55 protein-coding genes and 1 tRNA gene (2 of these 56 cut by a window edge) are annotated in these 55,513 nt (G+C 70.9%); 42 read left to right on the plus strand and 14 right to left on the minus strand.

What is annotated here, in order from left to right; all coding sequences use genetic code 11:
- The 3 genes in view from CKY28_RS10960 to CKY28_RS10970 are tightly spaced (at most 24 nt apart) and all read left to right on the plus strand, a layout consistent with a single transcriptional unit that may run on beyond the window.
- Positions 1-135, plus strand: partial view of an HAD family hydrolase gene (locus CKY28_RS10960; RefSeq protein WP_095998342.1) — the 3' portion only. Its footprint begins 495 nt before the window's first position; 135 of the gene's 630 nt are visible here — the last part of the coding sequence; its start codon lies beyond the left edge, outside the window; its stop codon occupies positions 133-135.
- A 24-nt stretch (positions 136-159) separates the two neighbouring features.
- Entirely contained in the window at positions 160-471 is a 312-nt protein-coding gene (locus CKY28_RS10965) for a hypothetical protein (RefSeq protein ID WP_095998343.1), read from the plus strand.
- Positions 468-860, plus strand: coding sequence for a type II toxin-antitoxin system VapC family toxin (locus CKY28_RS10970; RefSeq protein WP_095998344.1), 393 nt, complete (start codon positions 468-470; stop codon positions 858-860). The genes CKY28_RS10965 and CKY28_RS10970 overlap by 4 nt, the downstream gene beginning before the upstream one ends.
- On the opposite strand, the gene pyk is transcribed toward CKY28_RS10970, so the two are convergent.
- Positions 836-2,305 carry a pyruvate kinase gene (gene pyk, locus CKY28_RS10975; RefSeq protein ID WP_095998345.1) on the minus strand — a complete coding sequence of 490 codons (1,470 nt, stop codon included), beginning with the start codon at positions 2,303-2,305 and terminating at the stop codon, positions 836-838. The two genes, CKY28_RS10970 and pyk, sit on opposite strands and share 25 nt — an antisense overlap.
- A gap of 74 nt (positions 2,306-2,379) precedes the next feature.
- Here pyk and CKY28_RS10980 point away from each other — a divergent pair, with 74 nt between their 5' ends.
- The 4 genes from CKY28_RS10980 (at position 2,380) to CKY28_RS18285 (ending at position 5,269) form a co-directional block, all read left to right on the plus strand.
- Entirely contained in the window at positions 2,380-2,670 is a 291-nt protein-coding gene (locus CKY28_RS10980; RefSeq protein WP_095998346.1) for a DUF1244 domain-containing protein, read from the plus strand.
- Between the two features lie 177 nt (positions 2,671-2,847).
- On the plus strand, positions 2,848-4,218 hold the full coding sequence (locus CKY28_RS10985) for a metal-dependent hydrolase family protein (protein ID WP_095998347.1): 1,371 nt from the start codon (positions 2,848-2,850) through the stop codon (positions 4,216-4,218).
- Positions 4,219-4,364: 146 nt separating this feature from the next.
- On the plus strand, positions 4,365-4,634 hold the full coding sequence (locus tag CKY28_RS10990) for a DUF2312 domain-containing protein (protein WP_095998620.1): 270 nt from the start codon (positions 4,365-4,367) through the stop codon (positions 4,632-4,634).
- Between the two features lie 119 nt (positions 4,635-4,753).
- Positions 4,754-5,269 carry a hypothetical protein gene (locus CKY28_RS18285; RefSeq protein ID WP_141243914.1) on the plus strand — a complete coding sequence of 172 codons (516 nt, stop codon included), beginning with the start codon at positions 4,754-4,756 and terminating at the stop codon, positions 5,267-5,269.
- A 3-nt stretch (positions 5,270-5,272) separates the two neighbouring features.
- Here CKY28_RS18285 and CKY28_RS11000 read toward each other — a convergent pair whose 3' ends face one another.
- Positions 5,273-6,727: a helicase HerA domain-containing protein gene (locus tag CKY28_RS11000; RefSeq protein ID WP_095998349.1), complete on the minus strand. Its 1,455-nt coding sequence runs from the start codon at positions 6,725-6,727 to the stop codon at positions 5,273-5,275.
- A 92-nt stretch (positions 6,728-6,819) separates the two neighbouring features.
- On the opposite strand from CKY28_RS11000, the gene CKY28_RS11005 reads away from it, so the two are divergent.
- From CKY28_RS11005 to ruvA, 3 genes are all read left to right on the plus strand, one after another.
- Positions 6,820-7,563, plus strand: coding sequence for a YebC/PmpR family DNA-binding transcriptional regulator (locus tag CKY28_RS11005; RefSeq protein WP_095998350.1), 744 nt, complete (start codon positions 6,820-6,822; stop codon positions 7,561-7,563).
- Positions 7,564-8,055, plus strand: coding sequence for a crossover junction endodeoxyribonuclease RuvC (gene ruvC, locus CKY28_RS11010; protein WP_095998351.1), 492 nt, complete (start codon positions 7,564-7,566; stop codon positions 8,053-8,055).
- An 86-nt stretch (positions 8,056-8,141) separates the two neighbouring features.
- Entirely contained in the window at positions 8,142-8,738 is a 597-nt protein-coding gene (gene ruvA, locus CKY28_RS11015) for a Holliday junction branch migration protein RuvA (protein WP_095998352.1), read from the plus strand.
- Position 8,739: 1 nt separating this feature from the next.
- Here ruvA and CKY28_RS11020 read toward each other — a convergent pair whose 3' ends face one another.
- Positions 8,740-9,348, minus strand: coding sequence for an exopolysaccharide biosynthesis protein (locus CKY28_RS11020; RefSeq protein ID WP_095998353.1), 609 nt, complete (start codon positions 9,346-9,348; stop codon positions 8,740-8,742).
- A gap of 83 nt (positions 9,349-9,431) precedes the next feature.
- On the opposite strand from CKY28_RS11020, the gene CKY28_RS11025 reads away from it, so the two are divergent.
- The 9 genes from CKY28_RS11025 (at position 9,432) to CKY28_RS11065 (ending at position 19,384) form a co-directional block, all read left to right on the plus strand.
- Positions 9,432-9,683, plus strand: a complete 252-nt coding sequence (locus CKY28_RS11025; RefSeq protein WP_141243915.1) for a ribbon-helix-helix domain-containing protein — start codon at positions 9,432-9,434, stop codon at positions 9,681-9,683.
- On the plus strand, positions 9,622-9,978 hold the full coding sequence (locus CKY28_RS11030) for a type II toxin-antitoxin system RelE/ParE family toxin (RefSeq protein ID WP_095998355.1): 357 nt from the start codon (positions 9,622-9,624) through the stop codon (positions 9,976-9,978). Before CKY28_RS11025 ends, CKY28_RS11030 begins: the two co-directional genes overlap by 62 nt.
- On the plus strand, positions 9,975-10,997 hold the full coding sequence (gene ruvB / locus CKY28_RS11035; protein WP_095998356.1) for a Holliday junction branch migration DNA helicase RuvB: 1,023 nt from the start codon (positions 9,975-9,977) through the stop codon (positions 10,995-10,997). The genes CKY28_RS11030 and ruvB overlap by 4 nt, the downstream gene beginning before the upstream one ends.
- A gap of 45 nt (positions 10,998-11,042) precedes the next feature.
- Positions 11,043-13,316: a phosphoenolpyruvate--protein phosphotransferase gene (gene ptsP / locus CKY28_RS11040; RefSeq protein WP_095998357.1), complete on the plus strand. Its 2,274-nt coding sequence runs from the start codon at positions 11,043-11,045 to the stop codon at positions 13,314-13,316.
- Positions 13,317-13,422: 106 nt separating this feature from the next.
- Entirely contained in the window at positions 13,423-14,424 is a 1,002-nt protein-coding gene (locus tag CKY28_RS11045) for a helix-turn-helix domain-containing protein (RefSeq protein ID WP_245841786.1), read from the plus strand.
- A 78-nt stretch (positions 14,425-14,502) separates the two neighbouring features.
- The gene (locus tag CKY28_RS11050; RefSeq protein WP_095998358.1) at positions 14,503-15,426 is read left to right on the plus strand and encodes a tol-pal system YbgF family protein; all 924 of its coding nucleotides are present in this window, start codon (positions 14,503-14,505) and stop codon (positions 15,424-15,426) included.
- A 151-nt stretch (positions 15,427-15,577) separates the two neighbouring features.
- Positions 15,578-16,549, plus strand: coding sequence for a tRNA lysidine(34) synthetase TilS (gene tilS / locus CKY28_RS11055; protein WP_095998359.1), 972 nt, complete (start codon positions 15,578-15,580; stop codon positions 16,547-16,549).
- Positions 16,550-16,968: 419 nt separating this feature from the next.
- Complete coding sequence (gene ftsH, locus CKY28_RS11060; protein ID WP_095998360.1) at positions 16,969-18,942, plus strand: ATP-dependent zinc metalloprotease FtsH; 1,974 nt, start codon at positions 16,969-16,971, stop codon at positions 18,940-18,942.
- 79 nt (positions 18,943-19,021) lie between these two features.
- Positions 19,022-19,384, plus strand: coding sequence for a hypothetical protein (locus CKY28_RS11065; protein WP_095998361.1), 363 nt, complete (start codon positions 19,022-19,024; stop codon positions 19,382-19,384).
- Here the strand turns inward: CKY28_RS11065 and CKY28_RS11070 are convergent.
- Positions 19,381-20,469 carry a DUF3667 domain-containing protein gene (locus CKY28_RS11070; protein WP_095998362.1) on the minus strand — a complete coding sequence of 363 codons (1,089 nt, stop codon included), beginning with the start codon at positions 20,467-20,469 and terminating at the stop codon, positions 19,381-19,383. The two genes, CKY28_RS11065 and CKY28_RS11070, sit on opposite strands and share 4 nt — an antisense overlap.
- Before the next feature lie 59 nt (positions 20,470-20,528).
- Between CKY28_RS11070 and CKY28_RS11075 the strand changes: the two genes are divergently transcribed.
- The 8 genes from CKY28_RS11075 (at position 20,529) to CKY28_RS11110 (ending at position 26,087) form a co-directional block, all read left to right on the plus strand.
- The gene (locus tag CKY28_RS11075) at positions 20,529-21,137 is read left to right on the plus strand and encodes a nicotinate-nucleotide adenylyltransferase (protein WP_095998363.1); all 609 of its coding nucleotides are present in this window, start codon (positions 20,529-20,531) and stop codon (positions 21,135-21,137) included.
- A gap of 8 nt (positions 21,138-21,145) precedes the next feature.
- On the plus strand, positions 21,146-21,553 hold the full coding sequence (gene rsfS / locus CKY28_RS11080) for a ribosome silencing factor (protein WP_095998364.1): 408 nt from the start codon (positions 21,146-21,148) through the stop codon (positions 21,551-21,553).
- Between the two features lies 1 nt (position 21,554).
- Positions 21,555-21,977, plus strand: a complete 423-nt coding sequence (locus CKY28_RS11085; RefSeq protein ID WP_095998621.1) for a 23S rRNA (pseudouridine(1915)-N(3))-methyltransferase RlmH — start codon at positions 21,555-21,557, stop codon at positions 21,975-21,977.
- A 28-nt stretch (positions 21,978-22,005) separates the two neighbouring features.
- On the plus strand, positions 22,006-23,142 hold the full coding sequence (locus CKY28_RS11090; protein WP_095998365.1) for a murein hydrolase activator EnvC family protein: 1,137 nt from the start codon (positions 22,006-22,008) through the stop codon (positions 23,140-23,142).
- 89 nt (positions 23,143-23,231) lie between these two features.
- Positions 23,232-24,581: a S41 family peptidase gene (locus tag CKY28_RS11095; protein WP_095998366.1), complete on the plus strand. Its 1,350-nt coding sequence runs from the start codon at positions 23,232-23,234 to the stop codon at positions 24,579-24,581.
- Positions 24,578-25,102: a disulfide bond formation protein B gene (locus CKY28_RS11100; protein ID WP_245841787.1), complete on the plus strand. Its 525-nt coding sequence runs from the start codon at positions 24,578-24,580 to the stop codon at positions 25,100-25,102. The genes CKY28_RS11095 and CKY28_RS11100 overlap by 4 nt, the downstream gene beginning before the upstream one ends.
- Entirely contained in the window at positions 25,099-25,629 is a 531-nt protein-coding gene (locus tag CKY28_RS11105; protein WP_095998367.1) for a demethoxyubiquinone hydroxylase family protein, read from the plus strand. The genes CKY28_RS11100 and CKY28_RS11105 overlap by 4 nt, the downstream gene beginning before the upstream one ends.
- Before the next feature lie 11 nt (positions 25,630-25,640).
- Positions 25,641-26,087: a hypothetical protein gene (locus tag CKY28_RS11110; protein WP_095998368.1), complete on the plus strand. Its 447-nt coding sequence runs from the start codon at positions 25,641-25,643 to the stop codon at positions 26,085-26,087.
- Between the two features lie 49 nt (positions 26,088-26,136).
- On the opposite strand, the gene CKY28_RS11115 is transcribed toward CKY28_RS11110, so the two are convergent.
- The 4 genes from CKY28_RS11115 to CKY28_RS11130 form a co-directional block, all read right to left on the minus strand.
- Positions 26,137-28,194, minus strand: a complete 2,058-nt coding sequence (locus CKY28_RS11115) for an alpha/beta hydrolase family protein (RefSeq protein WP_095998369.1) — start codon at positions 28,192-28,194, stop codon at positions 26,137-26,139.
- Positions 28,195-28,447: 253 nt separating this feature from the next.
- Positions 28,448-29,698, minus strand: coding sequence for an adenosylmethionine--8-amino-7-oxononanoate transaminase (locus CKY28_RS11120; protein ID WP_095998370.1), 1,251 nt, complete (start codon positions 29,696-29,698; stop codon positions 28,448-28,450).
- Positions 29,695-30,315 carry a dethiobiotin synthase gene (gene bioD, locus CKY28_RS11125; RefSeq protein WP_095998371.1) on the minus strand — a complete coding sequence of 207 codons (621 nt, stop codon included), beginning with the start codon at positions 30,313-30,315 and terminating at the stop codon, positions 29,695-29,697. Before bioD ends, CKY28_RS11120 begins: the two co-directional genes overlap by 4 nt.
- Positions 30,312-31,448, minus strand: coding sequence for an 8-amino-7-oxononanoate synthase (locus CKY28_RS11130; RefSeq protein WP_095998372.1), 1,137 nt, complete (start codon positions 31,446-31,448; stop codon positions 30,312-30,314). The genes bioD and CKY28_RS11130 overlap by 4 nt, the downstream gene beginning before the upstream one ends.
- A gap of 121 nt (positions 31,449-31,569) precedes the next feature.
- Here CKY28_RS11130 and CKY28_RS11135 point away from each other — a divergent pair, with 121 nt between their 5' ends.
- Entirely contained in the window at positions 31,570-33,012 is a 1,443-nt protein-coding gene (locus CKY28_RS11135) for a hypothetical protein (protein ID WP_095998373.1), read from the plus strand.
- A 90-nt stretch (positions 33,013-33,102) separates the two neighbouring features.
- On the plus strand, positions 33,103-33,816 hold the full coding sequence (locus CKY28_RS11140) for a DJ-1/PfpI family protein (protein WP_095998374.1): 714 nt from the start codon (positions 33,103-33,105) through the stop codon (positions 33,814-33,816).
- Here CKY28_RS11140 and CKY28_RS11145 read toward each other — a convergent pair.
- On the minus strand, positions 33,758-34,432 hold the full coding sequence (locus CKY28_RS11145; protein WP_095998375.1) for a DedA family protein: 675 nt from the start codon (positions 34,430-34,432) through the stop codon (positions 33,758-33,760). The two genes, CKY28_RS11140 and CKY28_RS11145, sit on opposite strands and share 59 nt — an antisense overlap.
- A gap of 85 nt (positions 34,433-34,517) precedes the next feature.
- Between CKY28_RS11145 and CKY28_RS11150 the strand changes: the two genes are divergently transcribed.
- The 4 genes from CKY28_RS11150 to CKY28_RS11165 all read left to right on the plus strand — a co-directional run bounded on the left by CKY28_RS11150 (position 34,518) and on the right by CKY28_RS11165 (position 38,991).
- The gene (locus CKY28_RS11150) at positions 34,518-35,312 is read left to right on the plus strand and encodes an aldo/keto reductase (RefSeq protein ID WP_245841788.1); all 795 of its coding nucleotides are present in this window, start codon (positions 34,518-34,520) and stop codon (positions 35,310-35,312) included.
- Positions 35,309-36,724 carry a UdgX family uracil-DNA binding protein gene (locus CKY28_RS11155; protein WP_095998377.1) on the plus strand — a complete coding sequence of 472 codons (1,416 nt, stop codon included), beginning with the start codon at positions 35,309-35,311 and terminating at the stop codon, positions 36,722-36,724. The genes CKY28_RS11150 and CKY28_RS11155 overlap by 4 nt, the downstream gene beginning before the upstream one ends.
- Positions 36,725-37,225: 501 nt before the next feature.
- On the plus strand, positions 37,226-38,056 hold the full coding sequence (locus tag CKY28_RS11160; protein ID WP_095998378.1) for an HpcH/HpaI aldolase/citrate lyase family protein: 831 nt from the start codon (positions 37,226-37,228) through the stop codon (positions 38,054-38,056).
- 38 nt (positions 38,057-38,094) lie between these two features.
- Positions 38,095-38,991 carry an MBL fold metallo-hydrolase gene (locus CKY28_RS11165; protein WP_095998379.1) on the plus strand — a complete coding sequence of 299 codons (897 nt, stop codon included), beginning with the start codon at positions 38,095-38,097 and terminating at the stop codon, positions 38,989-38,991.
- 22 nt (positions 38,992-39,013) lie between these two features.
- On the opposite strand, the gene CKY28_RS11170 is transcribed toward CKY28_RS11165, so the two are convergent.
- A tRNA-Thr gene (locus CKY28_RS11170) sits at positions 39,014-39,088 on the minus strand.
- 77 nt (positions 39,089-39,165) lie between these two features.
- Between CKY28_RS11170 and CKY28_RS19285 the strand changes: the two genes are divergently transcribed.
- A complete protein-coding gene (locus CKY28_RS19285; protein WP_281253236.1) occupies positions 39,166-39,294 on the plus strand; it encodes a hypothetical protein in 129 nt (42 codons plus the stop codon).
- Here CKY28_RS19285 and CKY28_RS11175 read toward each other — a convergent pair.
- Positions 39,269-41,080, minus strand: coding sequence for an aminopeptidase P family protein (locus CKY28_RS11175; RefSeq protein ID WP_095998380.1), 1,812 nt, complete (start codon positions 41,078-41,080; stop codon positions 39,269-39,271). The two genes, CKY28_RS19285 and CKY28_RS11175, sit on opposite strands and share 26 nt — an antisense overlap.
- A gap of 294 nt (positions 41,081-41,374) precedes the next feature.
- Here CKY28_RS11175 and CKY28_RS11180 point away from each other — a divergent pair, with 294 nt between their 5' ends.
- A complete protein-coding gene (locus CKY28_RS11180) occupies positions 41,375-42,802 on the plus strand; it encodes a peptidase S41 (RefSeq protein WP_095998381.1) in 1,428 nt (475 codons plus the stop codon).
- A gap of 7 nt (positions 42,803-42,809) precedes the next feature.
- Here the strand turns inward: CKY28_RS11180 and CKY28_RS11185 are convergent, their stop codons facing one another.
- Positions 42,810-43,562, minus strand: a complete 753-nt coding sequence (locus tag CKY28_RS11185) for an isocitrate lyase/PEP mutase family protein (RefSeq protein WP_095998382.1) — start codon at positions 43,560-43,562, stop codon at positions 42,810-42,812.
- Positions 43,563-43,576: 14 nt separating this feature from the next.
- Positions 43,577-44,152: a bifunctional transcriptional activator/DNA repair enzyme AdaA gene (locus CKY28_RS11190; protein ID WP_095998383.1), complete on the minus strand. Its 576-nt coding sequence runs from the start codon at positions 44,150-44,152 to the stop codon at positions 43,577-43,579.
- Between the two features lie 208 nt (positions 44,153-44,360).
- Here CKY28_RS11190 and CKY28_RS11195 point away from each other — a divergent pair, with 208 nt between their 5' ends.
- The 7 genes from CKY28_RS11195 (at position 44,361) to CKY28_RS11225 (ending at position 55,126) form a co-directional block, all read left to right on the plus strand.
- Complete coding sequence (locus tag CKY28_RS11195) at positions 44,361-46,967, plus strand: histidine kinase dimerization/phosphoacceptor domain -containing protein (protein ID WP_095998384.1); 2,607 nt, start codon at positions 44,361-44,363, stop codon at positions 46,965-46,967.
- A complete protein-coding gene (locus tag CKY28_RS11200; protein WP_095998385.1) occupies positions 46,964-47,518 on the plus strand; it encodes a biliverdin-producing heme oxygenase in 555 nt (184 codons plus the stop codon). Before CKY28_RS11195 ends, CKY28_RS11200 begins: the two co-directional genes overlap by 4 nt.
- A gap of 17 nt (positions 47,519-47,535) precedes the next feature.
- A complete protein-coding gene (locus tag CKY28_RS11205) occupies positions 47,536-48,375 on the plus strand; it encodes an ABC transporter ATP-binding protein (RefSeq protein ID WP_095998386.1) in 840 nt (279 codons plus the stop codon).
- A complete protein-coding gene (locus tag CKY28_RS11210; protein WP_095998387.1) occupies positions 48,372-49,967 on the plus strand; it encodes an ABC transporter permease in 1,596 nt (531 codons plus the stop codon). The genes CKY28_RS11205 and CKY28_RS11210 overlap by 4 nt, the downstream gene beginning before the upstream one ends.
- Before the next feature lie 238 nt (positions 49,968-50,205).
- Positions 50,206-52,590, plus strand: a complete 2,385-nt coding sequence (locus CKY28_RS11215; RefSeq protein WP_095998388.1) for a beta strand repeat-containing protein — start codon at positions 50,206-50,208, stop codon at positions 52,588-52,590.
- A gap of 80 nt (positions 52,591-52,670) precedes the next feature.
- The gene (locus CKY28_RS11220; protein WP_095998389.1) at positions 52,671-54,734 is read left to right on the plus strand and encodes a S9 family peptidase; all 2,064 of its coding nucleotides are present in this window, start codon (positions 52,671-52,673) and stop codon (positions 54,732-54,734) included.
- Positions 54,731-55,126, plus strand: coding sequence for an acyl-CoA thioesterase (locus CKY28_RS11225; protein ID WP_095998623.1), 396 nt, complete (start codon positions 54,731-54,733; stop codon positions 55,124-55,126). Before CKY28_RS11220 ends, CKY28_RS11225 begins: the two co-directional genes overlap by 4 nt.
- A gap of 118 nt (positions 55,127-55,244) precedes the next feature.
- Here the strand turns inward: CKY28_RS11225 and ppc are convergent, their stop codons facing one another.
- Positions 55,245-55,513, minus strand: the end of a protein-coding gene (gene ppc, locus CKY28_RS11230; RefSeq protein ID WP_095998624.1) for a phosphoenolpyruvate carboxylase. The gene runs 2,410 nt beyond the window's last position; only the last 269 of its 2,679 coding nucleotides appear in the window; its start codon lies beyond the right edge, outside the window; the stop codon is at positions 55,245-55,247.

Consider the following 55,513-nt stretch of genomic DNA (forward strand, 5'->3'; position numbering starts at 1 on the left):
ATCGACGACAACACCGACAACATCGCGGGCGCGGAGAGCGTCGGCCTTATCGCGCTGCATTTCACGGGTGAGCCGAAGCTGAGGCGGGAGCTGACGGAGTTAGGCTTGCTTGCCCGAGCGCCCGAGCGGGCCTAACTTGCCCGACTGAGGAGATCGGTCGTGAAGATGACGGTCGGAGAAGATCAAGCGCAGCTCGACGAGGCGGTCGCGGCAGCCGGACGCGGGGAGCGGGTGACGGTCACGTTGCAAGGCGAGTCCGCGACCGTGCCGGAGTCGCTGCTTCGGACCATGGCGCGCATGCGGTCGACAAAAGGCGGGAAGTTCAGCTTCGAGCGGAACGAGGAAGTCAGGCGCGAGCTCGGCCTCGACAAGCGCGAGGTGAGCCAGGAGTTCCTGGACATGTTCGACGACCCGGCGCTCAGCCGTCGTCTGCTCGGCCTCCCCGACGACTGGAAAGCCGGGCCTAGTTGAGGGTTCTGCTCGACACGCAGGTCGTCGTCCGCGCGGCTGTCGGAGAGCCGCTTCCGCCGCGCTTTTGCGAGGTCATGAGGCGCGACGACATTGAATTGTTCGTCTCTGCCATCTCGATCTGGGAGATCAGGATGAAGTGGCGGACCCGTTATCGATCCGGCGACCGCAAGCTGGACCTGAGCCCCGACGAGGCGATCGCTTGGGCCGACCGGAACGCCGTACCCATCGTGCCGCTCGAAGGGCCGGAGTGCGCGGTCGAGATCAGTCCGCCGGTCGCCAACAACGACCCGTATGATGATATGATCGCCGTACACGCGCACCTGCTCGGCGCGCGGTTGCTGACCACGGACGGCGACCTACGCCGTCACCCGCTCGCGCTCGTCCCGTAGTTCTTCAGCTCGTCGCCCATGATGCGGACGACGTGGATGACGTTGGTCGAGCCCGGCGTGCGGAAGGGGACGCCGGCCATGACGATCACGCGGTCGCCGGCGGCGGCGACGCCGTGGCGGAGCGCCATGCGCTTCGACTTGGCGACCATCTCCTCGAAGCTCTCCACGTCGCGCGTCAGCACCGCGTGCGTGCCCCAGAGCAGGCCCAGGCGCCGCGCCGTTTCCGGACTTGGCGTGAGCACCAGGATCGGCACCGCCGGGCGCTCGCGCGCGACGCGGCGCGCGGTGGAGCCGCTCATGGTGAAGCAGATAATCGCCGACGCCGAGACCGTGTCCGTGATGTCCTTGGCGGCCTCCGCCAGCGCGTCGGCGGTGGTAGGGTCGGGCTTGGTGACGGTGAAGTGGACGCGGTCGCCGTGGCTGGGGTCGCGCTCGACCGATTCGCCGATCGCGTTCATCATCGACACCGACTCGATCGGATAGTCGCCGGCCGCCGACTCCGCCGACAGCATGATCGCGTCCGCCCCGTCGTAGATCGCGGTCGCCACGTCCGACACCTCGGCGCGGGTGGGCGAGGGCGACTTGATCATCGATTCGAGCATCTGGGTGGCGACCACCACCGGCCGGCCCATGCGTCGCGAGACCTCCACGATGCGCTTCTGGAGCGGCGGGACCTGTTGCGGCGGCAGCTCGACGCCGAGGTCGCCGCGCGCGACCATGACGCCGTCGCACTGCTCCACGATCTCGTCCAGCCGGTCGATCGCGGCGGGCTTCTCGATCTTGGCGAGCAGCGCGGCCTTGCCCTGGAGCAGGCGGCGCGCCTCCATCAGGTCCTCCGGCCGCTGCACGAAGGAGAGCGCGACCCAGTCGAGCCCCTGCTCGACCGCCCAGGCGAGGTCGGAGCGGTCCTTCTCGGTCAACGCCGCCATCGGCACCACCACGTCGGGGACGTTCAGGCCCTTGTTGTTCGAGAGCACCCCGCCGACCTCGACGCGCGTGGTGATGAAGTCCTCCCCATGCTCGGTCACGCGCAGCACGAGCTTGCCGTCGTCGAGCAGCAGGCGCGCGTTCGGCTCGATCGCGGCGAAGATTTCGCGGTGGGGCAGCTCGACGCGGGTGGCGTCGCCCGGCTCGGTGGAGCGATCGAGCCTGAACACCTGACCCGTCTCCAGCGTCACGCGTCCTTCGGCGAACTTGCCGACGCGGAGCTTAGGCCCCTGGAGGTCGGCGAGGATGGTGCTCGGCCGGCCGAAGCGCTTCTCCAGCGAGCGGATCGCCTGGACGACGGCCACCTTGGACGTCTGGTCGCCGTGGCTCATGTTGATGCGGAACGCGTCCGCGCCCGCCTCGAACAGCTTGGCGATCATCTCGGGCGAGTTCGACGCCGGGCCCAGCGTGGCGAGCACGCGCACCTTCCGCGAACGGGGGGCCATGGCTTTGGTCATGCGGGAAACGCTCCGGTACTTTGCGCGGCAGGCCCTAGCGCCTAATCGCGCCGGATCAACCGGGAGCATGGGCGATGGACGATTTGGACGGGCTGGACGACCGCGTGGCGGCGGAGGCGTTTCGGCGGCTGGTGCGGCACCTGCGGCATCGAAGCGACGCGCAGAACGTCGACCTGATGGGGCTGGCGGGCTTCTGCCGCAACTGTCTAGGCGACTGGGTCGCGGAGGCGGGCGGCGTGCCCAAGGAGCAGGGCCGCGAGCTGGTGTACGGCATGCCATATGCCGAGTGGAAGGCGCGGCATCAGACGGAGGCCACGCCGGAGCAGCTGGCGCGGATGGCGGAGAGCGTGGCGAAGAACGCCTGACTTGTCCTTTTAGCGCTCGTCCCCGGCGTAGGCCGGGGTCCAGTCAGGATGGTCGTCGGGAGCGTGCACCCACATTGCGCACCGTAACCGGGCCCCGGCCTCCGCCGGGGAAGAAGGAGGGATAGCGGCAGCGGATCGCACCCGCTAAGCCGGTGCAAACACTCGGAGAGGGGACGCATGAAATCCATCGCACTCGCGCTCGCGCTCGTCGCGGGCACCGCCGCCGCAGCACAGGATGCGCCCGGCGCCGCCGGATCGACCGCGGCGCCCGCGCCCGCCCAGCCGCAGCCGAGCAAGACCACATACATCCACGCGGGCCAGCTGCTCGCGGTGCCGGGCGAGCGGCCGCGGGGCCGGTCGACGATCGTGGTGCGCGACGGCCGGATCGCCGAGGTGCGCGACGGCTTCGTCGCCCCGCCCGCCGGCGCGGAGCTGGTGAACCTGAGCGACCGGTACGTGATGCCGGGGCTGATCGACATGCACGTCCATTTCTACTCGACGGGCTACCCGCTCCAGGCGCGGCTCAACGCGACGACCACCGACATGGAGGACGAGCTGCTGACGGCGGTCGCCAACGCCCGGCGGACGCTGGAGGCGGGCGTGACGACTGTGCGCGACCTGGGCGGCGAGCCGCGCGGCGTGCGCGCGCTCCGCGACGCGATCGCGCGCGGCGAGGTGGCGGGGCCGACGGTGGTCAACGCCGGCCGGATGATCTCGGTGACGGCGGGTCACGGCGACGCCAACGGCCTCAAGCGCGAGTACGCGCATATCGAGCGCGAGGACTCGCCGCACCTGTGCGACGGCCCCGACGACTGCCGCCGGGCGACGCGCGAGCAGATCTTCACGGGCGCGGAGGTGATCAAGTTCGCGGCGTCGGGCGGCGTCGGCTCCAACATCGCCGGCGGCCTGGAGGCGCAGATGACGCCGGAGGAGATGAAGGCGATCGTCGACACCGCCCACGCCTTCGGCCGCAAGGTGGCGGCGCACGCGCACGGCAAGTCGGGCGTGGACGGCGCGCTCAGGGCGGGCGTGGATACGATCGAGCACGGCAGCTACCTGGATAACGAGACGATCGCGCTGTTCCGGAAAACGGGCGCGTACCTCGTGCCGACCATGCACGCGTTCGAGAGCGTGATCCGCCAGGGCCGCGCGGGCGAGCGCCCCGCCGCCTCCGCCGCCAAGGCCGAGCAGGTCGCGACCGTCGTCAAGGAAAGCCATCGCCGCGCCTTCGCGGGCGGCGTGAAGGTCGCGATGGGCACCGATTCGGGCGTCGGCCCGCACGGGACCAATGGGCTCGAGTTCCTGTACATGACGCAGGTCGGCATGGAGCCGATGCGCGCGCTTCGGTCGGCGACGGTGGACGCCGCCGAGGCGCTGGGCCGCGCCGACCGGATCGGGCGCATCCTGCCCGGCATGGACGCCGACATCATCGCGGTGTCGGGCGATCCCGTGGCCGACGTGAACCGGATGCAGAACGTCGACTTCGTCATGCGCCGCGGCGTCGTGCACAAGCTGGGCGGGCAGCGGCAGGTCTTTCCCGTGCGGTAGGGCGGTTCGCCGCAACGGGCTTGAGGGGCGCGTGGTTAATCCGTAGACGCATGCCCATCGAACCCGTGCGCGCGAGCGCGGGCCGGTTCAGCTTTCATCATCAGCAGGGATCGGGCGCGCGAGCGTGCGCCCGCGAGGGGGTCTATATGGTCGAGGAATTGGGCGAGGTCGGCCGCGGCGGCGGTCATGTTGCGGCGGACGAGCTGCGCCTCCTGATCGAGCGCGCGGAGCGCCTTGAGGAAGAGAAGAAGGGCATCGCCGACGATATCAAGGACGTCATGGCCGAGGCCAAGTCGCGCGGCTACGATCCCAAGGCGATCCGCAAGATCCTGCAGATTCGCAAGAAGAAGCCGGACGAGCACCGCGAGGAGCAGTCGATCCTGGAGGTGTACATGCAGGCGCTAGGCATGATCTGAGCGGCTGCGCGGCTTGAAGACGATGCGCGATCATCCCTAACCGGTCCTTAGCGCTCTCCCTTTGGTCCCGATTACGGTCCGGCCGTGACAACCGTGCCGGAACAGTCAGGGGATCGAGTATGGAGAACGACCTCTTAGCCGCGCTCTCTCGGGGATACCAGGCGTGGCTGGCCCAGCAGCAGGCGGCGAAGGCAAAGTCTCCAACGCCCACGCCCGCACCGACGCCGCCGCCGACCTCCACGGGGTCGATCGACACCCTCAACCCGTCGACCAGCCCGCCGTCCGCGCCGACGGCTGCGGTTTCAACGGCCGGTGAAGGCGGCATCGACCCGGCTTATGGGCGCAGACGCCGATCCAGGGCCGCGGCCGCGCAGGTGACGGTGACGGCCGAGTCGCCGCTGCGCGCCTTCGTCGAGCGGATGCGCACCGAACGGACGAAGGCGCTCGCGACCGCCGCCACCGCCGAGCGGGGGACGGACGTCGCGGCGGCGGAGCGGGTCGCCGACACATCGAGACTCGTCGACAAGGAGCTGAAGCAGCTGCTGAAGGCAACCTCATCCAACGTCGCCGAGGCTGCGTATAGGGTCGCCGGTGATGACGGGAAGGGCGGCGTCTTGGGCCTCCTCAAAGCCTGACGGTCATGCCGCCTCCGCCGGTTCGGTCGTCCAGCCGAGCCGAGGGATGGCGATGGAGCGCTTGCCCGACAGGTCCACGCGCGTGACGAACAGGTCGCGCGATTCGATGTAGCCGAGCAGGCGGCGCACGCGCCCGAGCGAGCTGGTGCCGTAAGTGCGCGCGAGTTCGGCGTCGGACGGGCAGGGGCGGCCTTCGCGCGCGGCGCGCGCCACCAGCAGGAACGCGCCCAGCATGTCGTCGGGAAGCTGGCCGCCCAGCAGGAGCGCGTCCCGCCATTCGGGATCGGCCACGTCGAACACGCCCGCGCGCGCGCAGGACAGGCGGCGCGCGAAGCCGGGCAGGTCGAGCGCGGGCCGCGGGAGGCCGGCCATGCGGCAGCGGACCTGGAAGTCCTGGAACAGCTCGGGCGTGGGCCGGAACGCCGATTCGGGATCGGCGACGATCGTGCGGAGCGTGTCGGCGTAGATCGCCTCCGCCTCCTCGTCCGACTTGGTCGGCAGCGGCGCGAGCGTCGCGACGGGCTCGGGCCGGACGATGCGCTGGTCGAGCTCGTCGGCGGGCACCTGGCGCGGGCGCGGGTCGAAGCTCATCGGCAGCGCCGGCTCGGCGGGCTCGGCGAGCAGGTCGGTCAGGTCGATCGGCTTCGCTTCGGGCAACGGCGTCAGCTTGGGGCTGGAGCTACGCGCCGAGGTCTCGACGGCGCCGATGCGCACGGTGATCGGTCGGCGCGAGACGGCCGGGCCTAATCCCAAAAAGCTGCCGCGCGGCAGGTCGCGGATCACGTCGGCCTGGCGGCGCTCCATGCCGAGGAGGTCGGCGGCCCTGGCCATGTCGATGTCGAGAAAGGTGCGGCCCATCAGGAAGTTGGACGCCTCGGCGGCGACGTTCTTGGCGAGCTTGGCGAGGCGTTGCGTCGCGATCACGCCGGCCAGCCCGCGCTTGCGGCCGCGGCACATGAGGTTGGTCATCGCCGACAGGCTCGCGCGGCGCACCTCCTCCGCGACCTCGCCGCCCGTGGTGGGGGCGAAGAGCTGCGCCTCGTCGACGACGACGAGCGCGGGATACCAGTGCTCGCGCGGGGCGTCGAACAGCGCGGACAGGAACTGCGCGGCGCAGCGCATCTGGCCCTCCGCCTCCAGCCCTTCGAGCGAGAGTACGACGGAGGCGCGGTGCTCGCGGATGCGCGCGGCGAAGCGGGCGATCTCGCGCTCGGAATAGTCGGCGGCCTCGATCACGACATGGCCGTGCGGGCCGGCGAGCGTCACGAAGTCGCCCTCCGGGTCGACCACCACCTGCTGCACCTGACCGGCCGAGCGCTCGAGCAGGCGGCGGAGCAGGTGCGACTTGCCGGAACCCGAATTACCCTGGACGAGCAGGCGGGTGGCGAGCAGCTCCTCCAGGTCGAGCGCGACGGCCTGGCCCCGCTCGTCCGTCCCCAAATCAACGCGTACGGTCATAAGCGGCGCGGTTTGGCGGAAGCGGCAGCCCCAAGCAATTGTCGATCCGCTCGGTTCGGCGCTAAAGAGCCGCCTTTCCTTCAGAGGCGACGATGGCAGGCCATTCCAAGTTCAAGAACATCATGCACCGCAAGGGCGCGCAGGATAAGAAGCGCTCGGCGGCCTTCTCCAAGCTCTCCCGCGAGATCACGGTGGCGGCGAAGATGGGCACGCCCGACCCCGACATGAACCCGCGCCTGCGCGCCGCCGTCAACGCCGCCAAGGCCGCGTCCATGCCCAAGGACAACATCGCGCGCGCGATCGATAAGGCGAGCCGGGGCGACGCGGAGAATTACGAGGAGATCCGCTACGAAGGCTTCGGGCCTGGCGGCGTGTCGCTGATCATTGAGGCGTTGACCGACAACCGCAACCGCACCGCTACCAACGTGCGCACCATCGTCTCCAAGAACGGCGGCAATTTGGGCGCGAGCGGGTCGGTGAGCCACGGCTTCGACCGCATGGGCCTGATCACCTATCCGGCGGGCGCCGGCGACGCCGAGAAGGTGTTCGAGGCCGCGCTGGAGGCGGGCGCGGAGGACGTGACGTCGAGCGAGGACGGCCACGAGATCTGGACGGCGCAGGCCGACCTGCACGAGGTCGCCAAGGCGTTGGAGCCGGTGCTGGGTGAGGCGGAAGGCGCGAAGCTCGCCTGGCGGCCGCAGACCACGGTCGCGGTCGGCGACGACGACGCGGCGACTTTGCTCAAGCTGATCGACACGCTGGACGACGACGACGACGTGCAGACGGTGTGGGGTAATTACGAGGTGCCCGAAGAGGTGATGGAGCGGCTCGCTTAGGTGATCATCCTCGGTCTCGACCCCGGCCTCGGCACGACGGGCTGGGGTTTGATCCGGAGCGAGGGAAGCCGGCTGCAGCACCTGGGCAACGGACGCTTCAAGACGGTCGCGTCCGAGCCGCTGGCGCAGCGGCTGTCGTACCTCGACAGCCAGCTCGCGGCGCTCCTCGCCGACCATCCGCCCGACACGGCCGCGATGGAGGAGGTGTTCGTCAACGAAAACCCGCAGTCCACGCTCAAGCTCGCGCACGCGCGCGGCGTGCTGCTCGCGGGATTGGCGCGGCACGGGTTGCAGGTCGGCGAGTACGCGTCGCGGCTCGTGAAGAAAGCGCTGGTCGGCACGGGCGCGGCGGAGAAGGTTCAGGTGCAGGCGATGGTTTCGCGCCTGCTGCCGGGCGTGAAGATCGACGGGCCGGATGCGGCGGACGCATTGGCGGTCGCAGTTTGCCACGCCCACCATGCAGCGAGCGCATCCAACCTCCGCTCGCGCTGAGCTTGTCGAAGCGCTGCTCTTCTCTTCATCCCGCAGCTAAGTAGAAGGACAGCCCTTCGACTAGCTCAGGGCGAACGGAAAAGACGTTGATCGCACACCTCAAAGGCCGCCTCGACTCCACCGGCCTCGACCACGCCGTCATCGACGTGGGCGGCGTCGGATACCTGGTCGGCGCGTCCGCGCGCACGCTGTCGGCGCTCGGGCCGACGGGGGAGGCGGTTACCGTCTTCACCGAGATGTTGGTGGCGGAGGACTCGATCCGCCTCGTCGGGTTCGCGACCGCGGCCGAGCGCGACTGGTTTCGCCTCTTGACCGGCGTGCAGGGCGTCGGCGCGCGCGTGGCGCTCGCGATCCTGTCGGCGCTGGAGCCCGCCGACCTCAACCGCGCGGTGCTGGCGCAGGACAAGGCCACGGTGGCGCGCGCGCAGGGTGTCGGGCCCAAGCTCGCCGAGCGCATCGTGCGCGAGCTGAAAGATTGCGTCGGCGGCGTCAGCTTGGGACCCGCCGCTGCGGCGCAGGCCGTCCCCGCAGGTGCGGGGGCCGACGCCGTCTCGGCGCTCCTCAACCTCGGCTTCCGCCCCGCCGAAGCCGCCGCCGTCGTGGCGCAGGCGGAGGAAGAACTGGGTGGGAGCGCCAGCCTCGACGCGCTGGTCCGCTTGGCGCTCCGCAAAGCCGCGAAATAGCCTAGGAGCCGCCGCCCTGGCCGGCCCCGTCCGCCCATAGCCCGAGCCCGACCGCGACCGCCGCACCCGATAACAGGAACGCGAAGAGCATCAGCAGCCCGTCGCGCACCATCATCGCCAGCCCGAACGCCGCGATCGCCAGCATCGGCGCGGTGCTGGCGAACGGCAGTAGCTCGAGCGGCGGCACCGTGCAGCAGAGCAGGATCACGATCACGCCCGCCGCGCGCACGAAAACACCCTTGGTCAGCGCGGGCATGCGGCCGTGAAAATGCCGGTCCATGAAGCGCGCCACGCCCTGCAGTTTGTCGGCGGCCTTGCGCACCTTGTCCGCCCCGAACTTTCGCCGCGCGACGAAGCCGGGCAGCCAGAGGTGCTTGCGCCCGATGATCATCTGGGCTGCGAATAGCGCGATCATGGCCGCGAGCACGGTGGGCAAGCCGGGGATGCCGCCGATGGGCGACATCTCGATCAGGGCGGGGACGAGCAGGAAGGGTCCGTGGCTGCGGCTGCCGAACGCCTCAGCCATATGGCCGACTTCGACATCACCTTGGTCGGCGAGCTCGCGGAGCTTATCGAGCACGTCGCCGACGCTGTGTGGTTCGTCCGCCATTGTTGCTGAAACGGAACGAGCCGGGCGAGGGTTCCGCGGCGGCTTCGCTGGACGGGTTGGGCAGGCAGGACTATATCGGGAACATGACCCAGCTCAGCGTTCCCATGCCCGACGATCTTCAGCGGTGGGTGGACTCGCGCGTCGCCGCCGAGGGGTATGCCGACGCCGCAGATTATGTGCGGCAGCTCGTCCAGCGCGATCAGGACGAGTATGAAGCGGACATCCGCCGCGTACAGGCGCTGATCGACGAGGGGCTAGCGTCGGGGATTATCGATGCCGAACCCGAAGACGTGCTTCGGGAGATTATTGCGGAGATGCGCGAAGCACGTGACTAAGTTCCGTCTCAGCGCGCAAGCGGCGCGCGACCTCCGGCGGATCAGTGCGACGGGCAGGCGAGATCATGGAGTGGCGGCGTCGGAGCGGCATCTTGCCGGTTTCGAGCGCCTGTTCCAGCTCCTCCGCGAGCAGCCCTTCGCCGGGCAGGAGCGGCCGGAGTTCGCCAGACGCGTGAGGTCGTTATCGCATCGACCGCATCGCATCCTGTACCGCCTCGAAGGCGATACGGTGCTGATCGTGCGCATCCTTCATCACGCCCAGGACGCGCCGCGCGCGTTGCGGGGAGAACAATGACCGACGACCGCCTCCTCACCGCCACCCGCCGTCCCGAGGACGTGGACGCGGCGCTCCGTCCCAAGTCGCTCGACGACTTCGTCGGCCAGCGTGCCGCGCGCGAGAATCTGCGCGTGTTCATCCAAGCGGCTAAGGGCCGCGGCGACGCGCTCGACCATGTGCTGTTCTTCGGTCCGCCGGGGCTGGGCAAGACCACGCTCGCGCAGATCATCGCGCGCGAGATGGGGGTGGGATTCCGCGCCACCTCCGGCCCCGTGATCGCCAAGTCGGGCGACCTCGCGGCGCTGCTCACCAACCTGGAGGACGGCGACGTCCTGTTCATCGACGAGATCCACCGCCTCGCGCCCGCCGTCGAGGAGGTGCTCTACCCGGCGATGGAGGACAGGGCACTCGACCTGATGATCGGGGAGGGGCCGTCGGCGCGGAGCGTGCGCATCGACCTCCCGCGCTTTACGCTGGTGGGCGCGACGACGCGGCAGGGGCTGCTCACCACGCCGCTGCGCGACCGGTTCGGCATCCCCGTGCGCCTCAACTTCTACACGGTCGACGAACTGGAGCGCGTCGTTACGCGCGCGGCCGGCCTGCTCGACATGGCGATCTCGCCCGATGGCGCGCAGGAGATCGCGCGCCGGTCGCGTGGCACCCCGCGCATCGCCGGGCGGCTGCTCCGGCGCGTGCGCGACTTCGCGGGCGTGGCGGGCTCGGCGGTGGTGGACGCGAAGGTGGCGGACGCCGCGCTCAACCGGCTGGAGGTCGACGCGCTGGGGCTGGACGCGATGGATCGGCGCTATCTCCACATGATCGCCGACGTGTACCGCGGCGGCCCGGTCGGCGTGGAGACGCTGGCGGCGGGTCTCAGCGAGCCGCGTGACACGATCGAGGAGGTGATCGAGCCCTATTTGATCCAGCTCGGCCTCGTCGCCCGCACCGCGCGGGGGCGCTGCCTGAACGCAGCGGGGTGGAAGCACCTGGGCCTGAACCCGCCCGCGGGATCGCAGGACGGCTTGTTCGACGGATAGCGCGCCTACCTTTCCAGGGAGGGGCACAGGTAGTACGCCACTACCATGCCCATCCAGGCCGCCGCCTCCGCCCGCGAGATCCTCGTCCGCCTGCACGACGTCATGGCCGCGCGCACGCCCGCGCAGGCAAAACTCAACCAAGTAGTCAACATCATCGGCGAGGCGATGCACTCGGAGGTGTGCTCCATCTACCTTCTCCGGGAAGGCTGCCTGGAGCTGTTCGCCACCCGCGGCCTGGGGCAGGAGGCGGTGCACGTCACCAAGCTGGCGCTCGGCGAGGGCCTGGTCGGCACCATCGCGCAGAACGTCGAGATCCTGAACCTTGACGAGGCGGCGTCGCACCCGGCCTTCGTCTATCGGCCGGAGACGGGCGAGGACAAGTTCCACAGCTTCGCGGGCGTGCCCATCATCCGACGCGAGCGTGCGGTGGGCGTCCTCGCGGTGCAGCACGCCGAGCCCAGGCCCTATGCCGACGTGGAGATCGAGGCGCTGCAGACGGTGGCGATGGTACTGTCGGAGCTCATCGCCAACGCCGGCCTGATCGACACGGCGGCGGCGGGGGCGCGGCCGCAGTCGACGGCGTCCATCCGCATCATGGGCCAGAAGCTGGTCGACGGCATGGCGGTCGGCTGCGCCGTGTTCCACCAGCCGCGCATCGTCATCGAGCACACGGTCGCCGAGGACACGGAAGCGGAGCGCCACCGCGTCTACGCCGCGTTCGACAAGATGCGCGAGCAGATCGACCGTATGACGCGCGAGGCCGAGTTCGGCGTCGACGGCGAGCATCGCGAGGTGCTCGAGACGTATAAGATGTTCGCCTATGACGAGGGCTGGGGCCGTCGCATCAACGAGGCGATCGACAGCGGCCTGACCGCGGAGGCCGCGATCGAGCGCGTCCAGCAGCGCACGCGCCAGCGCATGCGCCAGATCGACGACCCGCTGCTCGCCGACCGCATGCACGACCTGGAGGACCTGGCGAACCGCCTGCTCCGCATCGTGTCCGGCCAGATGAGCACGGCCGCGCAGCTGGGCCTTCGGCAGGACGCGATCCTAATCGCGCGCAATCTGGGTCCCGCCGAGCTGCTGGAATATGACCGCCGCCGCCTCAAGGGCGTGATCCTGGAGGAGGGCAGCCTGACGGCGCACGTCACCATCGTCGCGCGCGCGATGGGGGTGCCCGTTCTCGGCCGCGCGCGCGACATCCGCCGCCAGGTGGCCGAGGGCGACCTCCTGCTGCTCGACGTCACCGAAGGCCAGGCGATCGCGCGCCCGACGCCGGCGATGGAGGAGGCGTTCGAAGCGAAGCTGGCCCTGCGGCAGAAGCGCCGCGCCGCCTTCGCCGCGCTCAAGGACGTGCCGCCCGTCACCAGGGACGGGCACCGCGTCACGCTGATGGTCAATGCGGGTCTGCGCGACGACGTCCACGCGCTCGACCTGACGGGCGCGGACGGCATCGGCCTGTTCCGCACCGAGTTCCAGTTCCTCGTCTCCGCCACGCTGCCGCAGCGCGAGCGGCAGCAGCGGCTCTACCGCGAGGTGCTCGACAACGCCGGGAGTCGGCCCGTCGTATTCCGCACCGTCGACATCGGCGGCGACAAGGCGCTTCCTTACCTGCGCGACGACAACGCCGAGGACGAGGAGAACCCCGCCATGGGCTGGCGCGCGCTGCGCGTCGCCCTGGAACGCGACGGGCTGATGAAGGCGCAGGCGCGCGCTCTGCTCGAGGCGGGGGCGGGCCGCACGCTCAACGTCATGTTCCCGATGGTTTCCGAGCCCTGGGAGTTCGACGAGGCGCGCGCGCTGTTCGAGGCGCAGCGGAGCTGGCTCTCGGCGCGGGGCCGTCGCTTGCCGACGCAGGTCCGCTACGGCGCGATGCTGGAGGTGCCCGCCCTGGCCGAGCAGCTCGACGTGCTGCTGCCGCGCGTCGACTTCCTGTCGATCGGGACCAACGACCTCACCCAGTTCCTCTTCGCGGCCGACCGCGCCAACCCCAAGCTCGCCGAGCGTTACGATTGGCTGTCGCCCTCCATCCTCCGCTTCCTGAAGCGTATCGTCGACCAAGCGCGCGCGGCGGACGTGCCCGTCGCGGTGTGCGGCGAGATGGGCGGGCGGCCATTGGAGGCGATGGCGCTAATCGGCCTGGGGCTGGACCGCTTGTCGATCACCCCCGCCGCCGTCGGCCCCGTCAAGGCGATGGTGCGCTCGCTCGACCTCGCCGAGCTTCAGGGGCAGGTGTCGCGGCTGCTCGCCGACCCGCCCAAGACGTTGCGCACCGAACTCGCCGCCTGGGCCGCGGGGACCGGCGTCGAACTGGCCTGACGATTCGCCGAACCGTTAACCGTTCGCGTTGACACTCCCCAAGCGCTCTGGAACACCGAAGACGGGACGGGTGCAGAGGGGTGCCCGGCCCGCATAGGACGATTTGATGACGAACGTGGATCCGGTCGGGGGTGGGGCTGCCGGGCCGATGAGTGTTGGCGAGACGCTGCGGGCCGCGCGCGAGGCGCAGGGGCTGAGCATCGACGACATCAGCACGCGCACCCGCGTGCCCGTCAGGCACCTGGAGGCGGTGGAGGCGAGCGACTTCAAGGCGCTGCCGTCGCCCACCTACGCGGTCGGCTTCTCGCGCGCCTATGCCCGCGCGGTGGGCCTGTCGGATTCGCAGATCGCCGCCCAGGTCCGCACCGAGGTCAACCGCATCGGCCCGCGCAAGCCCGAATACATGCCGCAGGAGGTCGCCGATCCGGCGCGCGTGCCGGGGCGGGGCATCGCGGTGGTCGCCGCCGGCCTGGCGCTCGCGCTCCTAGTGTTGGGCGCGCTCTGGTTCCTGAGCACGCGCTTCACGGGCGCCGAGGCCGACGGGGAGGGGACGACGCCCGCCAACGCCGTGGTCGCCGCCGTGCCCGCGGCGGCGACGCCCGCCGCTCCGCCGCCCGCGCAGACCGGCGGGCAGGTCAGCCTGGTCGCCACCGACGACGTGTGGCTGCGCGTCCACGACGACGCCGACCGGACGCTGTTCATCGGCAACATGAAGGCGGGCGACCGCTTCGACGTGCCGGCGACCGCCAACGATCCCAAGATCGACGTCGGCCGTCCCGACAAGCTGCAGGTGACGCTGAACGGCTCCAACGTGCCGCCGCTCGGCGACGGCTCGCGCCCGATCAAGGACGTGCGCGTCAGCGGCGCCGCGATCGCGCAGCGCCTGAACGCCGCGCCCGCGACCGGTCCGAGCCCCGCCGCCAGCGCGACGCCGGTCGCCGCCGCGGCGGCGACCGTGCCGCCCTTCTTCCGCCAGTCGGCGTCCGGGGGCGAGCCCAAGGCGCGCCAGCCCGTCCCGCCGCCCGCGCCGCGCCGACAGCTCAGCGAAACGCAGCGCGCCAACCTCGAGTCCGCCGCGCGCATCCGCCGCCAGCAGCGCGACCGCTGATCCGCTTCAGGCTGGCGACAGATCCTGCGTCCCAGCTATAGGACGCCCGTTAACCAGAGACACCGGGGGGTGTTGTTCATGCGTAATCTTCTCCTCGCCGCCTGTGCGGTCGTGCTCCTGCCGGCCGGCGCGTCCGCGCAACAGATCGAGGCGCGCGTCGGCAAGCTCGAGTCCGAGATGCGCGCCGTCCAGCGCAAGGTGTTCCCGGGCGGGGCCGGCCGGATCATCCAGCCCGACATCCAGCCCGCCGACGTGACGGGCGACACCGCGCCCGGCGTGCCCGCCACCGCGCCCATCGCCGACCTGACCGCGCGCGTGACGACGCTGGAGCAGCAGATCGCGACGCTCACCGGCCAGATCGAGCAGAACCAGTTCCGCGCCCGCCAGATCGACGAAGCGTTCCAGGCATATAAGCGCGCCACCGACGATCGGCTGCGCGCGCTGGAGACGCGTCCCGCCACGGTCCAGCCCCAGCCGCAACCCGCCTCGCCCGAGGACGAGGCGCTGGTCGCCCCGATCGAGGCCGCGCCCGCGCGCTCCGCGCCGCGCCCGACCGCCGCCGCGCCGCGACCCGTGACCACTGCCGCGGTGGAGCGCCCCGACACGGGCGACGCCGGCGAGGACGCGTACATGTACGGCTATCGCCTGTGGGAGGCGAAGGAGTATGCCGGCGCGGAAAGGGCGTTGAAGGAGGTGGTGGCGAAATACCCCAAGCACCGCCGCGCCAGCTACGCGCAGAATCTGCTCGGCCGCACCTATCTCGACCAGGGCAAGCCCTCGCTCGCGTCCATCGCGTTCTACGAGAACTACAAGAAGATGCCCGACGGCGAGCGCGCGCCGCACAGCCTATACTATCTCGCCCAGGCGCTGCAGACGCTCAAGAAGCCGCAGGACGCGTGCAAGGTCTATGGCGAGCTGACCGACGTTTACGGCGCCAAGATCGACGCGCGCATGAAGGCCGACATCGCCAAAGGCCGCGCCGCCGCCGAGTGCGGGGCGTGACCTTAACCCCTCTCCCCTCCGGGGAGAGGGACAAGGCGCTTTACCGCCGCGGGGAGAGGGGCAGGGCGCCGCCGTCCGGATACTGCCCCTCTCCCCTCGCCCGCTACGCGGTCTCGCCCCTCTCCCCCGAGGGGAGAGGGAGAATGAGAGAATGACCGACCCCGACGCCGCCCGCTTCCTGTCCGACCTTACCCGCGCGCTCGGCCGTGCGCCCGCGGGGGTGATCGGGCTCGCCGTGTCGGGCGGGCCCGACAGCATGGCGATGCTCGCGCTCGCGCACGAGGCGCTGGACGGCCGCGTGGCGGCGGCGACGGTGAACCACGGTCTCCGCCCCGAGGCGGACGAGGAGGCGGCGCTCGTCGCCGCGCGCTGCGCGGAGCTCGGCGTGCCGCACGCGACGCTCCGGCCCGAGGAGCCGATCACCGGCGGCAGCGTCCAGGCGCAGGCGCGCGAGCGGCGATATACGCTGCTCGGCCGCTGGGCCGCGGCGCAGGGCGCGGAAGCGGTGGCGACGGCGCACCACGCCGACGACCAGGCGGAGACCTTCCTGATGCGCGCCGCGCGTGGGTCCGGGCTGTCGGGCCTGGCCGGCGTGCGCGCCCGCGCGGTCATCGCGGGCGTGACCGTGGTCCGCCCGCTGCTCGACTGGCGGCGCGCGGAGCTGCGCGCCATCGCCCGGCGGCGCGAGATGCCGTTCGTCGACGACCCGTCCAACCAGGACCTGCGTTACGACCGCGCCCGCGCGCGCAAGCTCCTCGACGAGCATGAGTGGCTCGGCCCCGCCAACATCGCCCGCTCCGCCGCTTATCTTGCGGAGGCGGACGGCGACCTGCGCGCCACCGTCGACTGGCTCTGGGCGGCGCGCGCGACGGTCACGGGCGACGACGTGCGCGTCGACGCCGCCGAGCTGCCGCGCGAGGTGCGCCGCCGGCTCGCCCGCCGCGCGGTGGCGGTGGTGCGCGAGGCGGCGGGGATCGCCGAGCCCGAGTTCACCGATGCGACCAACGTCGAGGCGCTGCTCGACGGGCTGGAAGGCGGCAAGCGCGTGACGCAGTCTGGCGTGCTGGCGTCCGTGCGCGACGGCCGCTGGCGCCTGCGCCCCGCGCCGCCGCGAAAGAGCTGAAGGGGCTGTCCCGCACGCCGCGATCCGTGCTCCGCTGGCGTAATGACCGCCGGCTCTGAACTCTGCAATCGTCACCCCGGACATGGGACCCCAGCAAAGTAGTACTTTGCTGGGAGCCCCGTTCCGGGGTCCATCGTCGTCCGCGCACTCCGGCGGGATCGTGCGCACAGCGATGGATGCTGGAACAAGTCCGGCATGACGGGTGGGGGCGAGCAGCTCGCACGTCAACCCTACCGTCTAAACTTGTTCGACTTCGACCCAGTTGGGGCTCAGACTCCCCTTAATCTGTTCAGGTTCGCAGGCCTCCGGACCTCCCCTCTGGAGCCGTGCGACGAGCATGCGCCGAAGCGCCCGCGACCCGCGCCTGAAACATGCGGCGTTCCATTGCCATTAACCCTGGCTCGCCTACATTGTCGGCCATGAACGACGACAACAAGCAGCCTGCCCCCGGCTCCGACGGTAATGGGGGTGGCGGCGGCAATCCCTGGATGAAGAGCCTGCTCATCTGGGTGGGCATCCTCCTGTCCCTGGCGCTGTTCGTGACCATGTTCGACGGCCGGTCCTCGGCCGCGGGCGGGAACGCGATTCAGTATTCGTCCTTCCTCGACAAGGTCGACGAGGGCACGGTCAAGGACGTCACCATCTCGCGCGACGTGATCACGGGCACGCTGTCGTCCGGCGAGAAGTTCCGCACCGCGCCGGTGCAGGACCCGACGCTCATCGGCAAGCTGCGCGAGAAGGGCGTGAGCTTCACCGCCAAGGCGGAGGAGGGCCCGTCCATCTGGATGGTGCTGCTCTACCAGTCGCTCCCGTTCCTGCTCTTCCTTGGCATCGCCTTTTTCGTGCTGCGCCAGATGCAGAAGGGCGGCGGCGCGAACGGCGCGATGGGCTTCGGCAAGAGCCGCGCGAAGATGCTGACGCAGAAGGAAGGCCGCGTGACCTTCGACGACGTCGCCGGCATCGACGAGGCGCGCGAGGAGTTGCAGGAGGTCGTCGAGTTCCTGAAGGACCCGACCAAGTTCGCCCGCCTCGGCGGCAAGATCCCCAAGGGCGCGCTGCTCGTGGGCAGCCCGGGTACGGGTAAGACGCTGCTGGCGCGCGCCATCGCGGGCGAGGCGGGCGTGCCCTTCTTCACCATCTCGGGCTCCGATTTCGTCGAGATGTTCGTGGGCGTCGGCGCGAGCCGCGTGCGCGACATGTTCGAGCAAGCCAAGAAGTCCGCGCCGTGCATCGTCTTCATCGACGAGATCGACGCGGTCGGCCGGCACCGCGGCGCGGGGCTGGGCAATGGCAACGACGAGCGCGAGCAGACGCTGAACCAGCTGCTCGTCGAGATGGACGGCTTCGAGGCGAACGAGGGCATCATCATCGTCGCGGCGACCAACCGCCCCGACGTGCTCGACCCCGCGCTGCTGCGTCCGGGCCGCTTCGACCGCCAGGTCGTGGTGCCGCGGCCCGACATCGAGGGGCGTATCAAGATCCTCGAAGTGCACATGAAGAAGACGCCGCTCGCCCCCGACGTCGACGCCCGCGTGATCGCGCGCGGCACGCCGGGCTTCTCGGGCGCGGACCTCGCCAATCTCGTCAACGAGGCGGCGCTGATGGCCGCGCGCAAGGGCAAGCGCCTCGTCGCCATGTCCGAGTTCGAGGAGGCCAAGGACAAGGTCATGATGGGCGCCGAGCGTCGCTCCATGGTCATGACCGAAGACGAGAAGCGCATGACCGCCTATCACGAGGCGGGCCACGCGATCGTAGCGCTGCACGAGCCGGCGTCCGACCCGATCCACAAGGCAACCATCATCCCGCGCGGCCGCGCGTTGGGCATGGTGATGCGCCTGCCGGAGCGGGACAGCTACTCGTACCACCGCGACAAGATGTACGCGAACCTCGCGGTGTCGATGGGCGGTCGCGTCGCCGAGGAGCTGATCTTCGGTTACGACAAGGTGTCGTCGGGCGCGTCGGGCGACATCCAGTACGCGACCGGCCTGGCGCGCGATATGGTGACCCGCTGGGGCATGTCCGACAAGGTCGGCCCCGTCGAGTACGCGCAGCCCGAGGGCGAGAGCTTCCTCGGCTACTCGGCCTCGCAGCCCGTGCGCATGTCGAACAAGATGGCCGAGCTGATCGACGCGGAGATCAAGTCGATCGTCGAGGGCGGCCTGGACCGCGCGCGCCACGTGCTGACCGAGCATATCGACCAGCTCCACCTGCTCGCCGACGCGCTGCTCGAATATGAGACGCTGTCGGGCGACGACATCAAGAAGCTGATCGCGGGCGAAGGTCTGGACCGCGAGAGCCAGGGGCCGAAGGTCTCGATCCCGAAGGCGGGCACCAGCGTTCCCAAGACCCGCCGTCCGGGTCCGTTCGGCAACCCCGCTCCCGCGGGCGCCTGATCCGGGTTGACTTGTAGGAGACGGCCGGCTCCCTTCGCGGGGAGCCGGCCTTTTCTTTTCGCCGGACCGGGGAGGGTGCATGCGTAAGCTGTTGCTCGGGATCGCCGCGCTAGGCCTAGCCGCGCCGGCGAGTGCGGAAATGACGTTGGGTCAGTTCCTCGTCAAAGCGAACGCGCTCAAGGCCAAGGGGATGATGGCGGTCTTCTCCAAGGACCTGAAGCCCGTCATGGCCGAGATGAAGAGCGCGTCCGCGCAGCTCAAGACGGAGGGCGAGCGACGCAAGGCCGCCGGCCTGCCGATGCGCACCTGTCCGCCCAAGGGAACCACGATGACGTCGGACGAGCTGCTCGCGATGCTGAACGCGATCCCTCCGGCCGAGCGCGGCATCAGCCTGAAGGACGGGCTGGTGCGCGTGATGTCCGCGAAGTTCCCTTGCCGCTAGTCGAGCGTGCCCATCACCGCGAGCATGATCGTGAACAGCGTGGAGGTGAAGGTGGCGAAGACGATCATCCATCCCGTACGCCACAGCGCGCCTGCCCGCGTCAGTCGGTAGGCTCCTTTCAGCTGCTGATAGAGGTGGAAAGGCGGGATCAACATCGCCGCGCCGACCAGCAATCCGTCGGGCGCGCCGATCGCCGCGAGCAGCGACAGCACGACCACCAGGATCGACATGAACGACAGCGAGTAGGTCGCGAACACCGCATGATCGTACAGCCCCACGTCGCGGCGGAACGGGAAGAGCAGCCAAATGAACGGCAGAGAGATTGGGATCAGCGCCCAACTATATTTGTAGGCCGACGTTTTCATCTTGTACGCCAGGAGCTTGGGGTTTTCCTGCGCTTGGCGGACCCGCTGCTCCAGCCACGAATTGGCTTTGTCGGGGTCTGCCGCAGCGGCGTCGGGCGGTGGCAGGAAGCGCTGGGCGTTCAGGATGCGCTGCTCGTTCGCGCGAAGCTCGACGATGCGCTTCTCCAGCTTCGCGACGCGCTCGACGTCGGGCTGCGTCTTCCGACGTTCCTCCGTGAGGTCGTTCGAGTGGCGCTTGAGGGTCGCTTGCGTATTGAGCCGCTCCTCCGCGAGCTTGGCACGCGCTTCGTCGAAGTCGGCGCTCGCGATGGTCTTGTCCGCGTCGCCTGCGCCGAGGCCGGGGATGTTGGACATGACCGCGAACATGAGAAAGACGGAGAACAGGAACAGCGCCAGCGGCGACACGAACCGCGCCCGCTCGCCTGCGACGTAGCGGCGGGTCAGTTCGCCGGGCCGGAACGCCAGCATGGGCAGGGTACGCCAGATCTTGCCTTCGAAGTGGAGCACGCCGTGCGCGAGCTCGTGCCCGATCGCGCCGACGGTGCGGTGGACATGGCCCGACTGGCCGCATCGGTGGCAGTGCTCGCCGATCAGCTTGGTCCCGCAGTTGAGGCACAGCGCGCCGCCCGGCCCGTGCGCCTCGCCCGCGTGCGGCTCGACGGCGCGCGCCGTCAGCGCTCCCGTCATCATGTCGCCCGCCGCCGCGATCTCGCCCGACATGGCCTGCTCCCTGTTTTCCCCAGTAGCTTGTCTAACAGCGTCGCGCGGGCTCGGGAACCGTGAGGCGCGTCGGCCTTCTCGGCGGGTCGTTCAACCCGGCGCATCGCGGGCATCGGCGGATCACGCTGGGCGCGATCGCCAAGCTCGACTTGGACGAGGCGTGGTGGCTGGTGTCGCCGGGCAACCCGCTGAAAGCCGGCGCGTCCGACATGGCCCCGCTCGCCGCCCGGCTGGCGTCGGCCCGTCGCATGGCGCGGCGCGCGCCCATCCGCGCGACCGCGATCGAGACGGAACTGCGCACGCGCTATACGGTCGACACGATCCGCAAGCTCAAGCGCCGCCACCCGCGGACGCGCTTCGTCTGGCTCATGGGCGCGGACAATCTCGCCCAGTTCCACCGCTGGCGCGACTGGCGGGGGCTGGCGCGCGAAGTCGCGATTGCGGTGGTGGCGCGGCCGGGTTATGATGGCGACGCCCTCGCAGGTCCGGCGATGGGCTGGCTGCGGCGGTTCAGACGACCTGCACGCCAAGCGTCACAGTGGACCGAGTGGAGATTGCCGGCGCTCGTGCTGCTGCGCTTCCGCCCCGACCCGACCTCCGCCACATCGCTGCGCGCGGCCGATCCGGATTGGCATCGCCGGACCCGCGTCCGTTCACCCGAAAACTAGGAGCCCTCTTGCCCGCCACGCCACAAGCCGTCCGTTCGCCCGACCCCCAGGAGGTCGAGGCGCTGCATAGCGCCGTCCTCCAATCGCTGGAGGACGACCAGGCCGTCGACCTCCTGTCGATCCCGCTCGCGGGCAAGACGACCATCGCCGACCACATGGTCATCGCCAGCGGCCGCTCGACGCGTCAGGTGGCGTCGATGGCGACCAAGCTGGCCGAGAAGATCAAGGGCGAGTTCAATCGCATCGCGCGGGTGGAGGGGCTGCCGACGGCGGATTGGGTGCTGATCGACGCGGGCGACGTGATCGTGCACATCTTCCGGCCGGAAGTGCGCTCCTTCTATAATCTGGAGAAGATGTGGGCGTTCGGCGACGCCCCCCAAACTCCAGGTGGACCCGCGCCCGCCGCCCAAGCCTGACATGCTCCTCCACATCGTGGCGCGCGGACGGATCGGCCGCTCGCCCGAAGCGGAGCTGGTCGATCGTTACCTGAAACGCGTGACCTGGCCGGTGCGCGTGACCGAGTTGCCCGACACGGGCGGCAAGCTTCCGCCCGAGCCGCCCCAGTGCCGCCGCGTGGTGCTGGACGAGAAGGGCGACGCGCTCGGCTCCGTCGACTTGGCGCGTCGGCTGGAACGCTGGCGCGACGAGGGGGTGCGGGAGGCGCGCTTCCTGCTCGGCGCGGCGGACGGGTTCGACGACGCGACGCGGGACGGCGCGGATCTGCTCCTCTCTTTCGGGCGCGCGACCTGGCCGCACCTGCTCGCCCGCGCCATGCTCGCCGAGCAGCTGTTCCGCGCCACCAGCATCCTTGCCAACCACCCCTATCACCGCGAGGGTTGAGTCCGTGGGGACAGGCAAGGTCATCGGAATGGCGGCGGCGCTCGCTCTGGCGGGCAGCGTCGGCGCGCAGGCGCCCGACCTCGCAAGTCAGCAGCGCCGGCTGGCCGACGCCAAGCGCGAGGCCGCCGCCGCCGATGCGAGGGCGGAGGCGCTCGCCCGTTCGGCGCAAGCCGAGAAGGACGCCGCCGCCCGCGCCGCCGCCGACGAGCGCGCGCTCGCGGCGCGGGTCGCGGCCGCGCAAGCCGAGCTCCGGGCGGCGCAGGCGCGGGTGGCCGTGGTCGATGACCTGCTCCGGGCGCAGCGCGCGCGGCTGAGCGAGGTGCAGGCCCCCGCCGCGCGGCTGCTCGCGGCGCTGCAGTCGATGGCGCGACGACCCGCGATCGCCGCCGTAGCGCAGCCGGGATCGGTGGACGATCTGGTGCACCTGCGCGCGGTGCTCGGCGGCGCGCTGCCCGTGGTGGAGGCGCGCGCGGCAACTGTGCGCGATGAGGTGGCGCGCACGCGACGGTTGCAGGAAGGCGCGGCGCTGGCCGCGCGCGCACTGCGCGACGCGCGGGGGCGGCTGGAGGCGGACCGAGTCGCGCTCGCCCAAGCCGAAGCGCGGCACCGGGCGCGGGCGCAGGTGCTGGGACGCGGCGCGCTGAGCGAGTCGGACCGCGCATTGGCGCTGGGCGAGCAGGCGCGCGACATCGTCGACCGACTGGCGGCGCAGGGCGAGGCGCAGGTGACGGGCAAGGCGCTCGCCGCGCTGCCCGCCCCATCGCCGCGTCCGGTCGCCTCGCCCGCGCCGGAGGGGATGGCGGGCGGCGCATATCGGCTGCCCGTCGCGGGACGGCTGGTGACCGGTTTCGAGGCGGTCTCGTCCGCGGGCGTGCGGTCGCGCGGCCTGACATTCGCGGTCAGGCCCGGAACGATGGCGACAGCCCCCGCGGCAGGGGTGGTGCGTTACGCCCGGCCGTATCGCGGCTACGGGACCGTGGTGGTGATCGACCATGGTGAGGGCTGGTCCACGACGCTGATCGGGCTTGGCCGGGCCGCCGTAAAGGCCGGTGCGCAGGTGGCGGCGGGCGCGCCCGTCGGGCAGGCGCCTGCGGGGGATCAGCCGGAGGTGACGGTGGAGCTGCGCCGCCGCGGTCGCCCGGTCGACATCGTCGCGCTGCTCTAGGCCGGTCAGCCCCCGTTCACGCCCGTCCATTGATAGCGTCGGCGGATGCGCTAAGTTGTGCGGCATCCCAAGCGAACCCAGGATCATCCATGCCCCGTCCGTTCCTCACCGCCACCGCGATCGTCGGCGCGCTGACCCTGGTGCCGGTCGCGACCTCCGCGATGGCCGCCGTGGACACCGAGACCTATCGCGAGTTCGACCAGTTCCTCGAGGTCTTCAACCGCGTGAAGGCCGATTACGTTGATAAGGTCGACGACAAGACGCTGATCAAGGGCGCGATCGCGGGCATGCTCCAGTCGCTCGACCCGCATTCGAGCTACGTCGACGCGCTCGACTTCGACAATCTGCGCATCCAGACCGAAGGCAATTACGGCGGTCTGGGGCTTACCGTCTCGATGGAGGACGGCGCCGTCAAGGTGATCGCGCCGCAGGAGGACACGCCCGCCGACCGCGCCGGCATCAAGGCGGGCGACTACATTACGCACATCGACGGCAAGCTGATCTTCGGCGCGTCGCTCGACGAGGCGATCACGCAGATGAGGGGCCAGCCGGGCACCAAGATCGCGCTGACGCTGGTGCGCCCGGGCCGCGACAAGCCGCTGGACGTGACGATGAACCGCGAGGTCATCATCCAGAAGCCTGTTAAATGGGAGCTGAAGGGTGACGTCGGCTATATCAACATCAACACCTTCTCCGAGGCGACGGGCGCGGACACGCGCGCGGCGATGATGGCGATCGAGAAGGCGCTGGGCCGGCGTCCGCTGGGCTATGTCGTCGACCTGCGCGATAATGGCGGCGGGCTGCTGTCGCAGTCGATCGAGGTCGCCGACGTGTTCCTCGAGCGCGGCGAAATCGTGTCGCAGCGCGGGCGCGAGAAGACCGACATCGAGCGCTACTTCGCCAAGCCGGGCGACATGGCCCGCGGTGCGCCGGTGATCGTGCTGGTGGACGCAGGGACTGCGTCGGCGTCCGAGATCGTCGCGGGCGCGCTGCAGGACCACCATCGCGCGATCGTCATGGGCGACCGCACCTTCGGCAAGGGATCGGTGCAGACGCTGCTGCCGCTGGGGCCGCAGACCGCGCTCCGGCTGACCACCGCGCGCTACTATACGCCGGCGGGCAAGTCGGTGCAGGAAGGTGGGATCGAGCCCGACATCCGCGTGCCGCAGATCTCCGACCCCGACTACAAGTCGCGCCCCGTCTTCCGCGAAGCCGACCTTCGCCGCCACCTGATCAACGAGATCAAGGCGGACAACAAGGTGTTGGAGGAGGACGCGAAGGAGGACCCGCGCTTCAGCCAGTCGGCTGACGACCTGAAGAAGCAGGGCGTGGAGGATTTCCAGCTCCACTATGCGCTGAAGACGATCGCGCGGCTGGGCGGACCGGCGCAGGTCGCGGCGGCGACGCGGCCCAAGCCTCCGGCCGCAGCCACGAAGTGAGACACGAGGCGATCGCGCCGGCCCGCACGGGCGAGGCGGGGCGGTCGCTCCAGCTCGCCCGCGCGCTGGCGCTGCTGCTGCCCGCCGCGCTGCTCGCGGGCGCCTGGGGCTCGCAGCTGATCGGTGGGCTGCATCCGTGCGAGATGTGCCACTGGCAGCGCTGGCCGCACTACGCCGCGCTCGCGCCCGCGGCGCTAGCGTTTGCGATCCAAGGTCGCGCGCGCGTGCTGCTGATCGGGGCTGCGGCGATGCTGATCGCGGTGTCCGGCGCGATCGGCGTGTTCCACGCGGGCGTCGAATATGGCTGGTGGCAGGGGATCACCGGCTGCACCTCCACGATCGACTTGTCGGCGGGCGCGAGCGCGGAAGATCGGCTGCGCGCGATCCTGAACGCGCCGATCAACCGCTGCGATCGGGCGCCCTGGACCTTGGCGGGCGTGTCGCTAGCGGGGTTCAACGCCATCTTCTCGCTGGGGGGCGCCCTCACCATCTTCTGCTTGCTGACCAGGAGGGCTCGATGACCAAACCCGGCGACCGCCGCGTCGACACCGATTCGATGATCCGCGTCGATCAGGCGGGTGAATATGGCGCGACGCGCATCTACCAGGGGCAGCTCGCGGTGCTGGGCGACCGGCATCCCTTCTCGCGCGCCATCCACCACATGGCGGAGCAGGAGGAGCGGCACCGCGCCTTTTTCGACCGCGTGATCGTCGAGCGCGGGGTGAGGCCGACGGCATTACAGCCCTTCTGGAACGTGGCGGGCTTCGCGCTCGGCGCGGTCACCGCGGCGATCGGGCCGCGCGCGGCGATGGCCTGCACGGCGGCGGTCGAGACAGAGATCGACAAGCACTACGCCGAGCAGCTGCGCGAGCTAGGCGACAGCGACCCGGAGCTGTCGGACGCCATCGCCCGGTTCCAGGCGGAGGAGCTGGAGCATCGCGACCACGCCATCGCCGCGGGCGCGGAGACGACGTTCGGCTATCCGGTGTTAAGCGGGCTGATACGGTTGGGCTGCAAGGTCGCGATCGCGGCCGCCAAGAGGATCTGAGGGGAATGGGTATGACGCGTTTGCTCCTTGCCGCCTTGCTGGTGGCCAGCCCCGCCGCGGGCCAGGACGTGGCGCTGCCGGGCGCGGAGCGACCCAGGACGGCGGTCGACGGTCCGGGCGAGGTCTCGCGCGAGGCGCCGGTGAACGGCGTGCTCGTGCTCTACGGCAACCAGCGCTGTCCGACCGACAGCAGCGGCAACGAGGTGGTCGTCTGCGTCCGCCGCTCCGCGCAGGAGCAGTTCCGTGTGCCCAAGGAGCTCCGCGAGTTCCAGATCACGCCGCAGAACGAGGCCTGGGCGGCGCGGGCGCAGGGCTCGCTGGAAGCGGGTGCGGCCGGGATCGGCACCTGCTCGGCGGTGGGCCTGGGCGGGGCGACGGGCTGCCTGAACCAGCGCGTGCGCGAGTCGCGGCGCGAGAACGCCGAGCGCGAGGCGGAGCGGCGCCGGCAGCCGCGATAATCGCTATCCTCCCCGAGATAAGCTCGGGGAGGAGTTTAGAGCTGTTCCCTCACTGCGCCGTCGCGGCCGCAGCGGCGGGCTTGTCGGTGCGGTAGCGGTCGAACCAGGCGAGGATCGCCGCCGCCTTGGCCGCGCTCTGCGAGGGACGGGCGGTGAGGCTGCCATGGCCCGCGCCCGGCACGGTCACGAGCGCGGTGGGCACGCCGCGGATCTGGAGCGCGGCGTAATATTGTTCGGACTCGCTGACGGGCGTGCGGTAGTCGTTCGCGCCGACGACGACCAAGGTCGGCGTCTTGACGTTGCCGACGAGCGACAGGGGCGAGCGGTTCCAGTAGCTCATCGGGTCTTCCCAGGGCTGCTTGGCGAACCAGTAGCGCGACGTGAACCCGGTATTGTCCATGGTCAGCGCCTCGCTGATCCAGTTGATCACGGGCTTCTGCGTCGCCGCGGCGCGGAACCGGTCGGTCTTGCCGATGATCCAGCTCGTCAGCACGCCGCCGCCCGAGCCGCCGGTGACGAACAGGTTGTTCGGATCGGCTACGCCAGCGGCGATCGCGGCGTCCACCGCGGCGATGAGGTCGTCGTAATCCTCGGACGGGTAGTTCTTGTCGATGAGGTTGGCGAAGTCCGAGCCGTAGGAAGTGGACCCGCGCGGGTTGGTGTAGAGCACGGCGTAGCCGCCCGCGGCGTAGAGCTGGTTATCGGTCGAGAAGGTCGGGCCGTAGGCGGTGTGCGGGCCGCCGTGGATCTCGAGGATCAGCGGCACGCGCATGCCCTCGCGGTAGTTCGGCGGCAGGATCAGCCAGGAGTCGACCTTGCGGCCGTCCTTGGCAGTGACGGCGAGCGGGCGGAGCTGGCCCATCACCTTTGAGCCGAGCGTTGTCTCGTTCAGGCGGGTGAGCTGGCGGCCGTCGACCCAGAGGTCGGCGGGTCGGGTCGCGCCGCCGCCGGTGTAGGCCACGCGGCCCGTATCGGAGACGGTGAAGGTACCGCCCGTGTAGGGCCGGTCGAGCCCGCCACCGGCGAGGCCGTCGGCGACTTTGGTAATCCGCCCGTCGAGCGACACCCGAGCGACCTGCTTCTTCGCCTGGTCGTCGAAGGAGACGTAGAGGCTGCGCCCGTCGCGGCTCCAGGCGACCTGGTCGATGTCGCGGTCGAGGGCGGCGGTGAGCGGGCGGACGCCGCTGCCGTCGCGGTTCATGACGTAGAGCTGGGTGGGCGTGTAGCTGCGGCGCTTGTCGTCAAAGCCGAGATACGCGATCCGCTGGCCGTCGGGCGAGAGCGTGGGCGAATGGTCGGGACCATAGCGCTTAGTGAGCTGGGTCAGCTGGCCGCTGGTCACGTCGACCGAGAACACGTCCGAGTCGGCGGGCTCGCGCTCCCAGTCGGGGCGGCGCACGGCGCTGAACAGGACCGATCGGCCGTCGCGCGTCCAGCTGATCGGGCCGGCGTCGTCGAAGGAGCCGAACGTGACCTGGCGCGGCGCGCCGCCGTCCGAGGCGACCACGAACAGGTGGTCGTAGCCGGGCTTGACGTAGCCGTTCGCGTCCGAGCGGTAGCTGACGCGGTCCATGACGGTGAGCGGATCGGCCCATTTCGCGCCTTCCGGCTTCTTGAGCGGTGCCCCCAATTTCATTGGCTCGCCGGGGACGCGCATGAGATAGGCGATCCGGCGGCCGTCGGGCGACCAGGCGATCTCCGACGGGCTGTCGGGCAGGCCGGTGATGCGCGCGACCTCGCCCCCGTTCATCCAGCGGACGTGGAGCTGCGGCGGCTGACCCTCCGGCGCGGAGACATAGGCGAGGCGACGGCCGTCGGGCGACCAGCGCGGGCTCGAATGCGAGCCGGGGCCGGCGGCGACCGGCTGCTGCGCTCCAGTGGCGACGTCGACCAGCCAGATCGTCGGGCGCATGCGGTCGGTCATCACGTCGCCCGAGCGGCGGACATAGGCGACGGTGCGGCCGTCCGGGCTGATCTGCGGATCGCTCGCCTGCTCCAGGTCGAACAGGTCGGCGCCGGTGAAGACGCGCGTGGGTGCCTGTTGATCCTGGGCGAGCGCGGGCAGCGGCGCGAGGGCCAGGAGCAAGGCGAGCGTGAGGCGTGGCATCAGGAGTCCCCTTTCTTTTCCCCAGCGTCGCCGGGATCGGCGGGAGAGGCAAGAGGGACTGTCCTCGCGTTAGCTTCGCACACTTCGCGCCCGTTCGGACATTGCGTTGCGTCGGCCGGCAACTTTCTTGCGCGGCGGCATGGTCGCGACCGTCGGCTGCGGGCGTGGTTCGGGTCGACGATGTGAAAGAGCGAATCGAACGCTAGCTCGGCGAAAGCTTGTAGGACAGCGGTTTCGGCGCGTCGCTCCGTCGCTAGCGCGCGATGTCCTCGGCGGCTTCGCCGATCGCTGCGTAGATGCGGTCGAGGTCGGCGTCGTCGATGCAATAGGGCGGCATGACGTAGACGGTGTTGCCCAAGGGGCGGAGCAGCAGGTCGGCGTCGCGGAAGCGGGCGAGGAGGCGGGGGGCGAGGTCGGAGAGATAGCCGCCCTGCGCATCCTCCAAGTCGACGGCGGCGATGGTGCCGAGCGCGCGGGGGTTGCGGACGCCGGGCAGGGTCGCGAGCCCGTCCAGGCGCTCGCGCTGACGGCAGGCGAGGTCGGCGACGCGGTCGAGGACGGGCTCGTCGCGCCAGACCTCCAGGTTCGCGACCGCCGCGGCGCAGGCGATCGGGTTGGCGGTGTAGCTGGACGAGTGGAAGAACATGCGCGCGCGATCGGTGGACAGGTGCGCGTCGTAGATCGGCTCGGTCGCCATCGTCACCGCGAGCGGCAGGCTGCCGCCGGTCAGGCCCTTGGACAGGCAGAGGAGGTCGGGCGTGACGCCGGCCTGCTCGCAGGCGAGCAGCGTGCCGGTGCGGCCCCAGCCGGTCATGACCTCGTCGGCGATGAAGAGCACGCCGTGGCGTTCGCAGACGGCGCGCATCTCCGCGAGGAGGCGGGGCGGGTAGGTGAGCATGCCGCCCGCGCCGAGGATCAGCGGCTCGACGATGAAGGCGGCGGGGTGATCTTGGGCCGCGGCCTCAAGCGCGTCCAGCGTCGCCTGGCCGTCGCCGTGCGGGAACGGGATCACGCCCACGTCGAACAGGAGCGGCGCGTAGGGTGCGTTGAACACGCCGCGCGCGCCGACCGACATCGCGCCGATCGTGTCGCCGTGATAGCTGTGCTCGAGCACGAGGATGCGGTGGCGGGGCTCGTTGCGGTTGGCCCAGTAGCCCAGCGCCATCTTGAGCGCGACCTCGACGCTGGTGGAGCCGGAGTCGGAGAAGAAGACGTAGGCTAGCGTCTCGGGCATGATCCGGCGGAGGCCGCGGGCGAGCCTTTCGGCGGGCTCGTGCGTCCAGCCGGCGAAGATGATCTGGTCGAGCCTGGCTGCCTGCTCGGCAATGGCGGCGCTGATGCGGGGGTGGCGGTGGCCGTGCGTGGTCACCCACCAGCTGGAGATGGCGTCGACGACGCGGCGGCCGTCGGCGGTGTGGAGCGCCGCGCCCTCGGCGTGGGTGACAAGCGGGATCGGCTCGGCCAGACCGTGCTGAGTGAAGGGGTGCCAGACGGGGGAGGTCACGCGAAGTCCTCGCGGCGGAAGTTTCCGTCGAAGGCGGCGGCGAGCGTGTCGGGGGTGAGCGGGTCCAGGCGCGGCAGGCGGCCGAGGCGCTTCACCCGGCCGATGCGGGCGATCGTAGCCTCGCTGTCCTCTTGCGCGTCGCCGACGAAGGCGACGCCCAGGATAGGCACGCCGCGGGTGCGGAGCGCTTCGACGGTGAGCAGGCTGTGGTTGATCGTGCCGAGCACAGTGCGGGCGACGATCACAGCGGGGAGCCACCAGCGCGCGAACAGGTCGGCGTAGAGCAGGTCGGGGGTGACGGGCACGAGCGCGCCGCCGGCTCCCTCCACAATGAGCGGGCGGACGGAGGGCAGGTCGAGGCGGGCGGGGTCGATGATGACGCCGTCGAGCTCGGCGGCGCGATGCGGGGAGAGCGGGGCGGTGAGGCGGTAGGTTTCGGGGAGGATGCGGTCGCTCGGGATGCTCGCGAGCTGCGCGACGCGGTCGGCGTCGGTGCCGTCGGCCAAGCCGGACTGGACGGGCTTCCAGTAATAAGCCCCGAGCGCGGCGGTGAGGGCGGCGGCGAAGACGGTCTTGCCGACGTCGGTGTCGGTACCGGTGACGACGAGCGCGGTCATGCGAGCGCGTCCGCCAGCGCGTCGATGTCGGCCTCGGTCACGTTCAGCGTGAGCGAGAGACGCAAGCGCGCGGTGCCGGGCGGCACGGTGGGCGGGCGAATGCCGCGGACGTCGAAACCGGCGGCTTGCAGCGCCTCGGCCGCCTGCATGGTGCGGGCGTCGTCGCCGAGGATGAGCGGCAGGATCTGCGAGCCGGTGGGGGTGACGCCGTGCGGAGCCAGGGCGCGCTCGGCGTGCGCGATCAGCGCGCGGAGGCGGGTGCGGCGTTCGGGCTCGTCCTCTAGGATGCGTAAGGACTCGCGCACGGCGGCGGCCATGAGCGGGGAAGGAGCAGTGGAGAAGATGAAGGGGCGGGCACGGTTGATCAGGAAATCGCGCACGACCTTGGGGCCGCAGACGAGCGCGCCTTCGCCGCCCAGCGCCTTGCCGCAGGTGTGGAGCGTGATCACGTCCTCGCGGCCCTGGAGATGCGCGACGAGGCCGCGGCCGTGTGCGCCGAAGACGCCGGTGGCGTGCGCCTCGTCGATCAGCAGCACCGCGCCGCGGCGCTCGGCGACGGCGAGGAGGTCGTCCAGCGGCGCGCGGTCGCCGTCCATGCTGTAGAGGCTCTCGACGGCGATCCAGGCGTCGCCCGTCCCGCCGCCGCGCCGCCAGCGGGCGAGGGCGTCGTCGAACGCCTGGGCGTCGTTGTGCGCGGCGGCGACGGCTTGCGCGCGCGACAGGCGCATGCCCTCGTGCGCGCTGGCGTGGACGAGGGCGTCGTGGACGACGAGGTCGCCGCGCTGGGGCAGGGTGGCGAGAAGCGCTGCATTGGCGGCGTAGCCGCTGCCGAACCAGAGCGCGGCTTCAGCGCCGAAGAAGCGGGCGGCTTCGGCTTCGAGCGCCTGGTGCTCGGGGTGGTTGCCGCGAAGCAGGCGGGAGCCGCCGGAACCGACGGGCACGCCGCGGGCGAGCGCGTCGCGGATCGCATCGGCGAGGCGGGGCGAGCCGGCCAGGCCGAGATAGTCGTTCGACGAGAAATCGACGCCCGCGCGGGGCCGGAGCGCGCGGGCGCGGTGGCGCGCCTCCAGGTCCCGGAGGTCGGCGTGCTGGCGGGCGAAGGAGAGGGGCGCGGTTGGGGCTCGGGCGGCCATGAGCGCGGGCCGTGGCGGCTTTCGCGATGGGGCGCAAGTGGATGGGGAGTTATAGCATCTATCCGTTCGCCCTGAGTTTGTCGAAGGGCTGTTCTTCTTTGCTTCGGTGGTAGGAAGAGCGGTGCTTCGACAAGCTCAGCACGAACGGAAAGGGGAGAACCGGGCGGTCAAGGTCGGGCTGTTCCTGCTCGTATGGTTCTCCTGCGCCTGGTTCGGGTCGTGGGAGGGCAATCCCAACAACGCGGTCAGGCTGTTCGCGGCGGTGAGCCTGGTCGAAGACGGCGACGCAACGATTGACGAGTTCGCGGAGCTGACGATCGACAAGGCGCGGTTTGGCGAGCACTTCTATTCCGACAAGGTGCCGGGGATGACGCTAGCCGCGCTGCCCGCGGTGGCGCTGATGCGCGTTGCGACGGGCGAGCGATCGGCGGGGCTGCCCAAGCATTGGGGGTCGGCGGAGCTATGGCGGTTCATGGCCGCGCGGCAATGGCTGGCGGTGGCGATGGGGCCGGCGCTGCTGACCGCGCTCGCCGCGGTGCTGCTGTTCGATCTGGGCGCGGGCGCGACCGGGAGCCGCGGGGCGGGGCTGATGGCGGCGCTGGCCTATGCGCTGGGATCGCCGATCTGGGGGTGGTCGGCGACCTTGTTCGGGCACGCGGCGGTGGCGGCGCTGTTCGTGGTCGTGCTGTGGGCGGTGTGGCGGGGGACCGCCCGCGAGACGCGGCCGGGGCTGGCGGCGCTGGCGGGTGCGGCGCTCGGATGGGCGGTGGTGGTCGAGCATCAGGCGGTGATCGCCGGGTCGGCGGTCGCGGTCTGGGCGCTCGTGCGGGTGTGGCGCAGGCCGGAGCGGTGGCGGCTGATCGGGTTGGCGGTCGCGGGAGGTGCTGCGGCGGCGCTGCCGTTCCTGCTCTACAACCTCGTGGCGTTCGGGACGGTGTTCCGGCTGGGCTATCAGGGCGTGGTCGGCTGGGAGGGGATGGACCAGGGGCTGTTCGGGCTGACCCGGCCGTCGGGCGAAGTGCTCTGGGAGATCCTGTTCGGGTCGCGGCGCGGGCTGCTCTGGGTCGCGCCGGTGCTGGCGATGGGCGTGTTCGGGCTGGTCGAGCTGGCTGGGCGACGCGGAGCGCGCGGGCTGGCGGTGACGGCGGGCGCAGTGGCGCTGATCGTGCTGCTGGTGAACGCGTCCTACTTCTACTGGGACGGCGGCAACTCGACGGGGCCGCGGCACGCGATGCCGGCGGCGGGGATGCTGGGCTTGGGCGTGGGTGCGCTGTGGGCGTCGCTCGGGCGGGCGTGGGAGCGCGGGCTGCTGCTGGCGGTGCTGGGCGTGTCGGTGGCGCTCAACCTCGTAATCGCGAGCGCGGACGTGATGGCGCCGCCCGAGTTCGCCTGGCCGGTGAAGGAGGTCGTGTGGGACCAGCGCTTCTCGCAGGGGCAGCTGCGCACATTCCCGAGCGAGTTCCTGGGCTGGTCGGTTTGGGCGGGGTTGGCGGTGTATGTCGCCGTGGCGCTGCTGATGGTGGGTTGGCTCGTTTGGCGCGTCTCCTCCAGCCGTTCGCCCTGAGCTTGTCGAAGGGCTGTTCTTCTTGGCGCCGGTGGTAAGAAGGACGGTGCTTCGACAAGCTCAGCACGAACGGAACAGGGGAGACGAGCGATGGACGAACTCAGGGTCGCGTTTCTGCTGTTTCCCAACGTCACGCAGCTCGACCTGACGGGGCCGGCGCAGGTGCTGTCGCGGCTGGGGAACGCCCGGATCGACCTCGTGTGGCGCGACGCCAAGCCGGTGGCGACGGACGCGGGTTTCTCCATCCTGCCGACGGCGACGTTCGCCGACGTGCCCGCCGCCGACATCCTGTGCGTGCCGGGCGGGATCGGGGTAGCGGACGTCATCGCCGACGATGAGGCGATCGGCTGGGTGGAGCGCGTCGGACGCGACGCACGGTGGGTCACCAGCGTGTGCACGGGATCGCTGATCCTGGGCGGGGCGGGGCTGCTCCAGGGCTACAGGGCGGCGACGCACTGGGCGTGGATGGACATGCTGCCGCTGTTCGGCGCGGAGCCGGTGGCGGAGCGCGTCGTGGTGGACCGCAACCGGGTGACGGGGGGCGGCGTGACCGCCGGCATAGACTTCGCACTGACGCTGATGGCGCAGGTGCGCGGCGAGGCGCATGCGCGGTTGGTGCAGCTGAGCCTCGAATACAATCCGCAGCCGCCGTTCGACTCAGGCTCGCCCGAGCGCGCGGGCGAGGAGCTGGTGGCGCAGTACCGGCGGCGCGCGCACCGGATCGCGCCGAACCGCGAGGCGGAGCTCAGGGCCGCCGCGGATCGACGGGGTCGGGCTGGGCCAGGATCGCGCGGTTCTTCTTGATGCCGTTCACCCGGTGCCAGATGTAGAAGGCGATCGCCGCGGCGCCCAGCACGCCGATGACGATGTGCGCCTGGTGGAACGCCTCCTTGAGGCGCGGGTCGCTGTTCCACTTCTCGCCCAGCTCGCGCCCGACCCAGGCGAGGCCGAAGCAGAAGGGCCAGGAGCCGATGAAGGTGTAGACGTGGAACGGCACGAGCGGCATCCGCGCCACGCCCGCCGGAAAGGCGATGAAGGTGCGGATCACGGGCAAGAGCCGGCCGACCAGCACCGCCCAGGAGCCCCAGCGCGCGAAGAAGCGCTCGGCGGCGTCGACCTCGTCCAGGCCGACCAGGAAATACTTGCCCCAGCGCGCCACGAAGGGGCGGCCGCCGTACTTGCCGGCCGCATAGGCGAACACGGAGCCGACGTTGCAGCCGAACGCGCCCGCGGTGGCGGCGAGGTAGATGTTGAACTCGCCCGTCGAGACCAGATAGCCGGCCAAGGGCATGATGATCTCGGAGGGCAATGGGATGCAGGCGCTCTCGATCGCCATGAGTATCACGACGCCGAGGTAGCCGCCCGCACGGATGACCGCGACGCAGAACGCGACGAGCGCGGCGATGATGCTTTCGATCATGGGCCCGGCGATTGGGGCAGGGTTCCGCCCCCGTCAATCGGAACCGCCCGTCGTGCAGAACGGTTGGGCGCGGGATATGGCGGATATGCAACTGAACGACGGCCGCTCGATGCCCCGGCTCGGGCTCGGCACCTACCAGATCCCCGACAGCCAGGCGCCAGCGATCGTCAGGCACGGGCTCGACGTCGGATACCGGCTGATCGACACGGCCGCGATCTACCATAACGAGCGCGGCGTCGGCGAAGGGCTGCGCGCCGACGAGGACGCGTTCGTCACGACTAAGCTGTGGAACGACCGGCACGAGGACGCGGAGGCGGCGCTCGACGAGAGCCTGATGCTCCTGGGCTTGGAAGCGGTCGACCTGTACCTGATCCACTGGCCGCGGCCGTCGGGCGAGAGCTATCTCACCGCTTGGGAGTCGCTGGTGCGGCTGCGCGAGGCAGGCAAGGTCAGGTCGATCGGCGTATCGAACTTCATGCCCGAGCATTTGGACCGCTGCTCGGCGGCGACGGGCGTCACGCCGGCGGTCAACCAGATCGAGCTTCACCCGCGCTTCCAGCAGCGGAGCTTGCGCGAGTATCACGACGCGCACGGGATCGTGACGCAGAGCTGGTCGCCGCTCGGGCAGGGCGGCGACATCCTCCAGGACGCGACGGTGCTGCGCGTCGCGGAGAAGCACGGCGCGACGGCGGGGCAGGCCATCCTGGCGTGGCACCTCCATCATGGCTTCTCCGTAATTCCGAAATCGGCCGATCCCGACCGTTTGGCGCAGAACTTCAAGGCGATCGAGCTCAAGTTGGACGAGGAGGACGTGGCGGCGCTGGACGGGCTCGACTCTCCGCAAGGGCGGATCGGGCCGGACCCGAGGCGCTTCGGATGAGGGTCGCGCAGGTCGCCGAGCCCGACGATTTCGAGGGCTGGCGCGACGCGGCGCGGGCGCTGGCGGCGGAGGGCGTGCCGCCCGACCAGGTGATCTGGCAGGTGGGCGACCAGCCCGTCGACCTGTTCGTGGGCCAGGCGGAGGCGCGCACTTCGACGCCCGCGGCGAGCCCCGGCTTCTCCGTGCCGCGCGCGTTCATCGACTTGGCGCGCGACGTGGTGCTGGCGGACGATCCCGAGCGCTTCTCCTTGCTCTACACGGCGCTCTGCCGACTGCGGGGCGAGCCCAAGCTGATGGAGGACGGGGCGGACCCGCTGCTCCGGCGGCTCGACGTCATCGCCAAGGGCGTGCGGCGCGACATCCACAAGATGCGCGCCTTCGTTCGTTTCCGCGAGATCACGGACAAGGACGGGTCGCGCTACGTCGCTTTCTTCGAGCCCGAGCACCACATCGTGCGCGCCAACGCGGCGTTCTTCGTCAACCGCTTCGCATCGATGCGCTGGTCGATCCTGACGCCCGAGCTGTCGCTGCACTGGGACGGCCAGACGCTGTGCGAAGGGCCGGGCGCGAGCCGCGCCGACGCGCCGGAGGGCGATCCGGTCGAGGAGGTCTGGAAGACCTATTACCGCAGCATCTTCAACCCGGCGCGCGTCAAGGTAGGCGCGATGCTGCGCGAGATGCCCAAGAAATACTGGCGGAACATGCCCGAGACCGCGCTCGTGCCCGAGCTGCTGGCGGGGGCGCAGGCGCGGGAGAGCGGTATGATCGAGACGGCGAGGGCAGCGGAGATCGGCGACAACGCCCAGGCCGCGTGGGAAGCGCTCCGCGAGGAGGCGCGCGGCTGCACGCGCTGCCACCTCTACAAGCACGCCACGCAGACGGTGTTCGGCGAAGGGCCGGTGGGCGCCACCATGATGTTCGTGGGCGAGCAGCCGGGCGACCAGGAGGACCTGGCCGGGCGGCCCTTCGTCGGTCCCGCAGGCCAGATGTTCAACCGCGCGCTCGACGAGGCGGGGATCGACCGGACGGAGGCCTACGTCACCAATGCGGTGAAGCACTTCAAGTTCGAGGCGCGCGGCAAGCGGCGCATCCACGCCAAGCCCGACACGGGCGAGATCAACGCGTGCCGCTGGTGGATCGAGCAGGAGCAGATGCTGCTCCGCCCGCGCGTGACGGTGGCGCTGGGCGCGACGGCGGCCAGGTCGCTGTTCGGCCGCACGGTGACGATCGGCAAGGAGCGCGGGCGGCCGCTGGAGCTGCCCGGCGGCGGCGAAGCGTGGATCACCGTGCACCCGAGCTACCTCCTGCGCCTGCCCGACCCCGCGATGGCCGAGGTGGAGTTCGGGCGGTTCGTGGAGGACCTGAAAGCGGCGCACCGCGTGCTGGAGGGGGTCGTGGGCGAGGCGAAGTGAGGTTTGCGTGAAGGTGGACGCGTCGGCACGGATGTTGGAGCGTGCCGATGGAGCCAAGTGACTGAGCTTGCTCGACTGTTCGCGGCGACTTGGACGACTTTTACACGGGGCGTCGAGTCGTTCGCGCTTTTTCGCGACGGAGAAGGCGCAGTTTGCGACTAAGCTGTTGATTCCGTGTCGATCGTGAGTTTGACGCCTTTGGACGCCACCCTCCCTCGCAATGCCGGATTTGGTCACGCATCCTGCTTTCCTCTCCGACGCCGGAAAAAAAAGCGAGACCCTGGCTCAAGGCCGGGATGACGGGCAGGGGCTGTGCGGTCACGAACTAGGTTGGATCACATTCGTGCGCTGTAGGACAGCGGCTTTCGGCGTACTCGCCTCCGATTCGTTGCGAGTATGACCCCTCTCCCGCGAAAGCGGGAGAGGGGAGGGAGAAGCGGAGCTAGGTCGCGGCGCATGCGGCCCGTTCACCGGCGGGTCGGGCCGGTTTATAGCGACCGCATGTACCGTCCCCGCCGCTCCGTCCTGTTCCTGCCCGCCTCCAACCCGCGCGCGATCGAGAAGGCGCGATCGCTCGCTTGCGACGTCGTCGTGCTCGATTTGGAAGACGCGGTCGCGCCTGAGGCGAAGCGGGAAGCGCGGATCGCGGCCGTGGAGGCGGCGCGGGCGGGCGGGTTCGGGGGGCGCGAGCTTGTGGTGCGGGCGAACGGGCTGGATACGGCGTGGGGCGCGGACGACCTCGCGGCGCTGGCCGACGCGCCTGTCGACGCGGTGCTCGTCCCCAAGGTGTCGAGGGCGGAGGAGGTCGCGCGCGCGCGGGCGGCGGTGGCCAAGCCGGTCTGGGCGATGATCGAGACGTGCCGGGCCCTGCTTGCTCTGCGCGAGATCGTCGAGGCGGGGCCGGCCGCGCTCGTCGCCGGGACGAACGACCTGTCCAAGGAGATGCGCTGCCGGCCGGGGGCGGACCGTGCGCCGCTCGTGCCGCTGCTCGCGCAGATCATCGTGGCGGCGCGGGCGGCGGGGCTGGCGGCGATCGACGGCGTGTCGAACGCGATCGACGATCCGGCCGCGGTCGAGCGGGAGGCGATGCAGGGGCTCCAACTCGGGTTCGACGGCAAGTCGCTGATCCACCCGAGCCAGATCGATCCCGCCAACCGGGTGTTCACCCCGAGCGCGGACGAGGTCGCCTGGGCGGAGACCGTGGCGGCCGCGTTCGCGCTGCCGGAGAACGCCGGGCGCGGCGCGATCCGGGTGGAGGGCAGGATGGTCGAGCTTCTGCACCTGGAGGAGGCGCGGCGCGTGCTGGCGGTGGCGGGATCGAAGCTCGGCTGAGCTCGTTCCGGCCCTGTCACGGGTGCAGGAGCCGGGCGATGATGTGGAAGTCGATGGCGCTGGCGGCGGCGCTGGCCGCGCCCGGGGCGGCCCAGGAGCCGTTGCGCGTCGAGCGCTTCACGGTGCCGGGCGACGGTTCGGTCAACAGCTGGATCGTGCACGCGCCCGACGGGCTGATCGTCGTCGACGTGCAGCGCGACCGCGCGGCGGCGGCCAAGCTGATCGAGCGGGTCAAGGCGGCGGGCGAGCCGCTCGCGGCGGTGCTGCTGACGCATCCGCATCCGGACCATATCGGCGGGCTCGACCAGTTCCGCGAAGCCTTTCCGAACGTCCCCGTCTACGCCAGCCCCAACACCGCGCGCGAGATTCGCACCGACGGCATGGGGTTCCAGAAGATGACGCGGGCGCTGGGCGCGCAGGCGCCGCGCGCCTTTCCGGTGCCGGGGCGGTTGTTCCCCGACTATTCCACGATCGAGGTCGCGGGCCTCGCGTTCAAGACGTACGAGTACGGGTCGGGCGAAGCGGTGTCGGCGACGAGCTTCTACAACCCCGAGCACCGGGTGCTGTTCGGCGGCGACATCGCGGTGGCGGGCATGACCGACTTCCTGATGGAGGGCCGCACGGGGCCGTGGCTGAAGCAGCTCGGCGCGCTGCGGCGGGAGCATCCGGGGACGCGCGTGCTGTACCCGGGGCATGGGGAGGCGGGGACGCTCGACCGGATCGCGGCGGACACGGAGAAGACGCTCATCACCTATCGGCGGCTCGTCGCGGCGGCGGGGCCGGTGGACGGCGTGCTGCCGCCGGACAAGGTGAAGGCGGTGGCGGCGCAGGTGCGAAGCCGCCTCGGCGAGCGGACGCCCGTCGCGGAGATCCCGAGCCTGGTCGAGGAGAACGTCAAGGCGGTCGCGCGCGAGCTGGCGCAGCGAAGGCGGTGACGATGTGTATGATCGCCGCGGGTGGTGCTGCCGGCGAGGATTGAACTCGCGACCTCAGCCTTACCAAGGATGCGCTCTACCACTGAGCTACGGCAGCACACCCGCGAAGAGCCGCGCCTAGAGCGGAGCGACGGCGGATTGTCAAGGCGCTCCGGCCACACGATAATCGGGCGCATGGCGGATAAGGACGAGCGGGCGGAGCGGCTGGCGGCGCAGTTGCGGGCCAATCTCCGGCGGCGCAAAGAGCAGGCGCGCGGGCAAGAGGCGGGACCTCCCGTCAAGCCTGAAGAGGAGCGCACTTGAGCGCGAGCCAGGCGCGCTCGTCGGCGCCCAGCTCGGGGCCCAGCGCTTCGGCCACGCGGGCGTGGTACCCGTCCACCCAGGCGCGCTCGTCGGCGGTGAGCAGGGACGGGTCGATCAACGTGCGCTCGATGGGGGCGAGCGTCATCGTCTCGAAGCCGAGCATCGGGCGGTCGCCGTCGGGGATGTCGCGCTCGACTGCGAGCACGAGGTTCTCGATGCGGATGCCGTACTCGCCCGCCTTGTAGTAGCCGGGCTCGTTGGAGAGCATCATGCGGGCGCGTAGCGGCTCCATCGCCGCGCCGCCGGGGTAGTTGGGCGCGGCGATGCGCTGCGGGCCTTCATGGACCGAGAGGTAGGCGCCGATGCCGTGGCCGGTGCCGTGCGGGTAGTCGAGTCCGGCCTCCCAGAGCGGGCGACGGGCGAAGGCGTCGATCTGGCCGCCCAATGTGCCAGCGGGAAAGACGGCGGTGGCGATGGCGATGTGGCCGCGGAGCACGCGGGTGAAGCGGTCGCGCATTTCGGGCGTGGGCTCACCGATCGGCATCACGCGCGTGATGTCGGTGGTGCCGTCGAGATACTGGCCGCCCGAGTCGATCAGGAAGAGCTGGCCCGGCTCGATCGGCGCGTTCGACTCCTCGGTGACGTGGTAGTGCGGGATCGCGCCGTGCGCGCCGGTGGCGGAGATAGTCGAGAAGCTGGTGTCGACGAGCGCGCCGGTCGCCTGCCGAAACTCGAGCAGCTTGGCGGCGGCGGAGAGCTCGGTCTGGCCGCCTTTCGGGCACTCGGTCTCGACCCAGCGGAGGAAGCGGGTGATCGCGGCGCCGTCGCGGATGCTGGCCGCGCGGTGGCCGGCGATCTCGCGGTCGTTCTTGAGCGCCTTGGCGAGGACGACGGGGTCGCGAAGTGCGAGCGTCTTCGCGCCGCCCGCCTCCAGCCGGTCGAAGATGGCGGCGACGGCGCGCTCCGGATCGACGGCGACGCGCTTGCCGCCCAACTTTGACAAGTTTGACACGAACTCGGCGCGGTCGTGGACACGTACGCTGTTGCCGAGGTGCTGGCGGACGGCGTCGTCGACCTTCTCCGGGGCGACGAACAGGTCGGCGGTGCCGTCGCGGTGCACGAGCGCGTAGGCGAGCGCGACGGGCGTGTGGTCGACGTCGCCGCCGCGCACGTTCAAGACCCAGGCGATCGAGTCGAGCGCGGAGAGGACCACGGCGTCGGCGTTCCGCTGCTCGAGCCAGTCGGCGATCTCCGCGCGCTTAGCGGCGGAGTTCTTGCCGGCGAGCTCGTCCGAGTAGGTGACGAGCTTGGCGGGTGAGGGTGCGGGCTTGTCGGACCAGACGGCATCGATCGGGTTCGCGTCGACGGGGACGAGCGTCGCGCCTCTGTCGGCGAGCGCCTGCTCCGCCTGGCGCACCCAAGCGCGGGTGTGGAGCCAGGGATCGTAGCCGATTCGCGCGCCTTGCGGAGCGTGCTCGCCCAGCCACTCGGCGACGCTGACGTCAGGCACCTGCTGGAAGGACCAGTGGTCGGCCGAGACCTGCTCGCGCACCTGGAGCGTGTAGCGTCCGTCGACGAAGATCGCCGCCTCCGCCGGCAGCACGACGGCGGTCCCCGCCGAGCCGCCGAAACCGGTGAGCCAGGCGAGGCGCTGGGCGTAGGCGCCGACATACTCGCTCATATGCTCGTCGGTGAGGGGGACGACGAAGCCGTCGAGCTGCCGGCGGGCGAGCTCGGCGCGCAGGGCGCGAAGGCGGTCGGCGTAGGAGGGATCGGCTAGAGCCATGGGTGCGAACCTGGATAAGTTGATGGGAGTTGACGCGTAAACCGCTCCCCTAAGGAGAGAAACGCGACGGGGAAGCCATTACCGCGCGCCGACGACGCGACACCGACGCGACGGCCATGCGATACCCTCGCGACGTCCGCGCTCCCGCCGCGCGACAGGATCGCGAAGGCGTGGCTACGTCGCGACGTGCGGGCGTGCGCCGGTATGGGCTGCGGGTGGAGCGGTTGGGCGGGCGGGCGCGTCATGCTAGCCTCGAGTCGTGACAGAAATGGACGCTGTAGGACAGGGGGTGCGATGCCGCTGCTGATGTCGATGGCGCTGTCCGTAGCCGTGGCGGATACCGATTGGGGCGCGAAGCTGAAGCGCGACGCCGATCGGTTCCGCGCGGTCGTGCTGGACTCGCATCCGGGGCCGGTCGATCCCGAAAATCCGAGGTTTCGAGAGACGCTGGAGCGTGCGCACGCCCGAGCGCTGGAGCGGGCGAGGACGACGACGAGCCATGTGCACCGTTTCTGGGCGCTTTGGGAGCTGACCGCGGCGTTCGACGACGGGCATCTGGGCATCCTCACCCCCGACGGGCCGGCGCCGAGGGCGTATCACTGGGCGGGCTTCGTGACGCGGTTCGCGGATGGCCGGCACGTCGTATCGCATTCCGAGGAGCCCGGCATCGTCGTGGGGGCGACGGTGGCGGCGTGCGACGGGCGCGACACGGCGTCGCTGGCGGCGGAGCGGGTCGGGCGGTTCCACGGCAAGTGGACCCTTCGGTCCTATCGCGAGCGGCTGAGCGGAAGCCTGTTCATGCCGTCGGACAACCCATGGAACGCTCCGCTCACGCGCTGCACGTTCGAGAGGGGAGGCGCGACACGTGACGTGGTGCTGCGCTGGCGACCGATCAGCGCGGATCGCATGTGGAAGCTGGGGGAGGCGGAGCATAAGGCGCGTGTGCGGCACCGGTCGCCCGTGTCGCTGGAGCGGCTGTCGGACGGGAGCTTTTGGGTGAACATGGGCTCGTTCGAGGCCGATCCGCAGTCGGAGCAGGGCCGCGCGCTGACCGCGTTGAACGCGGAGATCGCGGCCCGTGCCGACGAGATTCGGCGGAGCCCGCGCGTCGTGTTCGACCTGCGCGGCAACAACGGTGGCTCGTCCTCCTGGATCAACCAAGCCGCCGGCGCGATCTGGGGCGAGGGCGCGGTGAACGGGCGGACGCACGTGTCGGAGGGCGTCGACTGGCGCGTGTCGGACGCCAACGTCGCGGCGGTGCGCGAGTATCAGCGCATGTTCGAGGGCAAGCGCGAGAGCGATCCGGCGATCTACAAGGGCGTGAACGCGCTCGCAGAGGGGCTGACGCGCGCGCGGGCGCAGGGCGTACAGCTATGGCGCGAGCCGGACGACCTCTGGCCCGAGCCCGAAGGCGGACCCGTCCATGCAGTTTCGGCGAAGGCGTTCGTGTTCACGGACGAGGACTGCGCGTCCGCGTGCCTGGACGCGGTGGACGTGCTGACCGCGATGGGCGCGACCCAGGTCGGTCGCGAGACGTCGGCGGATACGTTGTACATGGAGACCCGCGACGAGACGACGGCGGACGGCGCACGCATTTGGGTGCCAATGAAGGTCTATCGCGGCCGCCCGCGCGGGTCGAACGTGCCCGCCACGCCCAAGCACGAGTGGACGGGCGCGCTGGGCGACACGGCGGGCATCCGGCGGTGGATCGCGTCGCTCTGACGCGGCGCTAGAGCGCAGCGCGCGCGGCGTCCTCGACCGCCTGCATCACCGCCAGGTAGGAGCGGTGGCCCCAGCTGACGCGCGCGACGCCGAGTTCGGCCTGGCGCGCGGGCGGGGGCAGGCCGGGGCCGCCCTGGATGTTGACGGGGAGCGGCGAGGCGGCCGTGATGCGGGCGATCAGGCGTTCGTCGGCGAGGCCGGGGACGAAGACGCCGTCCGCCCCGGCGTCCGCATAGGCGCGGGCGCGCTCGATCGCCTCGTCCGCTATCGCCTCGTCGTGCGCCGTCGCGGGCGCCTGGAAGAAGACGTCGGTGCGGGCGTTCACGAAGGCGCGCACGCCGCCCGAATCGGCGGCGGTGCGGGCGGCGGCGAGGCGGGCGGCGACCTCGGCGACGGGCCGCATCGCGCCGGTCGCGGGCAGGCTGTCCTCCAGGTTGCAGCCGATGGCACCCGCCTCGATCGCGCGGGCGACGGTGCGGGCGACGTCGTCGTAACCGGCTTCGAGGTCGGCGGAGACGGGCAGGTCCACGGCCGCGCAGATGCGTCCGAGGATCGACAGCGCGAGGTCGAGCGGCATCCGCTCGCCGTCGGGATAGCCTTGCGCGGCGGCGACGGACCAGCTGCCCGTCGCGAGCGCGGGTGCGCCCGAGGCGGCGACCGCGCGGGCGCTGCCCACGTCCCAGACGTTGTAGAGCACGAGCGGGCGGCCGGGGACGTGGAGGGCGCGGAAGGCGTCGGCGCGGGCGAACTGGTCGGGCATCGGTGCTCCTTCGACTAAGGTGTCGGGGTGAAGGGGGACTGCCTCCGCAGGGAGGAGGGCGGGCGGCCGTAGAGGCTGGTGAAGGCGGCGCTCATGCGGCGCGCGCTGGGGAAGCCGGCGCGGGCGGCGATCTCGGGGATGGGGAGGTCGGTGTCGCCGAGCAGGCGCTTGGCGCGCTGGACGCGGAGCGTGCGCGCGACCTGGGCGAGCGACGCGCCGAGGTGGCGGTCGAACAGGCGCGACAGGTGCCGCCGGCCGACGCCGAGCCGCGCGGCGAGCGCGTCCACGCCGCCGCGGTCGAGCGCGCCGGCCTCGATCAGCTTGAGCGCGCGCTCCACGGTGGTGCGCGTGCCGTTCCAGGCGGGGCAGAAGGGCGCGGTCTCCGGCCGGCAGCGCAGGCAGGGGCGGAAGCCCGCCCGCTCGCAGGCGGCGGCGCTGCCGAAGAACAGCACGTTCTCCGGCCGCGGCATGCGCGCGGTGCAGACGGGGCGGCAGTGGATGCCGGTCGTCCTCACCGCGACGAAGAAGCGGCCGTCATGGGCCGGGTCGCGTCGCCGCATCGCGTCGAGGCAGGTGGCCGGATCGAGCATGGAACCGGTCTAGGCGGCGGGGCGGCGCGGCGCGAGCGCCGAGCGATGTGCGCGTCCGGGAACGACCGATCGCGGGCGCAGACCCGTGCCGCAACGGTCCGGAAAGCTGATCCACATCAAGTCGCGACAGGTGGACAGGCGAGGGGCGTTGACGTTACGGCCCGTAACGAATGGTGTATTCTCAAGTTCTTGTTCCGGTCGTGCCCGCGTGACGGCCGTCGCGCCCGCGGCGTCGCTCGACGATCTGTCGGCGGAGGCGCTGGACGCGCTGCCGTTCGGGGTGATCCAGGTGGACGCGGCGGGGCGGATCACCCTCTACAACCAGGCGGAGAGCCGCTTTTCGGGGCGTGATCCCGCCCAGGTGATGGGGCGCGACTTCTTCCGCGAGGTGGCGCCGTGCACCAACCTGCCGGCGTTCCATGGGCGGTTCCTGGAGGGCGTCAGGCGCGGAGCGCTGGACGCGGAGTTCGGGTTCGTGTTCGGCTTCGACCCGCCGGCGCGGGTGCGCGTGGCGATGCGGGAGGCGCGAGAGCCGGGGCGGTACTGGATCGTGGTGCATCAGCTGGGCCTGCTCGCACCCAGCCGGCACCGCATGGCCGCCGACATGGCGCAGGATGCGGTGGACCGCCGGAGCCGCGCGGAGCCGATCGACGCGTCGGTGTGCGAGCGCGAGCCGATCCACATCCCGGGCAGCGTGCAGCCGCACGCGGCGATGCTGGCGGTCGATCCGGATACGCTTTCGATCTGCGCGTGCAGCGACAACCTGGCCGACATGGCGGGCGTCGCGCCGGCGGACGTGCTGGGGCGCGGGCTGGATGCGGTGCTGCCGGACGCGGTGGTGGTGCGGCTCCGCCACGCCGTCGAGGTGGGTGGGCTCACGGTGCCGACGCGGCCCTGGCGCGAGACGGTGCGGCTCGGGCCGGAGGAGCGCTGCTTCGCGCTGACGGCGCATTTGAACGACGGGCGGCTGGTGGTCGAGCTGGAGATGCTGCCCGACCGGCCGGAGGATTTCGGCGCGGCGACCGCGGCGCAGGCGGGGGACGCGGTGAACCGGATCCGCTCCGCGCCCACGCTCGCCGACGCGGCGGCGGCGTGCGCCGACGAGATCCGCGCGATGACGGGCTTCGAGCGGGTGCTGGTGTACCGGTTCGACGCGGACTGGAACGGCGAGGCGCTGGGCGAGAGCAAGGTCGAGGACTACCCGTCGCTCCTGGGCCTGCGCTTCCCCGCCTCCGACATCCCCGCGCAGGCGCGCGCGCTCTACACCAAGGCGCCGGCGCGCTTCGTCGTCGACCGCGACGCGGTGCCCGCGGCCGTGCTCGCCGAGCCGGCCGCGGCGAACCAGACGGTGGACCTAACCTATGCGTACAGCCGCGCGCTGTCGCCGATCCACCTAGAATATCAGCGCAACCTGGGCGTGAACGGGTCCATGTCGATCTCGGTCGTCGCCGAGGGCGTGCTGTGGGGGCTGATCATCGGGCACCACCGGCGGCCGCACTACGTCACGCCGGAGACGCGCGCGTTGGCGGGGCTGGTGACGGACGCCTTCGCGCTCCGGGTGCACGAGCTCGCGAGCAACCAGGCCTGGCGCGAGCAGCAGGCGGCGCTCACCGTGCAGAACGCGCTGCTCCGGCGGCTGGCGGGCGCGGACGACGTGGTCGCGGCGCTGACGGAGGGTGCGCCGACCATGGCGGACCTGCTGAACGCGACGGGCGCGGCGGTGTGGAGCGAGGGGCGGGTCGCGACGGCGGGCGCGACGCCGCCCGAGCACGCCGTGGGCGAGCTCGCGGCGTGGCTGGCCGCCAACATGCCGGCCGAGCGGCGCGCCTTCGCGACGGCGGACCTTTCGGAGCATTGGGCGGGCGCGGCGGCGCACGCCGACACGGCGGCGGGGCTGCTGGCGGCCTGGGTCGACCCCGAACGGCGGCACCTGCTGCTCTGGTTCCGGCCGGAGGTGGCGGGCACCGTCGCCTGGGGCGGCGACCCCAACGCCAAGGTGCTGGCCGACACCGCCACGCGCACCGTGCTGCCGCGCCGGTCGTTCGAGCGCTGGGTGGAGGAGCGGCGCGGCGAGGCCGAGCCCTGGGCGGCGTGGCAGGTCGACGCGGCGGCGGGGTTCGCGGCCGCCGTGGAGGGCGTGGTGCTGCGCCAGGGCCGCAAGATCGCCGAGCTGTCCGCCAAGCAGGCGGCGCTGTCCCTGGCGCTCGAGCAGAAGGAGGTGCTGGCGCGCGAGATCGACCACCGGGTCAGGAACTCGCTGCAGATCGTGGCCTCGGTGATGCTGCTCCAGGCGCGCAAGGTGGACGACGACGCGGCGCGCGCGGCGTTCGAGGACACCTACGCGCGCGTCATGAGCGTCGCGCGCGTGCACGACAGCCTCCAGCATGCCGAGACCGCCGAGATGGTCGATATCGGCCAGACGCTCCGGCAGCTGTGCGACGACCTGGGCCAGGGCATCGTGGGCGCGGGCGGGCGGCTGGAGGTGGACGCCGCGGGCGGGCTGATGGTGCCGAGCCGCACGGCTGTGGCGCTGTCGCTGATCGCCACCGAGCTCGTCACCAATGCGCTGAAATACGCCTATGCGCCGGGCGAGGACGGGCCGATCCACGTGCGCGTGCTCCCGCGCGACGAGGGCGGGCTATGCATGCAGGTGTGCGACGAGGGGCGGGGCTTGCCTGAGGACTGGGCGGACCGGCCGCGCTCGACCGGCGGCTTGGGCATGCGCGTGATCCGGGCGATGCTGCAGCAGATCGGCGGCGAACTGAAAGTCGATACGGACCGGCGACCGGGGGCCTGCTTCACGGTGGCGGCTTGACGGGCCTGCGCGCGCGGGGCGGTGTGGTGGAGCGGCTGAGGCGGGAGACGCGCGACGAGCACGACGCGATCGAGCTGACGCTGGATTGGGAGCGGCGGACGGCGACGGTCGGGGCCTATGCCGGGTGGCTGCGGCGGCTCCATGCGTTCCACGGGTGGTGGGAGCCGAGGGCGGCGGAGCTGGTGGACGATCCGGCGTTCTTCGAGCCGCGGCGGAAGCTGGGATTGTTGGCGGGAGACCTGGAGCGGATAGGGGCGGAGCCGGTCGCGGCGGACGCGGCCGGGCTGGCGCTCGCCACACGCGCGGAGGCGCTGGGGTCGATGTACGTGCTGGAGGGCTCGACGCTGGGCGGCAAGCTGATCGCGCGGCGGGTGCGGGATGTGCTCGGGTTCGAGCCGGGCTACCACGACCCGTACGGCGCGCGGACGGGGGCGATGTGGCGGGTGTTCCAGGCGCGGCTGGCCGCCGACGTGGAGGCGCACGAGGAGGACGAGGCGGTGGACGCGGCGCGGCGGACGTTTCGGCACTTGAGGGAGCGGTTGGCCGGCTAGGCTCGTTTCCGGCCACGATGCTGGAGGTCGAGGACGTTTCGCACACTTACCCGGACGGCACGCGTGCGCTGGACGGCGTGACGCTGTCGGTGGCGAGAGGTCTGTTCGGGCTACTGGGGCCGAACGGGGCGGGCAAGTCGTCGCTGATGCGCGTGGTCGCGACGTTGCAGAGGCCGACGAGCGGGCGCGTGCAGTTCGACGGGATCGATGTGCTCGCGGAGCCGCGCGCGGTTCGGCGCAGGCTGGGCTATCTGCCGCAGGATTTCGGCGTCTACCCCGGCGTGTCCGCGGCCGAGCTGCTGGCGCAGATGGCGGTGCTGAAGGGCGTGCGCGACCGACGCAGCGCGGTGGAGCGGCTGCTCCGGCTCGTGAACCTGTGGGACGCGCGTGACCGGGCGGTGTCGGGCTTCTCCGGCGGGATGCGCCAGCGCTGGGGCGTGGCGCAGGCGCTGTTGAGCGACCCGGACCTGCTGGTGGTGGACGAGCCGACGGCGGGGCTCGACCCGGAGGAGCGCAACCGCTTCCACGACGTGCTGTTCGGCTTGGGCGAACGCGCGGTCGTGATCCTGTCGACGCATATCGTCGAGGACGTGGCGAACCTGTGCCGGCGCGTGGGCGTGCTGGGCGGCGGGCGCGTGCTGGCGGACGGTGCGCCGGGTGATCTGGTCGCGGCGATGCGCGGGCGCGTCTGGGCGGGCGAGGCCGCGCCGGAAGGGGCGGTGGTGGCGTCGTCGCGGCTGGTCGAGGGGCGGCGCGTGGTGCGGGTAATCGGTGACGTGCCGCCCGGGCCGGGGTTCGCGCCCGCCGAGCCGGACCTGGAGGACGCGTATTTCGCCGCGCTGCGGGGCGCATCGTGATCGCCTGGTTCGAGCTGCGCCAGCAGCTGCGCGGGCGCGTCTTCTGGATCGTCTTCGCCGTATCCGCGCTGATGGTTGCGGGGGCGGAGGCGATCGACGCGCTCCGCGTCGGCCTGAGAGAGGTCGGCGGGGCGGCGAACGTCCTGCGCGTGCACCAGGTGTGGACGTTGTTCTACCTGTTCACCGCCGCCGCGTTCGTGGCGGACGCGGTGCTGCGCGACGAGCAGTCGGGGATGGCGGGGGTGGTGCGGGCGACGCCCGTGTCGCGCGGCGGGTACGTGCTCCAGCGGTTCGCGGGGGCGTTCGCGGCGGTGCTGCTGTGCTTCCTGTCGGTGCCGGCGACCTCGTGGGCGGCGGGGCTGGTGAAGGGGACGGGCGCGCCGGCGGGGGCTTACGGCTTCGCGTTCTTCGGGTTGGCGGTGCCGAACCTGCTTCTCGGGTGCGCGCTGTGCTTCGGGCTGGCGACGGCGACGCGGTCGATGACGGGGTGCCTGTTGGGCGCGGTCGCGCTGCTGACGCTGTACGGGCTGGGGGCGGAGGTCGGGCCTTTGTGGGAGCCGTTCGGGTTCGCGGCGGTGGAGGAGCTGACTCGGGGGTGGAGTGCGGCGCGGTCGGAGCGAGACTGGCCGGGGGTGGAGGGGGTGCTGCTCGCGAACCGGGTGTTGTGGGTGGGGGTGGCGGGGGTGTTCGTCCTTGCCGGACGGATCGGGTTGCGGCGTTCGGGTTCCCGCAACTCCGCGCGCCTTCCCGGCGAAGGCCGGGGTCCAGTTATGGTCACATCGCGAGCGGGGGCGACCTACCACGAAGACCATCGTGACTGGGCCCCGGCCTTCGCCGGGGGAGGGGCGGGTGGGGGCGTGCGGTTCGATGCGGCGCTCGCTTGGGCGCAGGTGCGGATGCGCGTCGCGCTGGAGCTGCGGCAGGTCGTGCTCACGCCACCGTTCGCCGTCCTCCTCCTGCTCGGCCTCGCGCACGCCGCGGCTGCGCTGTGGCGCGCGCCCGACCCTAGCACGACGGGGCTGGTGCGTGCCCTGATCGAGGCGTTCCGGCTCGCGCCCGTGGTGACGACGATCTTCTTCGCGGGCGAGCTCTACTGGAGCGAGCGGGAGCGGCGGATGGACGGGCTCCTCGCCGCCGCGCCCGTCGAACCGCCGGTGCTGGTCGTGCCCAAGCTCGTCGCGTTGGCGCTGGTGCTCGCAGGGCTGGCGCTCGCGACGGCGGGGGCGGGGGTGGCGGTGCAGCTCGCGCGTGGGAGTGCGCCCGACCTCGGCGCGTGGGTCACCTGGTACCTGCTCCCGCGCTGGTTCGATTGGCTGCTCGTGGGCGTCTTGGCGCTGTTCTTCCAGGCGCTCAGCCCCAACAAGCTCGCGGGATGGGGGCTGATGGTGTTCTGGCTGATCGGGTCGATGGCGCTCAACCGGCTGGGCTGGACGGACCCGATCTACCGCTATGGCCTCTACCCGGGTTCGCCGCTGCCGCCCGCGCTGAGCGGCGCGGAGGGGGCGGGAGCGTTTCGGCTCTATTGGGCGGTAGTGGCGGGCTTGCTCGCGGCGTGGGCGTGCGGTCGCTCGCCGGTACGCCGCGGCGCGTGAAAAGCTGACCGAGCCGCATCGCCGAGCTGTTCGCGAGCGAAAACAAGGCGCTGACAAGTAGAAAAGTCGGGCGATTACTAGGCCGGCGCGTCTCTCCATTTCGGTGATACGCGCGAGAACTGGCAAGAGCCGAAAAATACTTACCGGCGGTGCAACCATCGCACCGCTCGCCCCGTAACTCCGCGCGCGCGACCGTCCCGGCTTTCCGGACCCGGCGCGGCGACAACGGGAGAGTGACATGGCTGTGGTGATTGGCACTTCCGGCGACGACGTCCTGACGGGCACCGAGGACGCCGACCAGATCAACGGCATGGGCGGGAACGACACGATCACGGGGCTGGGCGGCGACGACGTCGCGCTGGTCAACCCGTCGACCGACGGCGCGGACCAGGTCGACCTGGGCAGCGGCTCCGACGCCGTGCTGGTCGCCGGCATGGCCGGCCAGGTGCGCCTGACTTTCACCTCCGCGGAGGTCGGCAACGGCAACCCGAACGACTCGAACACGATGATGAACCAGGACGGCGGGCTCGCGGTCCGCTTCCAAATGGAGGACGGGTCGGACGGCCTGACCGGGCCCGTCAGCCGCTACGACGACGAGGGCATCACCTTCGTCGCGGGCCTCAACCAGACGTTCGACGTGCGCGACCTGGTGAGCGGCGTGCGGCGCGGCGACCAGTTCGGCGTCGTGACGCTGGGTACGATGGGCGCGGACACGCTGGGCGCGGTGCTGCCCGGCCAAGCTTACTACATCAACGCCGGCATGGGCGACGACACCGTCACGGGCGGCGACGCGAACGACTTCCTCGTCGGTGGCGCGGGAGCGGACTCGCTCGCGGGCGGCGCGGGGAACGACAGCTATATCGGCGGCGGCGGCGCCGATACGATCACCGACACGGGCGGCGGCGACGACCGGGTGATCTTCGACATCGCCACCGGCGGCGCGGACGCGGTGGACACGGGCGACGGGTCGGACGTGGTGAGCGTCACCGGCGCGGCCGGGCAGGTGCGCGTCACCTTCACCTCCGCCGAGGTCGGCAACGGCAACCCGAACGACTCAAACACGATGATGAACCAGGACGGCGGCCTGGCGGTGAGGCTGCAGGCGGAAGACGCGTCGGGCACGCCCGCGGGCGCGGTCAGCCGCTTCGACGACGAGGGCGTGACCTTCGTGTCGGGCACGGCCGGCCTGACCTTCGACGTGCGCGACCTCGTCAGCGGCGCGGCGCGCGGCGACCAGTTCGACGTGGTCGTGCTGGGCACGATGGGCGCCGACTTCCTCGTCACCGATCCCGGCCGGTCCTACTATTTCAACGCCGGCATGGGGAACGACTCCGTGTTCGGCGGCGACCGCAACGATTTCCTGGTCGGCGGCGCGGGCGACGACCGGCTGTCGGGCGGCGAGGGCGACGACAGCTATATCGGCAGCGGTGGGGCCGACGTGATCAACGAGATCGGGAACGGCGCCGACCGGGTGATCGCGAACGCCGACACCGACGGTGCGGACACGGTGAACTTGGGCGCCGGGTCGGACGTGGTGACGATCAACCGGACCGCGCCGGGTCAGGTGCGCCTGACCTTCACCTCCGCGGAGGTCGGCAACGGCAACGCGAACGACTCGAACACGATGGCGAACCAGGACGGCGGGCTCGCCGTCCGGCTGCAGGCCGAGAACGGGATGGACATGCCGACGGGCGCCGTCAGCCGGTACGACGACGAGGGCGTGACCTTCGTGGGCGGGGCGGGCGTCACCTTCGACGTGCGCGACCTGGTGAGCGGGACGCAGCGCGGCGACCGGTTCGAGGTGGTGACGCTCGGCACGATGGGGGCCGACGCGCTCACCGCCGTCCAGCCGACGCGTTCCTACTACTTCAACGCCGGCATGGGCGACGACACCGTCACCGGCGGTACGGCGAACGACTTCCTGGTCGGCGGCGCGGGCCGCGATCGGCTGGAGGGCGGGGCCGGCGACGACCAGTCGATCGGCGGCGGCGGCAACGACCGCTTCTCCTACTCGATCGTCGGCGAGACGGGGTCGGACACGATCCTCGACTTCCAGAAGGTAGACCTGTTCGTCACCGACGCGGCGCTGCGCGACGGGAACGGCGACGGGCGCATCACCTTCGGCCCGAACAGCGTGCTCGACCTGGACGGGCGGAACGGGAACGACACGGTGCGGTTCGCCGGGCTCGACCCCGCGTCCGGCCTGCGCTTCCTGGGCCAGCTGCCCGACGGCAACTTCGCCTATGCCGACGCGGCGACCCGGCCCACGGGCGCGATCGAAGGACGGTTGGGGAACAGCATACTTAACGGCGCGGCGGGCGAGCAGATCTTCTTCTTCGACACCGCGCTCGGGCTCGACTTCGGCGACGACCGGATCAACGGGTTCGGGACGGAGGACCTGCTGGTCACGACCACCGCGATCTCCGACAGCGACGGCGACGGCCGGATCGATTTCGGCGGCGATCGCACGCTGAACCTGTCCGACGGGACGAGCGTCCGCATCAACAACGGCGCCGTGCGCTCGCTCGAGTTCGACGGATCGGTGACGATGAATGGGGTGACCTATTTCGTCTACAGCCGCGTAGGTTCGACGAACACGGGCGCGGACGACCTGTTCATGTGAGCCGCGCCGGGGCGGGCGGCCGCCGTCCGCCCCGGTCCGCACCATCGACATGCGCCCGACCGCCGCTATGAGCGCGGGGCATGAGCGATCTTCCCCAGCCTCCCGTCGCCGAGCGGCGGCCGCACAGCTTCACCCTTCACGGGCGCACGCTCGAGGACCCGTACCACTGGCTCAAGGACCCGAGCTATCCGGAGGTGAACGACCCGGACGTCCTCGCCTATCTCGAAGCAGAGAACGCCTATTTCGAGGCAGTGATGGCGCCGCACAAAGGGCTGGTGGATCGGCTCTACGAAGAGATGAAGGGCCGCATCAAGGAGGACGACGCGAGCGTTCCCCAGAAGGACGGCGACTGGCTCTACTGGACCGCGTTCGAGACGGGCGGGCAGTACCGGAAGTGGTGGCGCCGCCACGTCGACGGGGGCGAGGACCAGCTGATCCTCGACGAGCCCGCGTTGGCCGAGGGCAAGGAGTATTTCCGCCTGGGCGCGATCGCGGCGTCGAACAGCGGTAAGCTCCTCGCCTACGCGATCGACGACAGCGGGGCCGAGCGGTTCGAGGTGCGCGTCAAGGACCTGGAGACGGGCGAGCACCTGCCCGAGGTGATCCCGGGCATGCTGTCGGAGATCGTCTGGACGGCGGACGACAGCGGATTCCTATACGGGCTGGCGAACGAGCAGTGGCGGACCGACAACGCGCGTTTCCACAGGCTCGGCATGCCGGTCGAGGACGATGTCGTGCTCTACCACGAGGCGGACGAGGGCTTCCGCGTGGGCGTGTCGGAGACGAGCTCGCGCAAGTGGCTCGTCATCGCGACGGGCGACCATGTGACGAGCGAGGTGCGGCTGCTGCCGGCGGCTGACCCGCTCGCCGAGCCTATCATGGTCAGCCCGCGCAAGCCGGGGCGCGAGTATGACGTGGACGAGCATGACGGCCTGCTCTTCATCCACACCAACGACACCGACCCGCAGTTCCGGCTCTGCACCGCTCCGGTCGAGCGGCCCGGCGAGTGGAGCGAGCTGATCGCGCCCGACCCGCATTTCTACATGACGGGCGTCGAGTGCTACCGCGACTTCTTCGTGGTGGAGGGGCGCGAGGACGGGCTCGATCAGATCCTGATCCACCAGTACGACCAAAGCATCGCCCCGAAGCGGATCGTGTTTCCCGAGCCGAGCTACGCGGCGGGGCTGGGCGACAACCCGGAATACCATGTCGAGAAGCTGCGGCTCGGCTACGAGTCGATGGTCACGCCGGGCACCGTATACGACTACGACGTCGCGACGGGCGAGCTGGAGGTGCGCAAGGTCCAGGAGATCCCGTCGGGGTACGACGCGGGGAAGTACCGGACCGAGCGGCTGAAGATCGCGGCGCGCGACGGGACGGAGGTGCCGGTCTCGATCGTGTACCCGCACGATCTCCCGCGTGACGGGTCGGGCAAGCTGTTCCTCTACGCGTACGGGGCGTACGGCTACGCCATCCCGCCGAGCTTCTCGACGGGGCGGCTGAGCTTGCTCGACCGCGGCTTCGCCTATGCCATCGCGCATATCCGGGGCGGGGACGATCTGGGGCAGCGCTGGTACCTCGACGGCAAGCTCGAGAAGCGGTGGAACACGTTCAACGACTTCGTGGACGTGGCGCGCGGGCTGATCGAGCAGGGCTGGACGAAGCCGGGCGGGATCGCGACCGCGGGGCGCTCGGCGGGCGGCGAGCTGATGGGCGTGGTCGCGAACATGGCACCCGAGCTGTGGGGCGCGATGATCGCCGACGTGCCGTTCGTGGACGTGCTCAACACGATGCTCGACGCGACGCTGCCGCTGACGCCGGGCGAGTGGCCGGAATGGGGGAACCCGATCGAGGACGCGGCGGCGTTCGAGCTGATCAGGGAGTATGATCCGTACTTCAACGTGAAGGCGCAGGATTATCCGCCGATGTTCATCTCGGGCGGGCTCAACGACCCGCGCGTGACCTACTGGGAGCCGGCGAAGTGGGCGGCCAAGCTGCGGGCCACGAAGACGGACGCGAATCTGCTCGTGCTCAAGACCAACATGGGCGCGGGCCATGGCGGCAAGTCGGGGCGGTTCGAGAGCTTGCGCGAGGCGGCGGAGGAGCACGCCTTCGTGCTGACGCAAATGGGGGTGGAGCCCTGAGCACCCGCTTCACTCGCCAGTTCACCGCCGCGGCGGACGACATCGACGAGCTCGGCCACGTCAACAACGCGGTGTGGGTGCGCTGGGTGCAGGAAATCGCAGTCGCGCACTGGGAGGCGGTCGCCCCGGCGGAGCATCAGGTGGCGTATTTCTGGGTCGTGACGCGGCACGAGGTGGACTATCGCGGCAATGTCGGGCCGGGCGAGACGGTGACGGGCGAGACCTGGGTCGCGGACCAGCCCAAGGGCGCGCGGTTCGATCGACATGTGCGGTTTACGGGTGCGGACGGACGGGTGAAGGTCGAGGCGGTGACGACCTGGGCGATGCTGGACCGGGCGACGGGGCGGCTCCAGCGGGTACGGCCGGAGGTGGCGGAGGCTTTTATCAATTGAGTCCTCCCCCGCAGGGCGCGGTGAAGGGGGAGCAACGGGATACGGCATCAACCCGCTCCCCCTCCGTCGCGCTACGCGCGCCACCTCCCCCGCCGTAAGCGGGGGAGGGTTCCGGAGTTCAGCCGCTGTTGCGGAGCGCCGTCGCGATCGCGTTGATGGAGAGCAGGATGCCCTCGCCGATCCGCTCGTCGGTCTCGCCCGCGCGGTGGCGTTTCAGGAGTTCGATCTGGAGGAGGTTGAGCGGCTCGATATAGGGCAGGCGTAGGCGAATGCTGGCGTCGAGCTTCCCGCTCTTCTCCAGGAGGCGCGACTGGCCCGTCGCGCGGAGGAGCGCGTCGTGGGTGCGGTCCCACTCCGAGCGGATGCGGCCGAAGACGCGCTCACGCA

This window comes from Sphingomonas lenta (genome assembly GCF_002288825.1).
Lineage (GTDB): Bacteria > Pseudomonadota > Alphaproteobacteria > Sphingomonadales > Sphingomonadaceae > Sphingomonas > Sphingomonas lenta.

Coding starts and splice junctions, on each gene's coding strand:
- CKY28_RS11190 (WP_095998383.1), bottom strand. CDS start 44,152: ATGCTCGATCCGGCCACCTGCCTCGACGCGATGCGGCGACGCGACCCG.
- CKY28_RS11025 (WP_141243915.1), top strand. CDS start 9,432: ATGACCCAGCTCAGCGTTCCCATGCCCGACGATCTTCAGCGGTGGGTG.
- CKY28_RS11085 (WP_095998621.1), top strand. CDS start 21,555: ATGCTCCTCCACATCGTGGCGCGCGGACGGATCGGCCGCTCGCCCGAA.
- ruvB (WP_095998356.1), top strand. CDS start 9,975: ATGACCGACGACCGCCTCCTCACCGCCACCCGCCGTCCCGAGGACGTG.
- CKY28_RS11155 (WP_095998377.1), top strand. CDS start 35,309: ATGAGGGTCGCGCAGGTCGCCGAGCCCGACGATTTCGAGGGCTGGCGC.
- CKY28_RS18285 (WP_141243914.1), top strand. CDS start 4,754: ATGGAGAACGACCTCTTAGCCGCGCTCTCTCGGGGATACCAGGCGTGG.
- CKY28_RS11215 (WP_095998388.1), top strand. CDS start 50,206: ATGGCTGTGGTGATTGGCACTTCCGGCGACGACGTCCTGACGGGCACC.
- CKY28_RS11115 (WP_095998369.1), bottom strand. CDS start 28,194: ATGCCACGCCTCACGCTCGCCTTGCTCCTGGCCCTCGCGCCGCTGCCC.
- CKY28_RS10990 (WP_095998620.1), top strand. CDS start 4,365: ATGGTCGAGGAATTGGGCGAGGTCGGCCGCGGCGGCGGTCATGTTGCG.
- CKY28_RS11110 (WP_095998368.1), top strand. CDS start 25,641: ATGACGCGTTTGCTCCTTGCCGCCTTGCTGGTGGCCAGCCCCGCCGCG.
- pyk (WP_095998345.1), bottom strand. CDS start 2,305: ATGACCAAAGCCATGGCCCCCCGTTCGCGGAAGGTGCGCGTGCTCGCC.
- CKY28_RS11220 (WP_095998389.1), top strand. CDS start 52,671: ATGAGCGATCTTCCCCAGCCTCCCGTCGCCGAGCGGCGGCCGCACAGC.
- tilS (WP_095998359.1), top strand. CDS start 15,578: ATGACCGACCCCGACGCCGCCCGCTTCCTGTCCGACCTTACCCGCGCG.
- CKY28_RS11180 (WP_095998381.1), top strand. CDS start 41,375: ATGCCGCTGCTGATGTCGATGGCGCTGTCCGTAGCCGTGGCGGATACC.
- CKY28_RS11165 (WP_095998379.1), top strand. CDS start 38,095: ATGATGTGGAAGTCGATGGCGCTGGCGGCGGCGCTGGCCGCGCCCGGG.
- CKY28_RS11095 (WP_095998366.1), top strand. CDS start 23,232: ATGCCCCGTCCGTTCCTCACCGCCACCGCGATCGTCGGCGCGCTGACC.
- CKY28_RS11065 (WP_095998361.1), top strand. CDS start 19,022: ATGCGTAAGCTGTTGCTCGGGATCGCCGCGCTAGGCCTAGCCGCGCCG.
- bioD (WP_095998371.1), bottom strand. CDS start 30,315: ATGACCGCGCTCGTCGTCACCGGTACCGACACCGACGTCGGCAAGACC.
- CKY28_RS11070 (WP_095998362.1), bottom strand. CDS start 20,469: ATGTCGGGCGAGATCGCGGCGGCGGGCGACATGATGACGGGAGCGCTG.
- CKY28_RS11205 (WP_095998386.1), top strand. CDS start 47,536: ATGCTGGAGGTCGAGGACGTTTCGCACACTTACCCGGACGGCACGCGT.
- CKY28_RS11160 (WP_095998378.1), top strand. CDS start 37,226: ATGTACCGTCCCCGCCGCTCCGTCCTGTTCCTGCCCGCCTCCAACCCG.
- ptsP (WP_095998357.1), top strand. CDS start 11,043: ATGCCCATCCAGGCCGCCGCCTCCGCCCGCGAGATCCTCGTCCGCCTG.
- CKY28_RS11090 (WP_095998365.1), top strand. CDS start 22,006: ATGGCGGCGGCGCTCGCTCTGGCGGGCAGCGTCGGCGCGCAGGCGCCC.
- CKY28_RS11175 (WP_095998380.1), bottom strand. CDS start 41,080: ATGGCTCTAGCCGATCCCTCCTACGCCGACCGCCTTCGCGCCCTGCGC.
- CKY28_RS11005 (WP_095998350.1), top strand. CDS start 6,820: ATGGCAGGCCATTCCAAGTTCAAGAACATCATGCACCGCAAGGGCGCG.
- CKY28_RS11130 (WP_095998372.1), bottom strand. CDS start 31,448: ATGGCCGCCCGAGCCCCAACCGCGCCCCTCTCCTTCGCCCGCCAGCAC.
- CKY28_RS11030 (WP_095998355.1), top strand. CDS start 9,622: ATGCCGAACCCGAAGACGTGCTTCGGGAGATTATTGCGGAGATGCGCG.
- CKY28_RS10985 (WP_095998347.1), top strand. CDS start 2,848: ATGAAATCCATCGCACTCGCGCTCGCGCTCGTCGCGGGCACCGCCGCC.
- CKY28_RS11000 (WP_095998349.1), bottom strand. CDS start 6,727: ATGACCGTACGCGTTGATTTGGGGACGGACGAGCGGGGCCAGGCCGTC.
- CKY28_RS11045 (WP_245841786.1), top strand. CDS start 13,423: ATGACGAACGTGGATCCGGTCGGGGGTGGGGCTGCCGGGCCGATGAGT.
- CKY28_RS11105 (WP_095998367.1), top strand. CDS start 25,099: ATGACCAAACCCGGCGACCGCCGCGTCGACACCGATTCGATGATCCGC.
- CKY28_RS11185 (WP_095998382.1), bottom strand. CDS start 43,562: ATGCCCGACCAGTTCGCCCGCGCCGACGCCTTCCGCGCCCTCCACGTC.
- CKY28_RS11050 (WP_095998358.1), top strand. CDS start 14,503: ATGCGTAATCTTCTCCTCGCCGCCTGTGCGGTCGTGCTCCTGCCGGCC.
- CKY28_RS11020 (WP_095998353.1), bottom strand. CDS start 9,348: ATGGCGGACGAACCACACAGCGTCGGCGACGTGCTCGATAAGCTCCGC.
- CKY28_RS11140 (WP_095998374.1), top strand. CDS start 33,103: ATGGACGAACTCAGGGTCGCGTTTCTGCTGTTTCCCAACGTCACGCAG.
- CKY28_RS19285 (WP_281253236.1), top strand. CDS start 39,166: ATGGCGGATAAGGACGAGCGGGCGGAGCGGCTGGCGGCGCAGTTGCGG.
- CKY28_RS11145 (WP_095998375.1), bottom strand. CDS start 34,432: ATGATCGAAAGCATCATCGCCGCGCTCGTCGCGTTCTGCGTCGCGGTC.
- ftsH (WP_095998360.1), top strand. CDS start 16,969: ATGAACGACGACAACAAGCAGCCTGCCCCCGGCTCCGACGGTAATGGG.
- CKY28_RS10980 (WP_095998346.1), top strand. CDS start 2,380: ATGGACGATTTGGACGGGCTGGACGACCGCGTGGCGGCGGAGGCGTTT.
- CKY28_RS11150 (WP_245841788.1), top strand. CDS start 34,518: ATGCAACTGAACGACGGCCGCTCGATGCCCCGGCTCGGGCTCGGCACC.